At 67.6% G+C, this 54,426-nt stretch carries 57 protein-coding genes (2 of these 57 cut by a window edge); 33 read left to right on the top strand and 24 right to left on the bottom strand.

The annotated features are described in order from the left end of the window. The 9 genes from PTT45_RS19005 to PTT45_RS19045 all read right to left on the bottom strand — a co-directional run. Positions 1-1,586, bottom strand: partial view of a TonB-dependent siderophore receptor gene (locus tag PTT45_RS19005; RefSeq protein WP_273815456.1) — the 5' portion only. It extends 787 nt beyond the left edge of the window; only the first 1,586 of its 2,373 coding nucleotides appear in the window; the start codon lies at positions 1,584-1,586; its stop codon lies beyond the left edge, outside the window. Between the two features lie 94 nt (positions 1,587-1,680). Next, complete coding sequence (locus PTT45_RS19010) at positions 1,681-2,604, bottom strand: FecR domain-containing protein (protein ID WP_273815458.1); 924 nt, start codon at positions 2,602-2,604, stop codon at positions 1,681-1,683. Then, on the bottom strand, positions 2,601-3,107 hold the full coding sequence (locus PTT45_RS19015) for a sigma-70 family RNA polymerase sigma factor (protein ID WP_273815459.1): 507 nt from the start codon (positions 3,105-3,107) through the stop codon (positions 2,601-2,603). The genes PTT45_RS19010 and PTT45_RS19015 overlap by 4 nt, the downstream gene beginning before the upstream one ends. Before the next feature lie 213 nt (positions 3,108-3,320). Next, positions 3,321-5,753 (bottom strand): TonB-dependent siderophore receptor, encoded by a 2,433-nt coding sequence (locus tag PTT45_RS19020; RefSeq protein ID WP_273815460.1) that lies wholly within the window; start codon positions 5,751-5,753, stop codon positions 3,321-3,323. Positions 5,754-5,882: 129 nt separating this feature from the next. Beyond that, positions 5,883-6,845, bottom strand: a complete 963-nt coding sequence (locus PTT45_RS19025) for a FecR domain-containing protein (protein WP_273815461.1) — start codon at positions 6,843-6,845, stop codon at positions 5,883-5,885. Beyond that, positions 6,842-7,339 carry a sigma-70 family RNA polymerase sigma factor gene (locus tag PTT45_RS19030; protein ID WP_273815462.1) on the bottom strand — a complete coding sequence of 166 codons (498 nt, stop codon included), beginning with the start codon at positions 7,337-7,339 and terminating at the stop codon, positions 6,842-6,844. Before PTT45_RS19030 ends, PTT45_RS19025 begins: the two co-directional genes overlap by 4 nt. A gap of 218 nt (positions 7,340-7,557) precedes the next feature. Then, positions 7,558-9,981 (bottom strand): TonB-dependent siderophore receptor, encoded by a 2,424-nt coding sequence (locus PTT45_RS19035; protein WP_273815463.1) that lies wholly within the window; start codon positions 9,979-9,981, stop codon positions 7,558-7,560. 141 nt (positions 9,982-10,122) lie between these two features. Beyond that, a complete protein-coding gene (locus PTT45_RS19040) occupies positions 10,123-11,079 on the bottom strand; it encodes a FecR domain-containing protein (RefSeq protein WP_273815465.1) in 957 nt (318 codons plus the stop codon). Then, entirely contained in the window at positions 11,076-11,594 is a 519-nt protein-coding gene (locus PTT45_RS19045; RefSeq protein WP_273815467.1) for a sigma-70 family RNA polymerase sigma factor, read from the bottom strand. The genes PTT45_RS19040 and PTT45_RS19045 overlap by 4 nt, the downstream gene beginning before the upstream one ends. A 251-nt stretch (positions 11,595-11,845) precedes the next feature. Between PTT45_RS19045 and PTT45_RS19050 the strand changes: the two genes are divergently transcribed. From PTT45_RS19050 to PTT45_RS19065, 4 genes are all read left to right on the top strand, one after another. After that, entirely contained in the window at positions 11,846-12,061 is a 216-nt protein-coding gene (locus tag PTT45_RS19050; RefSeq protein WP_043312181.1) for a dodecin, read from the top strand. A 91-nt stretch (positions 12,062-12,152) separates the two neighbouring features. Beyond that, a complete protein-coding gene (locus tag PTT45_RS19055; RefSeq protein WP_273815471.1) occupies positions 12,153-12,377 on the top strand; it encodes a DUF1161 domain-containing protein in 225 nt (74 codons plus the stop codon). Between the two features lie 102 nt (positions 12,378-12,479). Next, complete coding sequence (locus tag PTT45_RS19060) at positions 12,480-13,478, top strand: LLM class flavin-dependent oxidoreductase (RefSeq protein ID WP_273815472.1); 999 nt, start codon at positions 12,480-12,482, stop codon at positions 13,476-13,478. A 72-nt stretch (positions 13,479-13,550) separates the two neighbouring features. Further along, positions 13,551-13,976, top strand: coding sequence for an OsmC family protein (locus PTT45_RS19065; RefSeq protein ID WP_273816038.1), 426 nt, complete (start codon positions 13,551-13,553; stop codon positions 13,974-13,976). A gap of 10 nt (positions 13,977-13,986) precedes the next feature. On the opposite strand, the gene PTT45_RS19070 is transcribed toward PTT45_RS19065, so the two are convergent. Together PTT45_RS19070 and PTT45_RS19075 are read right to left on the bottom strand one after the other, a co-directional pair. Then, on the bottom strand, positions 13,987-14,400 hold the full coding sequence (locus PTT45_RS19070; RefSeq protein WP_273815474.1) for a PA0061/PA0062 family lipoprotein: 414 nt from the start codon (positions 14,398-14,400) through the stop codon (positions 13,987-13,989). A 39-nt stretch (positions 14,401-14,439) separates the two neighbouring features. Further along, complete coding sequence (locus PTT45_RS19075) at positions 14,440-14,853, bottom strand: PA0061/PA0062 family lipoprotein (RefSeq protein ID WP_273815476.1); 414 nt, start codon at positions 14,851-14,853, stop codon at positions 14,440-14,442. A 43-nt stretch (positions 14,854-14,896) separates the two neighbouring features. Here PTT45_RS19075 and PTT45_RS19080 point away from each other — a divergent pair, with 43 nt between their 5' ends. The 11 genes from PTT45_RS19080 (at position 14,897) to PTT45_RS19130 (ending at position 27,368) form a co-directional block, all read left to right on the top strand. Further along, positions 14,897-15,952, top strand: a complete 1,056-nt coding sequence (locus PTT45_RS19080; protein WP_273815478.1) for an aminopeptidase — start codon at positions 14,897-14,899, stop codon at positions 15,950-15,952. A gap of 40 nt (positions 15,953-15,992) precedes the next feature. Further along, on the top strand, positions 15,993-16,223 hold the full coding sequence (locus PTT45_RS19085; protein ID WP_273815480.1) for a DUF1161 domain-containing protein: 231 nt from the start codon (positions 15,993-15,995) through the stop codon (positions 16,221-16,223). 77 nt (positions 16,224-16,300) lie between these two features. After that, positions 16,301-16,822: a sigma-70 family RNA polymerase sigma factor gene (locus PTT45_RS19090; protein WP_273815482.1), complete on the top strand. Its 522-nt coding sequence runs from the start codon at positions 16,301-16,303 to the stop codon at positions 16,820-16,822. 2 nt (positions 16,823-16,824) lie between these two features. Continuing rightward, complete coding sequence (locus tag PTT45_RS19095; protein WP_273815484.1) at positions 16,825-17,778, top strand: FecR domain-containing protein; 954 nt, start codon at positions 16,825-16,827, stop codon at positions 17,776-17,778. A 112-nt stretch (positions 17,779-17,890) separates the two neighbouring features. Next, a complete protein-coding gene (locus PTT45_RS19100) occupies positions 17,891-20,395 on the top strand; it encodes a TonB-dependent siderophore receptor (protein WP_273815486.1) in 2,505 nt (834 codons plus the stop codon). A gap of 189 nt (positions 20,396-20,584) precedes the next feature. Further along, the gene (locus PTT45_RS19105; RefSeq protein ID WP_273815488.1) at positions 20,585-20,869 is read left to right on the top strand and encodes a hypothetical protein; all 285 of its coding nucleotides are present in this window, start codon (positions 20,585-20,587) and stop codon (positions 20,867-20,869) included. Further along, positions 20,866-22,506, top strand: a complete 1,641-nt coding sequence (locus PTT45_RS19110; RefSeq protein WP_273815490.1) for a PepSY-associated TM helix domain-containing protein — start codon at positions 20,866-20,868, stop codon at positions 22,504-22,506. The genes PTT45_RS19105 and PTT45_RS19110 overlap by 4 nt, the downstream gene beginning before the upstream one ends. 17 nt (positions 22,507-22,523) lie before the next feature. Next, positions 22,524-22,850: a DUF3325 domain-containing protein gene (locus PTT45_RS19115; protein ID WP_273816039.1), complete on the top strand. Its 327-nt coding sequence runs from the start codon at positions 22,524-22,526 to the stop codon at positions 22,848-22,850. Positions 22,851-22,879: 29 nt separating this feature from the next. Continuing rightward, complete coding sequence (locus PTT45_RS19120) at positions 22,880-24,046, top strand: efflux RND transporter periplasmic adaptor subunit (protein WP_273815492.1); 1,167 nt, start codon at positions 22,880-22,882, stop codon at positions 24,044-24,046. Beyond that, the gene (locus tag PTT45_RS19125) at positions 24,043-25,986 is read left to right on the top strand and encodes an ABC transporter permease (RefSeq protein WP_273815493.1); all 1,944 of its coding nucleotides are present in this window, start codon (positions 24,043-24,045) and stop codon (positions 25,984-25,986) included. Before PTT45_RS19120 ends, PTT45_RS19125 begins: the two co-directional genes overlap by 4 nt. Before the next feature lie 11 nt (positions 25,987-25,997). Further along, a complete protein-coding gene (locus PTT45_RS19130) occupies positions 25,998-27,368 on the top strand; it encodes an efflux transporter outer membrane subunit (RefSeq protein WP_273815494.1) in 1,371 nt (456 codons plus the stop codon). On the opposite strand, the gene PTT45_RS19135 is transcribed toward PTT45_RS19130, so the two are convergent. The 3 genes from PTT45_RS19135 to PTT45_RS19145 are packed head-to-tail and all read right to left on the bottom strand — an operon-like array spanning position 27,355 to position 28,981. After that, a complete protein-coding gene (locus tag PTT45_RS19135) occupies positions 27,355-28,005 on the bottom strand; it encodes an HAD family hydrolase (RefSeq protein ID WP_273815495.1) in 651 nt (216 codons plus the stop codon). The genes PTT45_RS19130 and PTT45_RS19135 overlap by 14 nt on opposite strands. Before the next feature lie 20 nt (positions 28,006-28,025). Continuing rightward, complete coding sequence (locus PTT45_RS19140) at positions 28,026-28,436, bottom strand: hypothetical protein (RefSeq protein ID WP_273815496.1); 411 nt, start codon at positions 28,434-28,436, stop codon at positions 28,026-28,028. Between the two features lie 2 nt (positions 28,437-28,438). Continuing rightward, a complete protein-coding gene (locus PTT45_RS19145; RefSeq protein WP_273815497.1) occupies positions 28,439-28,981 on the bottom strand; it encodes a gamma carbonic anhydrase family protein in 543 nt (180 codons plus the stop codon). Between the two features lie 124 nt (positions 28,982-29,105). Between PTT45_RS19145 and prlC the strand changes: the two genes are divergently transcribed. The 3 genes from prlC to PTT45_RS19160 all read left to right on the top strand — a co-directional run bounded on the left by prlC (position 29,106) and on the right by PTT45_RS19160 (position 33,187). Further along, positions 29,106-31,154: an oligopeptidase A gene (gene prlC / locus PTT45_RS19150; RefSeq protein WP_273815498.1), complete on the top strand. Its 2,049-nt coding sequence runs from the start codon at positions 29,106-29,108 to the stop codon at positions 31,152-31,154. Next, entirely contained in the window at positions 31,154-31,411 is a 258-nt protein-coding gene (locus tag PTT45_RS19155) for a YheV family putative zinc ribbon protein (protein WP_273815500.1), read from the top strand. The genes prlC and PTT45_RS19155 overlap by 1 nt, the downstream gene beginning before the upstream one ends. A gap of 150 nt (positions 31,412-31,561) precedes the next feature. Beyond that, complete coding sequence (locus tag PTT45_RS19160) at positions 31,562-33,187, top strand: inorganic phosphate transporter (protein WP_273815502.1); 1,626 nt, start codon at positions 31,562-31,564, stop codon at positions 33,185-33,187. Here the strand turns inward: PTT45_RS19160 and PTT45_RS19165 are convergent. Continuing rightward, positions 33,184-33,981, bottom strand: coding sequence for an AraC family transcriptional regulator (locus PTT45_RS19165; RefSeq protein ID WP_273815504.1), 798 nt, complete (start codon positions 33,979-33,981; stop codon positions 33,184-33,186). The two genes, PTT45_RS19160 and PTT45_RS19165, sit on opposite strands and share 4 nt — an antisense overlap. A gap of 80 nt (positions 33,982-34,061) precedes the next feature. On the opposite strand from PTT45_RS19165, the gene PTT45_RS19170 reads away from it, so the two are divergent. The 4 genes from PTT45_RS19170 (at position 34,062) to PTT45_RS19185 (ending at position 37,562) form a co-directional block, all read left to right on the top strand. Beyond that, a complete protein-coding gene (locus PTT45_RS19170) occupies positions 34,062-35,054 on the top strand; it encodes a bile acid:sodium symporter family protein (RefSeq protein WP_273815506.1) in 993 nt (330 codons plus the stop codon). Between the two features lie 102 nt (positions 35,055-35,156). Beyond that, a complete protein-coding gene (locus PTT45_RS19175; protein ID WP_273815507.1) occupies positions 35,157-35,612 on the top strand; it encodes a hypothetical protein in 456 nt (151 codons plus the stop codon). 65 nt (positions 35,613-35,677) lie between these two features. After that, positions 35,678-36,739 (top strand): PA0069 family radical SAM protein, encoded by a 1,062-nt coding sequence (locus PTT45_RS19180; RefSeq protein WP_273815508.1) that lies wholly within the window; start codon positions 35,678-35,680, stop codon positions 36,737-36,739. Positions 36,740-36,836: 97 nt separating this feature from the next. Next, on the top strand, positions 36,837-37,562 hold the full coding sequence (locus tag PTT45_RS19185) for a carbonic anhydrase (protein ID WP_273815510.1): 726 nt from the start codon (positions 36,837-36,839) through the stop codon (positions 37,560-37,562). Between the two features lie 44 nt (positions 37,563-37,606). On the opposite strand, the gene PTT45_RS19190 is transcribed toward PTT45_RS19185, so the two are convergent. Beyond that, a complete protein-coding gene (locus PTT45_RS19190; RefSeq protein WP_273815512.1) occupies positions 37,607-38,254 on the bottom strand; it encodes a hypothetical protein in 648 nt (215 codons plus the stop codon). A 376-nt stretch (positions 38,255-38,630) separates the two neighbouring features. Here PTT45_RS19190 and coxB point away from each other — a divergent pair, with 376 nt between their 5' ends. From coxB to PTT45_RS19210, 4 genes are read left to right on the top strand one after another with little or no spacing between them, the layout of a single operon-like run. Then, positions 38,631-39,758, top strand: a complete 1,128-nt coding sequence (coxB, locus tag PTT45_RS19195) for a cytochrome c oxidase subunit II (RefSeq protein WP_273815513.1) — start codon at positions 38,631-38,633, stop codon at positions 39,756-39,758. 1 nt (position 39,759) lies between these two features. Beyond that, positions 39,760-41,361: a cytochrome c oxidase subunit I gene (ctaD, locus tag PTT45_RS19200; RefSeq protein ID WP_273815515.1), complete on the top strand. Its 1,602-nt coding sequence runs from the start codon at positions 39,760-39,762 to the stop codon at positions 41,359-41,361. A gap of 10 nt (positions 41,362-41,371) precedes the next feature. Continuing rightward, positions 41,372-41,950, top strand: coding sequence for a cytochrome c oxidase assembly protein (locus PTT45_RS19205; RefSeq protein ID WP_273815516.1), 579 nt, complete (start codon positions 41,372-41,374; stop codon positions 41,948-41,950). A 13-nt stretch (positions 41,951-41,963) separates the two neighbouring features. Next, the gene (locus PTT45_RS19210) at positions 41,964-42,851 is read left to right on the top strand and encodes a cytochrome c oxidase subunit 3 (RefSeq protein ID WP_273815517.1); all 888 of its coding nucleotides are present in this window, start codon (positions 41,964-41,966) and stop codon (positions 42,849-42,851) included. Between the two features lie 9 nt (positions 42,852-42,860). Here the strand turns inward: PTT45_RS19210 and PTT45_RS19215 are convergent, their stop codons facing one another. After that, the gene (locus PTT45_RS19215; protein WP_273815518.1) at positions 42,861-43,064 is read right to left on the bottom strand and encodes a twin transmembrane helix small protein; all 204 of its coding nucleotides are present in this window, start codon (positions 43,062-43,064) and stop codon (positions 42,861-42,863) included. A gap of 76 nt (positions 43,065-43,140) precedes the next feature. Here PTT45_RS19215 and PTT45_RS19220 point away from each other — a divergent pair, with 76 nt between their 5' ends. From PTT45_RS19220 to PTT45_RS19245, 6 genes are read left to right on the top strand one after another with little or no spacing between them, the layout of a single operon-like run. Further along, positions 43,141-43,896, top strand: coding sequence for an SURF1 family protein (locus PTT45_RS19220; RefSeq protein ID WP_273815520.1), 756 nt, complete (start codon positions 43,141-43,143; stop codon positions 43,894-43,896). Next, positions 43,859-44,452 carry a hypothetical protein gene (locus PTT45_RS19225; RefSeq protein WP_273815521.1) on the top strand — a complete coding sequence of 198 codons (594 nt, stop codon included), beginning with the start codon at positions 43,859-43,861 and terminating at the stop codon, positions 44,450-44,452. Before PTT45_RS19220 ends, PTT45_RS19225 begins: the two co-directional genes overlap by 38 nt. Before the next feature lie 42 nt (positions 44,453-44,494). Next, positions 44,495-45,550, top strand: coding sequence for a COX15/CtaA family protein (locus PTT45_RS19230; RefSeq protein ID WP_273815523.1), 1,056 nt, complete (start codon positions 44,495-44,497; stop codon positions 45,548-45,550). Positions 45,551-45,566: 16 nt separating this feature from the next. After that, a complete protein-coding gene (gene cyoE / locus PTT45_RS19235) occupies positions 45,567-46,466 on the top strand; it encodes a heme o synthase (RefSeq protein ID WP_137973858.1) in 900 nt (299 codons plus the stop codon). Between the two features lie 59 nt (positions 46,467-46,525). Continuing rightward, complete coding sequence (locus tag PTT45_RS19240; RefSeq protein WP_273815525.1) at positions 46,526-47,164, top strand: SCO family protein; 639 nt, start codon at positions 46,526-46,528, stop codon at positions 47,162-47,164. Positions 47,165-47,170: 6 nt separating this feature from the next. After that, on the top strand, positions 47,171-47,848 hold the full coding sequence (locus tag PTT45_RS19245) for a hypothetical protein (protein ID WP_273815527.1): 678 nt from the start codon (positions 47,171-47,173) through the stop codon (positions 47,846-47,848). A 47-nt stretch (positions 47,849-47,895) separates the two neighbouring features. Here PTT45_RS19245 and PTT45_RS19250 read toward each other — a convergent pair whose 3' ends face one another. The 7 genes from PTT45_RS19250 to PTT45_RS19280 form a co-directional block, all read right to left on the bottom strand. After that, positions 47,896-48,675, bottom strand: coding sequence for a MetQ/NlpA family ABC transporter substrate-binding protein (locus PTT45_RS19250; protein ID WP_273815528.1), 780 nt, complete (start codon positions 48,673-48,675; stop codon positions 47,896-47,898). 77 nt (positions 48,676-48,752) lie between these two features. Continuing rightward, positions 48,753-49,421 carry a methionine ABC transporter permease gene (locus PTT45_RS19255; RefSeq protein ID WP_273815530.1) on the bottom strand — a complete coding sequence of 223 codons (669 nt, stop codon included), beginning with the start codon at positions 49,419-49,421 and terminating at the stop codon, positions 48,753-48,755. Further along, positions 49,421-50,428 (bottom strand): methionine ABC transporter ATP-binding protein, encoded by a 1,008-nt coding sequence (locus tag PTT45_RS19260; RefSeq protein WP_273815532.1) that lies wholly within the window; start codon positions 50,426-50,428, stop codon positions 49,421-49,423. Before PTT45_RS19260 ends, PTT45_RS19255 begins: the two co-directional genes overlap by 1 nt. Positions 50,429-50,635: 207 nt before the next feature. Beyond that, positions 50,636-51,502: a hypothetical protein gene (locus PTT45_RS19265; RefSeq protein ID WP_273815533.1), complete on the bottom strand. Its 867-nt coding sequence runs from the start codon at positions 51,500-51,502 to the stop codon at positions 50,636-50,638. Positions 51,503-51,555: 53 nt separating this feature from the next. Beyond that, a complete protein-coding gene (gene znuB, locus PTT45_RS19270) occupies positions 51,556-52,344 on the bottom strand; it encodes a zinc ABC transporter permease subunit ZnuB (RefSeq protein WP_273815534.1) in 789 nt (262 codons plus the stop codon). Next, on the bottom strand, positions 52,344-53,135 hold the full coding sequence (gene znuC / locus PTT45_RS19275; protein ID WP_273815536.1) for a zinc ABC transporter ATP-binding protein ZnuC: 792 nt from the start codon (positions 53,133-53,135) through the stop codon (positions 52,344-52,346). The genes znuB and znuC overlap by 1 nt, the downstream gene beginning before the upstream one ends. Further along, complete coding sequence (locus PTT45_RS19280; protein ID WP_273815538.1) at positions 53,132-53,632, bottom strand: Fur family transcriptional regulator; 501 nt, start codon at positions 53,630-53,632, stop codon at positions 53,132-53,134. Before PTT45_RS19280 ends, znuC begins: the two co-directional genes overlap by 4 nt. Before the next feature lie 63 nt (positions 53,633-53,695). On the opposite strand from PTT45_RS19280, the gene PTT45_RS19285 reads away from it, so the two are divergent. Then, on the top strand, positions 53,696-54,426 hold the 5' portion of the coding sequence (locus tag PTT45_RS19285) for a zinc ABC transporter substrate-binding protein (protein WP_273815540.1). It continues 184 nt past the right edge of the window; 731 of the gene's 915 nt are visible here — the first part of the coding sequence; the start codon lies at positions 53,696-53,698; the stop codon falls past the right edge of the window.

Raw genomic sequence — 54,426 nt, forward strand, 5'->3', positions numbered from 1 at the left:
TCGGCGTCGCGATTGTCGTACTCGTACCAGTCCAGGCGCCCGCCGAGGATCAGGGTCAGCGGATCGGCCAGGCTCAGGCGGGTGGTGAGGTAGGCGCCTTCCTGGGTGGTGACTTCCTCGCTCTTGCCGTTGCGCAGGAAGTCCGGCTTGGGCGCATTCACGGCGATCATGCCGCCACCGCTGTAGCTGTGGGTGACCTTGTCGTACTCGCGCTGGCTGACGCCGGCGACCACCTCGTGGCGGCGGCCGAACAGCTCGAGCGGGCCGCTGGCATAGAGGTCGAAGGCGTCATGGTCCTCGTCGTAGCGCGCCTGGAACGCCTGGTGGTACATGTCCAGCGCAGCGTCGCGGCGCAGGTAGGTGCCGGAGAACAGGCCGTCCTGCCAGCTATGCATGGCGCTCAAGCGCAGCTTCCAGTCATTGTCGAAGCGATGTTCCAGATCGGTGAACAGGGTGTTGATCTTCAGTTCCTTGTTTTCCCAGTCGCTGCCGGGATAGCTCGAACGCGACAGGTCCAGGTGGCGACCGTCGACGCCGATGGGCAGGCCGCCCCAGAACAGATTGGTCTGGTCTTCCTGGCGCGAGAAACCGACCGCCAGGGTGGTGTTCTCGGTAAGGTCGGCCTCGCTGATGGCGTAGAACAGGCCGTGGTCGTGTTCTTCCTCGTCGCGGAAGCTGTTGGCGTCGCGGTAGGCGCCGACCACTCGGCCGCGCAGGGTGCCGGCGTCATTCAGCGCGCCGCTGGCATCGACCTCGCCGCGGTAGTCGTCCCAGCTGCCGGCGCTGGTGGTCAGGCTCACTCGTGGATCGCTGGTGGGCCGCTTGCGCACCAGGTTGATCGCCGCCGAAGGGTTGCCGCTGCCGCTGACCAGGCCGGTGGCGCCGCGGATCACCTCCACCCGATCGAACATCGCCAGGTTCGGCTGCGCGCCCATCAGCCAGCCCTGATAGTAGCTGGGCAGGCCGTCGTACATGACGTTGTCGATATCGAAGCCACGGGCGCTGAATGATGGCCGGCCCGGGCCGTCAGCCTTGCTGAGAAACAGCCCGGGAGTGTTCTGCACCACGTCTGTGATGCTGGTCATCGCCTGGTCATCCATGCGCTGGCGCGTCATGACGGTGACTGCTTGCGGCGTCTCGCGCATCGACAATGTCAGCTTGGTGGCGGTGCTCATCTGCCCGGTGGTGTAGGAACCGCTGTCCTCGGTGGTGCTGCCCAGCTCGGCGGCGCTGATGGTGGTGCTGTCCAGGGCCAGGGCACTGCTGTCCTCTGTCGCGCGAATCAGCACATAGCGCTTCTCGCCAACGCGCTGCACGCGCAGGTCGCTACCCTCGAGCAACTGGGCGAAGCCTTGTTCCAGCTCGAAGTCGCCCTGCAGGCCCGGGCTGGAGAGCCCGTCGGTCTCGGTCGCACCGAAGCTAATCATCACCCCGTTGGCGGCGGCGAAACGGCTGAGCGCGGCATCCAGCGGGCCGGCCGGGATCGCATAGCTCTGCGCCCAGGCCGTTGGCAGGATGGAGGTCAGGCTGAGGGCGAGCAGGGTGGGACGCAGAACACGGGCAGGGTACGACGAACGACGGGACATGCGGGCTCCTGATGAAGGTGAACGTTGCGGGTGGAGCCGAAGCAGCCGCGAAAATCTGTCACCCCGGATAGAAAATTTTCGGCGGCGCGTGGGCTCAGGCCGGGTGCCGTTCCAGGTGTGTCCACAGGCGTGTCACCTGGCGTGCCCGTAGCGGCAGCGATTCCTGCAACAGGTGCAGCACCGCGTCGAGGTCGTCCACGGCGAAGGCGCCGGACAGGCGCAGCCCCGCCACCTCGGGGCTGCAGCCCAGGTAGCCGTGGTGGTAGCGCGACAGTTCGGTGAGCAGTGCATCTAGGCGCCAGTCCACCGCCACCAGCATGCCGTTGGTCCAGGCGCAGGCATCGACCGGCGCCGGTTGCGCGGCTTCGCAAGCCCGGGCGTCGAAGCTCAGGCCCTGACCGGCCGCCAGCGAGACCGCTGGCGGCGGCGACAGGCTCGGGATTATCTGCACTGCCAGGCGCTCGACCAGCACCTGGGTGCGGCCGTCGAACTGGCGCACGGCGAAACGGGCGTCCTGGGTGTGCACCAGGCCCTCGGCGCTGATCACGTTGAACGGCCGGTTGTCACTGGCGGCGTCCACCAGCAGGTTGCCCTGCAGCAGGCGGATCTGCCGCTGCGCCGCGTCGAAGCGCAGGTCGATGCGGGTGTCGGTATCCAGCTGCAGGCGCGAGCCATCGGCCAGGGTCAGGCTGCGCCGCTCTCCGATGCGGGTGGCGTAGTCGGCGCTGAACGGCGAGACGCGGTAGCCCTGCCAGCCCAGCAGGCCGACGCCAGCCAGCGTGGCCAGGCCCTTGAGGACAGTGCGCCGCGAGCGCCGTGCCTGTTCCAGAGTCTGCCCGGTGATACCCGCAGGTGCTTGGCCGAGGCTCCGTTGCAGCTGTTCCATACGTGTCCAGGCTTCGGCGTGACGGGCATCGGCGGCCAGCCAGTGGCGCCACTCGGCCTGGGTCTGCTCGCCGCTGGTGCTGTCGTTCAGGCGCACGTACCAGTCCACCGCCTCGCCGAGCACGGCCTTCACGCGGCCTCCAGCAACAAGCAGTGCAGCAGTGCTTTGGCCAAGTGCTTGCGCACCGTGGTGACGGAGACACCGACGCGCACTGCGGCCTTCTCGTAGCTCAGCCCGTCGAGTTGCACGGCGAGGAAGATGGTGCGGGTGCGGGTGCCCAGGCCGTCGAGCAGGCGGTCGATGGCCAGCAGGCTGTCGATGATCTCGGCGCGCACTTCGGCTGAGGGCTCATAGCGCTCGGGCTGGCTGGCCAGTACTTCCAGGTAGGCCTGCTCCAGCGAGCGGCGGCGATAGAGGTCGATGACCAGGCCACGGGCCACGGTTGCCAGGTAGTGGCGCGGCTCTTTCAGGGTGCCGGCAGTGCGCGCCAGCAGCACGCGGACGAAGGTGTCCTGGGCCAGGTCGGCGGCATCGGCGGAATTGTTCAGGCGTTGGCGCAGCCAGCCGCGCAACCAGCCGTGGTGCATGCGGTACAGCGCATCCAGCTGTGCGCTGTGGAGAGCCTCGCTGGACATGCCTGTCTCTTCCCCGGAATTGAGTGCAAATAAGAATTTGTCGCAATTCTATTGGGTGAGCGAGGGTTTTGGGAATGGTTGGTGTTGCAGAGGTGCGGCTGATGGGGCCAGACGGAGGTGTCGTGACTCGTGTTTGTTTACCCGGTGCCTAATCAGCACAGCACAGCACAGCGCAGGCCCGCAGGCCTGCGCTGTGCTGTGCCACGAGGAGCCTTAGAAATCGCCGCGCAGGGTCAGCATGTAGCTGCGCGGCGCGCCGTAGGTGGTGCCGCGGGTCCAGTAGCCGGTGGAGTCGAAGTACTTGCGGTCCAGCAGGTTCTCCACGTCCACGCCCACCGTCCAGTTCTGGTCGAGCTTGTAGGCGGCGCGGGCGTCGAAGAGCGCGCGGCCGCTGTTGCTCACGCCGTTGTAGGCATCGTCGTAGTGCGACTGGGCCGACACGCCGGCGCCGACGCTGACGCGGTTCCATTCACCCGGCAGGGTGTAGTTGGTGTTGAGGCGCAGCATGTGCTTCGGGGTTTGCGCCGAGATCGGCTCGCCATCTTCCGCACGGGTGGTGTTGAAGGTGTAGCCGGCCGCGACCTGCAGGCCCGGCAGTACCTCGCCGCTGGCCTCGGCCTCGAAGCCCTTGCTGCGGTTGATGCCGTCGCTGTTGACGAAGCAGCGCCCGGCGACGTCCTGCGGGCAGTTGCCGTCGTTGGCGTAGTCGCGGGCGGCGACGTCTTCCTGCTCGATGTAGAACACCGCGAAGGACAGGTTCAGGCGCTTGTCGAACAGCTCGCCCTTGATTCCGGTTTCGTAGTTGGAGCCGATGGCCGGGTCCAGTGTGCCACCGCCGGCGCTGCGGTAGTCGGCCTGGGGCATGAAGATGTCGGCATAGCTGGCATACAGCGACCAGTTCTCGTCGAGGTCGTAGATGGTGCCGACGAAGGGCGTGAACTCGTGCTTCTGCTCGTTGGTGGTGACCTGCGAGCCACTCCAGGACTCGGTCTTGTACCAGCTCAGGCGCCCACCGAGGACCAGGCTCAGGTCCTCGCTCAGGTGCAGGCGGGTGTTGAGGTAGGTGCCGTAGCGGGTGTCGAGGGTGTCGTCCTTGTAGTCCCAACCCGGCCGCGCAGGCTCGGGAAACAGGTTGTGGTTGGGGTCGTAGACGTTGAGCGGCAGCGGGCTGGCCAGGCGCACCGTGGCGTCCTTGTCGTTCATGTCGCGCTGGGACCAGCTGGCGCCGAGCGTCACCTGGTGGGTCAGGCCGAAGGCTTCGAAATCGCCATCCAGATGGCCGTCAACGGCGTCGGCGGTGACGTCGAACTTGTGAAAGCTGGTGCCGCTGATCATCGGGCCGGTCGGGCTGCCGTATTCCAGGGTGTCGTCGGCGCTCCACTCGATGGCGCTGCGGTTGTAGCTGCTTTCGGAGTGGGACAGCGCCAGCTTGCCGTTCCAGTTGTCGTTGAAGCGGTGATTGAGGTCGGCGAACACCTCGTCGGTGCGGGTCTGCAGCTTGGCCCAGTCCTGGCCGAGGAAGGTCGAGCGCTTGAGATGCGGGTTGCTGCCGTCGGGATTGTTGGGCAGGCCCAGCACGCTGTAGCCGTCGATGCGCGAGGTCTGCCGGCGCAGGCCCAGGGCAACGGTGGTGGCATCGCTCAGGTCGCCCTCGACGATGCCGTAGAGCAGGGGGCGCTTGGACTCGGTGACGTCGATGAATGAGCCGCGGTCCTCATAGGACGCGACCAGGCGCCCGCGTAGGGTGCCTTCGGCGTTGAGCTTGCCGCTGGCGTCCAGGTCCTGGCGGTAGTTGTCCCAGGAGCCGGCGCGGGTGGTGAGCGACAGGCGCGGCTCGCTGGTCGGGCGCTTGCGCACCAGGTTCACCGCGCCGCCCGGGCCGCCGGCGCCAACCAGCAGGCCGGCGGCACCACGCAGCACTTCGACGCGGTCGAACACCGCCATATCCGGGATCATCCAGCCGGTGTAGGCGTAGGCCTGTCCGGATACGCCGTCGACCATGTAGCTGTCGTCGGTCAGGTCGAAGCCGCGGGAACTGAAGTGGTTGTTGCCGTAGCCGCGATTGGCACGGGTGATGCCGGGTGTCTGCGCCATCACCTGGTCCAGGGACACCAGGTTCTTGTCGTCCATCAGCTTGCGCGTGACCACGGTGACCGACTGCGGGGTCTCTCGTAGCGACTGCGCGCGTTTGCCGATGGTCACCGCGCCGGTGGTGTAGGAGCCGGTACCTTCGGTGTTGCTGCCCAGCTCGCTGGCGTTGATCTCCGTGGTGCCGAGTGCCATCGGGCCATTGGTCAGCTGTTCCAGCACATAGCTGCCGCCGTCATTGACCGCGCGCAGGCCGCTGCCTTGTAGCAGCCTGGCGAAGCCGGCATCGACCGAGTAGCTGCCGCTCAGACCTTCAGACTGGCGGTTACCGAGCTGCGCCGCGTCGAATGACAGGGCGATGCCGGAGGCGGCGGCGAAGCGCCCGAGCACTTCGCTGAGCGGGCCCGGGGCGATGGCGTATTGGCGGACCTGCTCGACCGCAGCGCTGGCCGCGGTGGGTTCGGCGGCCTGCAGCAGCGGCGCACCGATGGCGCCCACGCCCAGCAGCGCGGCCTGTAGATGGCGCGCCAGGCGGTGGCGGATGAATGGATACGACATGGTGACTCCCCCAGTTTGGGTGGCCAAGCGGGCCACTGATGCAGCGAGAGCCGAATTAGGGGTGGCAAAAGTGCAAGGCGTCGGAAAATTTTCTGCGTGGAGCGTTGTGCGTACTGCTGGGCGAGTCGGTCAGCTGCGTGGTACCAAGCTCACCCAGTAGCGCGTGCGGCGTACGACGCGGATGGGGAAACCCTTCTCCAGGGCGTCCAGCGCGCGATCCGTATCGTCCAGCGGGAAGGCTCCGGAGACCTTCACACCGGCGATGGCGGGGTCGCAGCGCAGCCAGCCGCTGCGGTAGCGCGCCAGTTCGTCGATGAGCTCGCCCAGTGGGCGGTCGATGGCGATCAGACTGCCCTGCTGCCAGGCGGCCACGTCGGCGTGGCTGGTCTGTGGAGGCTGCGCTCCGGCGCGGGTGAAGCGGGTCTGCTGGCCAGCCTCCAGCCGCACGGGTGTGGGCATGCCGGGGGTGCTGACCTCGACGGCCTTGGCCAATACCGCCACGTTGCTGCCGTTGTCGTCGACGCGCACGGTGAAGCGCGTGCCGAGGGCGCGCACGTTGCCGTGCGCGGTGGCGACGCTGAAGGGTCGCCCGAGTGGATCGGGCGCAGTCTCGATCAGTACCTCGCCGCCGCGCAGGACCAGCAGCCGTTGCTGTTCATCGAAGAGGGCGTCCACCGCGCTGTCGGTGTTGAGTAACAGTTGGCTGCCGTCCGCCAGGGTGAAGCTGCGCCGCTCACCGACTGTGGTGCGGAAGTCGGCCGCCAGGCGCCGGCCCGTATCGCTGCGCCAGCCCAGGCCGGCGACACCGCTGGCGGAGACCAGCAGTGCCATGCCCAGCAGCACGCGCCGCCGCGACTGACCGGCGGCGGCTAGGGTGCTGGCGGCCAGTTGGCCCGGCACCTGGCCCATCTGCTGGCGCACCGACTCGATGCGTTGCCAGGCCGCGTAATGGGCAGGGTCAGACTCCAGCCAGCGCTGCCAGGCAAGTTGTTCGCCCTCGCTAGCAGTTTCCGCTGTCAGCCGTGCATACCACTGTGCGGCGGTGCGAATCGCCTCGCGCTCGGTGCTGCCAATCTGTTGTGCCTGGCTCATGACAGCTCCGCCAGCATCAGGCAGCAGTGCTCCATCGCCTTGGCCATGTGGTTGTTCACCGTGCGCAGGGCGATGCCCTGGCGTTCGGCGATCTGCGCGTAGCTCAGGCCTTCCAGCTGGGACAGGATGAAGGTCTGCTTCACCTTGGCCCCGAGGCCGTCGAGCATGCGTTCTATCTGCACTAGCGCTTCGAGAACCAGCGCCTGTTCTTCGAGGGAGGGATGCACCGCTTCGGGCAGGCTGGCCAGCACGTCGAGGTAGGCCTGCTCCAGCGAGCGGCGGCGATAGAGATCGATGACCAGGCCACGGGCCACGGTTGCCAGGTAGTGGCGTGGCTCTTTCAGGGTGCTGGCGCTGCGTGCCAGCAACACGCGGACGAAGGTGTCCTGGGCCAGGTCGGCGGCATCGGCGGAATTGTTCAGGCGCTGGCGCAGCCAGCCGCGCAGCCAGCCGTGGTGCGCGCGGTACAACGCATCGAGAGCCTCGGTGGACATGCCCGCTTCTACCCCTGAATCGAGTGCGAATAAGAATTTGTCGCAATTCTACGAGGGAGTGTGGGCAGTTGGGAATGGGCAAGGTGGAGCTGATGGTACCCACGCTCTGCGTGAGTACCCCGACTATGACGTTCCGCGTACGGGCACGGTGAACCTCAAGAGGCGTTCCCACGCCGAGCGTGGGAACGATCAGAGAACGGAGAGCCCTGTGGCTTAGATCACCAGTTGTAGTCGAGGGTGGCGTAGACCGTGCGTTGCTGGCCGTACTGGCAGCCAACGTCGTTGAAGCAGCCGGCCACGTAGTCCTCGTCGAACAGGTTGACCGCGTTCAGCGAGAGCTCGACGCCCTCGAGGTTGGCGGCGAGCTGGCCGAGCGGGTAGCTGACCAGCGCGTCGACCACGCTGTAGCTGTCGACCTTGAAGCTGTTGGCTGAGTCACCGTAGGTGCTGCCGACGTAGCGCGCGCCAGCGCCGAGGCGCAGGCCGCTCAATGCACCGCCCTGCACACGGTAGTCGGCCCACAGCGAGGCCATGTGCTCCGGTACGCGGAACGGCGTGGTGCCCTCGGTGCCGGTGTTCGATTCGGTGACCTCGACGTCGTTCCAGGTGTAGCTGCCGATCAGGTTGAGGCCCTGGACGATCTCCGCCTTGGCTTCCAGCTCGATGCCCTTGGAGCGCACCTCGGCGTCCTGGCGCACGACGCCGAAGGGCAGATATTCGGTGAGGTTTTCCCGGGTCAGGTCGAAGGTGGCGATGGTGTAGAGCGCGTTGTAGCCGACCGGCTCGTACTTCAGGCCGATCTCGTACTGCTTGCCAATGGTCGGCTCCAGTTGCGAGCCGTCGGCGGCACGGCCGATGGTCGGCAGGAACGACTCGCTGTAGCTGGCGTAGGGCGCCAGGCCATTGTCGAACAGGTAGACCACGCCGGCGCGGGCGGTGAAGCGCTCGTCCTTCTGCGTTTGTGGGGCGCGGTCGTCGCGCTGGTCGCTGGTCCAGTCGTAGCGCCCGCCGAGCACGAACACCCAGTTGTCGAGCTTGAGCTGGTCCTGCAGATAGACGCCGGTCTGGCTGAGTTTCTGCTGGTAGTCGGAGCTGAAGGCGGGTTGCGGAATGAAGGTCAGCGGCTCGTCATGGACCGGGTTGAACACGTCGAAGACTTCGCCGACGAAGCTCAGGTCCTGGGTCTGGTCGAACTTGCCGTTGTTGTAGTCGAAGCCGCCGAGCAGGGTGTGCTGGACGTCGCCGGTGGCGAAGTCGGCCTGGGCCTGGGTATCGACGGTGAACAGCCGGCCATCACCCTCGCGCTCCTGCAGGTAGCGCGAATAGAGCGGCGGTGCGATCGGGCCGTAGATGGCCAGCTCCGCGCTGTCCTGGCGGTAGTAGCTGTAGCGCAGGTTCTGGCGCAGGGTCCAGACGTCGTCGAGATGATGCTCGAACACGTAACCCAGCGAGGTCTTCTCGTTGGTCATGTTGTCGTAGTTGGTGTTGCCGACGTAGGTGTCGCGATCCAGCCGGCCCTGGGCCGTGCCGAACACGGTGCCGGCGGCGGGCAGCGGGTTGGCGAAGTTGCCGGTCTGCTTCTGGTACTCGGCGAGCACGGTAAATTCGGTGTCGCTGCTGGGGCGGAAGCTGATCGCCGGGGCGACGTACTGGCGGCGGTTGGTGATGTGGTCGGTCTGTGCGTCGGCTTCGCGCAGCAGGCCGGTCAGCCGGTAGCTCCAGATACCCTCTTCATCCAGCGCGTCGCTGACATCGAAGGCGCCCTGCCGGTAGTCGAGATTGCCGGCCTGCAGTTGCACGTGGCGTAGCGGCTCGGCGGTGGGCCGCTTGCTCACCAGGTTGATCTGGCCGCCCGGGTCGGAGACGCCGTAGAGCACCGAGCTGGCGCCGCGCAGCACTTCGATGCGCTCCAGACCGTAGGGCTCGGGTGCGTCCCAGCCGAGGAAGTCGGGCAGGAAGGTGCGGGTGCCGTCGCGCAGCATGCGCCCGGTGCCCATCTGGAAGCCGCGAATCATCATCTGGTCGGTGACGAACTGCGGGCCGGCCAGCTCGGCGTTTACCCCGGGGGTGTAGCGCAGCGCCTGGGCGACGGTCTTCGGCTGCTGCGCCTCGATCTGCTCACGGGTCACTACGGAGACCGAGGTCGGCGTCTCGAGCAGCGGCGCATCGGTCTTCGAGCCGACGCTGGCGCGCTTGGCCACATAGCCGTCGTCGGTGCTGGCCGAGCTGTAGGCCTGGCCCTGGATGCTGGCGGTGTCGAGTGCCAGCGTGCTGCCGCTGCCCATCGACTGCAGCAGGTAGTTGCCGCCGGAACTGACGGCTTGCAGGTCGGTACCAGCCAGCAGCTGCGCCAGGCCTTCTTCCACCGTGTAGCTGCCGTTGAGTCCGGCGCTGTGCTTGCCGGCGGTGAGCTGGGCATCCACCGAGAGCAGGATGCCGGCCTCGCTGGCGAAGCGGTTCAGCGCCTGGTCCAGCGGGCCGGCGGGAATGGTGTAGCTGCGGCTCTGCTCGCTGGAGGCGTTGGCAGCCTGGGCCAGTGGCGCGGTCAGCAGCAGGGGCGTGGCGGCCAGCAGGCCGGTGAACAGAGCGTGGCGAACCGCGAGGCTCAGCCGGGAACGGGTGGAAGCGGGCAGATACGGCATTCTGATCGATCCTCTTGAGAATGCTTCTAGATTGAGTTCAAGAGGTATCCCGAGCGATGCGGCGAAACCGACAAGAGGGTGGTGAAATATTTTCTGCCGGGCTTTTGGCTAGAAGTCGGCGTCCTGTTGGGCGGGATCGATCTAGGCGGGCACGACCGTGATCCAGTAGCGCGTCAGGCTGGTCACCCGGATCGGCAGCGACTGCTGCAGGGCGGTGAGCACGCGGTCGGTGTCGGCCAGCGGGAACACGCCAGTCAGCTCCAGACCGGCGACTGCCGGATCACAGCGCAGCACGCCCGGGCGGTGGCGCGCCAGCTCGGCGAGGAACTGGCCGAGCGGCATGCGCTCGGCGATCAGCCGGCCCTGCTGCCAGGCGCTGTGGTTGGGATCGGCTGCCGTCAGCGGGCCGAGGCGCGAGGCGGAGAACCAGCGGCTCTGCCCGGCCTGCAGGCGCGTGGCCTGGGCACTGCGCGGGCGCAGCTCCAGCTCGCCCTCGTAGAGTTCGACACGGCTGCCGCCATCCATTTCGTAGACCGAGAAGCGCGTGCCCAGGGCCTGGATCTCCCCGGCGCCGGTTTCCACGATCAGCGGCCGCCCGGCCGGGTCCTTGCCACTGTCCAGCAGCAGTTCGCCGGTCAGCAGGCGCAGGCGGCGTTCATTCGGACCGAACAGGATGTTCACCGCGCTGGAGCTGTTCAGGCTCAGCTGGCTGCCATCGGCCAGGGTGCGTTGCAGGCGTTCGCCGGTGCCGCTGCGCAGGTCGGCCATGGCCTCGCGCCAGGGCAGTTGCGACTGCGCCACATAGCCACTGCCGCCGGCCATCAGCAGCAGGCCGAGCAGCTTGAGCGTGTGCCGGCGGCGCTGGTCCGGCATGTCGCGCAGCACCGCACGCGAGGTTTCGCCGGGGACGCTGGCCAGGGTCTGCTGCAGCTGCTGCATGCGCTGCCAGGCGCGCTGGTGCTCGGGGTTGGCGGCCTGCCAGGCGGCGAAGCTGTGTTGCTGTTCGCCGACCAACTGGCCGTCCCACTGCAGCATCAGCCAGTGGCTGGCCTGCTCGACGATGGCGGGCGCGATGGGCGCGTGGCTGTCGGCTTTCATTCGGCGTACAGCACCTGGTAGCAGGCGGCGATGGCGCGGATCATGTACTTCTGTACCGAGCTGACGCTGACCTGCAGGCGCTCGGCGATCTCGGCGTAACCCAAGCCCTCGAACTGCGCCAGCATGAAGGCTTCGCGCACCTTGCGCGGCATGGCATCGAGCATGGTGTCGATCTGCAGCAGGGTCTCGATGATCATGGCGCGGGCTTCCAGCGACGGCGTTTCCGGTTCCGGCAAGGCGGCGAGGGTATCGAGGTAGGCCTGTTCGATGCGCTGGCGGCGCCACTGGTCGATGACCAGGTTGCGGGCGATCTGCGCCAGGTAGCGGCGGTCCTCGCCCAACGCCGGCATACGACGGGTCACCAGCAGGCGCAGGAAGGTGTCCTGGGCCAGGTCGGCGGCACGCTCGCGGTCGCCCAGGCGTTTGCGCAGCCAGCCCTGCAGCCAGCCGTGATGATCGCGGTAGAGCGCATCCAGCTGCGCGCCGGACGGCGCGTCGAAAGCCCCCGTGGACATACCCGTCCTTCCCATGAATCGAGTGCAAATAGGAATTTGTCGCAATTCTACGGGTTGCGCGAGGGGTTTGGGAATGGCCGTGCGCGGGGCGGGCCTTGGGGTATGGGCGCCAGGCGAGGGCGCGTGGCTTCGATCGGGGCCCTGCCAGCGCACCGGCAGGCGGCGCGGCTGGCAGCTAATCTGAACTTAATCCGCCGCTGGCGGGCCACAACTGCGAGCGTCTTACCTACGTTCGCAACAAGGAGAGCTTCATGTCCGATCACCGCACCTACAAGAAGATCGAAGTCGTCGGCACCTCCAAGGTGAGCATCGAGGATGCCATCGCCAACGCCCTTGCCGAATGCGCCAAGAGCGTGCGCAACATGGACTGGTTCGAGGTCATCGAGACCCGCGGTCATATCGTCGACGGCAAGGTGGCGCACTATCAGGTCGACCTCAAGGTCGGCTTCCGCATCAGCAACAGCTGATCACCGCACGGTTTTCCCGGCAGCCCTGGGCTAGGCTTGCCCGGTCCGGGGCGGATGGTCCCGTGCATTTACCAACGAAGGAGTGTTGAAGATGAAGCGACTGACCCTGGGCATCGCCCTGTTCGCTCTGGCCGGCTCGGCCCTGGCCGCCGGCAAGCCCTGCGACGAGCTGAAGGCGGAGATCGACGCCAAGCTCAAGGAAAAAGGCGTCGCCGCCTACACCCTGGAAGTGGTCGACAAGGGTGGCGCCGGTGACAAGGCCGTGGTCGGCAGCTGCGAGGCCGGCAGCAAGGAAATCGCCTACCAGCGCGGTTGATACGCCGCCGCGCGCACCGGGCCGGAGTCTCATGAGGGACTCCGGCCTTTTCATTTGCGCCGGGTGGCCCCATATGGGTTGCATGACCTCAGGAGGCCTCCGATGAGCAAGCTGTCCAACACCCCCTTCTCTGTACTCGACCTGGCGCCCATGCGTGACGATGACGTCGGCGCCGGCCCTGCCCTGCAGCGCTCGCTCGACCTGGCGCGGCATGTCGAGAAGCTCGGCTTCTCGCGCATGTGGGTGGCCGAGCACCACAACATGGAGGGCATCGCCAGCTCCGCCACTGCCGTGTTGCTCGGCTACCTGGCGGCGAATACCGCGACCCTGCGCCTGGGCTCCGGCGGCATCATGTTGCCCAACCACGCGCCGCTGGTGGTGGCCGAGCAGTTCGGCACCCTGGCTTCGCTCTATCCGGGGCGTATCGAACTGGGCCTCGGCCGCGCACCGGGCGCCGACCAGGCCACCGCCCGCGCCCTGCGCCGCGATCGCCTCGGCAGCCCGGATGACTTCCCGCAGGACGTCGCCGAGCTGGAACAGCTGCTCGGCCCGCGCCAGCCTGGCCAGCGCGTGCTGGCGGTGCCGGGCGTGGACAGCGGGGTGCCGATCTGGCTGCTCGGCTCCAGCCTGTTCAGCGCCCAGCTCGCCGCGCAGAAGGGCCTGCCCTATGCCTTCGCCTCGCACTTCGCGCCGCGCTACCTGCACCAGGCGCTGCGCATCTACCGTGAAAACTTCCAGCCCTCGGCCGTGCTCGACAAGCCCTACGCCATGATCGGCGTGCCGCTGATTGCCGCGCCCACCGATGAGGAAGCCGAATTCCTCTCCACCACCGCCTTCCAGCGCATCCTCGCGCTGATCCGTGGCGAGAGTCTGGTGCTGCGTCCGCCGGTGGAGAGCATGGCCGGCCGCTGGCAGCCCCACGAGCAGCAGGCGGTGGGCGACTTCTTCGGCCTGGCCGTGGTCGGCGGGCCGGAGAAGGTGCGCGCACGGCTGGAGGTGCTGCTGGAGCAGACCGGCGCCGACGAGCTGATCTTCACCTGCGACCTGTACCAGCCGGAGCACCGCCTGCGCAGCTTCGAGATTGCCGCCGGCCTGCGCTGAAACAGGGCGAACTTTGCCGCCGCCGCGTTCCTCTCAACTGGTAACCACCGACGAGAGGAGCGCGACATGAGCATCAAGAAGACGGCCTCTGCCCACTGGCAGGGCGGCATCAAGGACGGCAAGGGCAGCATCTCGACCCAGAGCGGCGCCCTCAAGGACAACCCCTACGGTTTCAATACCCGCTTCGAGGGCCAGCCGGGGACCAACCCCGAGGAGCTGATCGGCGCGGCCCATGCCGGCTGCTTCTCCATGGCCCTGGCCAAGCAGCTGGGCGACGCCGGCATGACCGCTACGGCCCTCGACACCCGCTCCGAGGTGACGCTGGACAAGGAGGGCGACGGATTTCGTATCAGCGCCGTGCACCTGACGCTGACGGCCCATGTGCCGGGCGCCAGCCGCGAGGCCTTCGAGCAGGCGGTCGAGGCGGCCAAGAGTGGCTGCCCGGTATCCAAGGTGCTGAATGCCGAGATCACCCTGCAGGCGACGCTACAGAGTTAGCGAGCGAACGCTAGAAGGTGCCGCAGCGCACGACCTGGGCGCGGGCCAGCACCTGGCGGTCCGCGCCGTATAGCCAGCCCTGGGCCTTGAGCAGCTGCGGCCGGGCTTCCATGCGGTAGCGCTGGCCGGCGACGAAGTTGTCGTAGCGCACGCGCAGGTAGCAGGTCACCTCGCGTGGCTCGGTGAGGCTGCCGATCCCGCCCTGGCTGACCTCGAACTTGTAGCGCGCCTCCAGCTCATGGGCGCCGGGGCTGACCTGGAAGAAGCGGCCATCGGCGGTCTGTTTGCCGTCGAGCTTGTGCGCCATCAGCAGTTCGGCGCCGCTGGCCCAGAGGTCGACCCAGGCCTGGTCTGCCGAATGCGGCGGTAGCGGGCTGGCGCAGGCACCGAGGGTGAGCAGGGATAGCAGCAGGGGCAGGCGCATGAGGCGTTCTCCGGGGCGAGAATCTCAGCATAACGCCGATCAGACGGCTCCGCAGCGGCCTTCGCGGGCGCGGGCGAGGTTCTCGCCATGCTCGTCCTGCAGCTGTGCCCAGGGGCGGAAACCGCGGCTGCCGGCCTTGAGCCGGTAACGCTGGCCGGCCGCGAAGTCGGCGTAGTTGAGCGTCAGCAGGCAGGTGCGTGGCAGCGCCGCGGCCGTGCCGGTGTCGCCGGGGGCCACCTCGAAGCGCAAACGCACCTGCAGCTCGTGGCGGCCGGGCGGGATCTGGAAGTAGCGCTGGTCGTCCAGTGTCTGGCCATCCACCTGCACGGCCTCCAGGCGGCCATCCTCACGCTCGTGCAGTTCGATCCAGGCCTGCTCGGGGTCGTGCATCGGCATCAGCAGCGAACAGCCGCTGAGCAGGACGGGCAGGCAGAGCAGCAGGGGTTTGCGCATGGCGGGCTTCCTTGGCAGAGGGGCAATGCAATAGGCTCGGGAAATGCCTATCGCCCTACTCGACCGCCGCGCGCGGTGCCTGGTTCCGCTGTTGCTCGGCGTTCTGCTGAGCGGTTGCGCCAGCCTCGACTATTACACCCAGGTCAGCCGTGGCCAACTCGAGCTGCTCGCGGCGCGCCAGCCGGTGGCCGAGTTGCTCGTCGATCCACAGACCGAGCCCAAACTGCAGCAGCGCCTGGCGCTGGCCCAGCAGGCGCGCGATTTCGCCAGCGCCGAACTGGCCCTGCCGAACAATCGCAGCTACCGGCTGTATGCGGACCTGGGGCGGCCCTATGTGGTGTGGAACGTGTTCGCCACGCCCGAGCTGTCGCTGGCGCCGCTGACCCACTGCTTCCCCGTCGCCGGCTGCGTGGCCTATCGCGGCTTCTACCGCCAGGGGCGCGCCCGTGGCGCTGCCGCGCTGCTGCAGGCCGAGGGCATGGACACCTATGTCGCCGGCATCGAGGCCTACTCGACCCTGGGCTGGTTCGACGACCCGATCCTCAACACCATGCTGCGCTGGGACGACGAGCGCCTGGCCGCGGTGATCTTCCACGAGCTGGCGCACCAGCAGCTGTATGTGACCGACGACACCGCGTTCAACGAGTCCTTCGCCAGCTTCGTCGAGCAGGAAGGCCTGCGTCAGTGGCGCGCCGCGCGCGGCCTGGCTCCTGCGGATGCACACCAGGAGCAGCAGCGCCGGCAGTTCACCGCGCTGATCCTGGCCAGCCGCGAGCGCCTGCAGGCGCTCTACACCGGCCCGCTCGACGATGCGCACAAGCGTGCCGGCAAGGCTGCCGAATTCGAGCGCCTGCGCACCGAGTACCGCACCCTGCGTGATGGCCAGTGGGGCGGAGACCGGCGCTACGACGCCTGGATGGCGCAGCCGCTGAACAACGCCCGGCTGCTGCCGTTCGGCCTCTACGACCAGTGGGTGGAGGCCTTTGCCGCGCTGTTCCGCCAGGCCCGGGGTGACTGGCGCGACTTCTACTGGCGCGCCGCCGAGCTGGGCCGGTTGCCGGCGGGCGAGCGGGAACGGGCGCTGGCGGCCTTGCTCTAACGGAGCTAGAACTGCCTGATCGAGCCGCGAGGATGTCTGCATGAAACGCTGGACAATGGCCGCCCTGGCCACGTTGCTGAGTACCCAGGTGCTGGGCGCACCCAAGCCCTGCGAGGAGTTGAAGCAGGAGATCGAGGTGAAGATCCAGGCCGCCAACGTCACCAGCTACACCCTGGAAGTCGTGCCGGCCGGCGAAGTCGAGGACACCAACATGGTGGTCGGCAGCTGCGAGGGTGGCAGCAAGAAGATCATCTACCAGAAGAACGACTGACGGCACCGCGCTGGCTTGCGAGAGAGGGTGCTTTCATAAGAGAATGAATGATAGGAATTATCATTTAGGTTCTCTCCTTGCGCTCCCCCGATCAGGCCGTCGACATCGCCACCCAGCAAGCCGTCCAGGTGCTCTACCGCGAGCACCATGACTGGCTGCGCCATTGGCTGCGCAAACGCCTGCCCTGCACGGAGAATGCCGCCGACCTGGCCCAGGACACCTTCGTCCGCGTGCTCGCCAGCCGCCAGGCCTTCGATCTGCGCGAGCCGCGTGCCTACCTGAGCAGCATCGCCCGTAGTCTGATGATCGACGGCTTCCGCCGTCGCGCCCTCGAACAGTCCTACCTGGATGCTCTCGCCGCGCTGCCGGAGCCGTTGGACATCTCCCCGGAAGAGCGCGCGCTGATCCTCGAGACCCTGCTGGAGATCGACCGCCTGCTCGACGGCCTCGGTCCGCGCTGCCGCGAAATCTTCCTGCTCGCCCAGCTCGATGGCCTCAGCCACGTGGAGATCGGCCAGCGTCTGGGCGTGTCGACCAACACCGTGCGCAAGTACGTAGTGCGCGGGCTGACCCAATGCCTGCTGCTGATGGGCGACTAGGCATGGGCGGAGTCGCACAACCCTCATTGGCCGTGCTGCAGGCCGCCGCCAACTGGCACCTGGACCTGCAGGCCGCACCGCAATGCGCCGCCACGGGCGAGGCCCATCGCCGCTGGCTGGCCGCCGATGCCGCGCATCGCCAGGCCTGGAGCCGCATGGAGCGCCTGCAGGGCAAGCTGGGCGGCCTGCCAGGCGGCGTCGCTCCTGCCGCGCTGCGCGGGGTCAATGGCCGCCGGCGCGACAGTCTCAAGCTGCTCGGCCTGCTGCTGCTTGGTAGCGGTGCGGCCGGCCTTGGTTGGCAATCCGCACCCATGCGCCGCCTGCGCGCCGATGAGTGCGCCGCCGTTGGCGAGCGCCGCAGCCTGCGCCTGGAAGACGGCGGCCAGGTCCGCCTGAACAGCGACAGTGCCCTCGACATCAGCTACGGCGAACGCCTGCGCGAACTGTATCTGCGCCGTGGCGAGATCCATGTGCAGACCGCCAGAGATGCTAAGGATCGGCCCTTCGTGGTGCACACGGAGCAGGGCAGCATCCGCGCGCTCGGCACCCGCTTCCTGGTGCGCCAGGAAGGCGAGCGCACCCAGGTGCGCGTGCTGCAGCACGCGGTGGAGGTACGCCCGCTGGACGCGCCGGACCAGCCATTGCGGGTCGAGGCCGGCCAGCAGCTGTGGTACAGCGCCACGGCCTGCGGCGCCATCGAGCCGCTGGAGGCAAACGCCGATGCCTGGCTGCGCGGCATGCTGGTGGTCAGCGACTGGCCGCTGCCGCGTTTCATCGACGAGCTGGCGCGCTATCGCCCGGGCCTGCTGTCCTGCGACCCGGCGCTGGCCGGGCTGCGCATCTCCGGCGCCTTCCAGCTGGCCGACAGCGATGCGGTGCTGGACAACCTGAGTGGCACCCTGCCGCTGCGGGTAAATCGTCTCACCCGCTACTGGGTGCGCATCGAGCCGGCCTGAGGCGGCGTGAAAATATTTTTGCCTGGGGTGTTGTTGATTTCGCTTCTCATTCGACTTGGTTAGGAAAGCGCCCGTAGTGCGCTCCCTGCCAACCCTCTCCCAGGAACCTTCCATGTCGCGCCAGACCGCTCCGCGCAGTACTTCGTTGCTTCGTAGCTCCCCCCGCCTCAGCCCGCTGGGTGTGGCCATCAACCGTGCGTTGCTCGGCGCGGTGCTGGCGCTGCCGGTCGTCGGCCTGGTGCAGGTGCAGCCGGTCTGGGCAGAAAACGTGGCGGCGCAGCACGACTTTGCGATTGCCGCGGGTTCGCTGGAGTCGGCGCTGAACAGCTTCGCCGCCACCACTGGCGTCAGCGTGTCGTACTCCCCGGAAACCGTGCGCGGCCTGCAGTCGCCGGGCGTGCAGGGCCAGCTGTCCGCCGATGAAGCGCTGCAGCGCCTGCTGTCCGGCAGCGGCCTGCAGGTATCGCGTCAGGCCAGCGGCAACTACTCGCTGCTGCCGGCACCGGAAGCCGGTTCGGCGCTGCAGCTCGATGCCGCCAGCATCACCGGCGCCGGCCTGGGCGAGACCACCGAGGACACCGGCTCCTACACCACCGGCTCGACCAGCACCGCCACCGGCCTGCCGCTGTCGATCCGCGAGACGCCGCAGTCGGTCTCGGTGATCACCAGCCAGCGCATGAAGGACCAGAACCTCACCCAGCTCACCGACGTGGTGCGCCAGACCCCCGGCCTGACTCTCAGCCAGAGCGGTGGCAACGGTGGCGACAACAGCGGCATCTACTCGCGTGGCTTCAAGGTCGAGAACTACCAGATCGACGGCCTGCAGCTGCTCGACAGCAACTACGAGAGCCCGGCGCAGAGCAACGACATGGTCCTGTACGACCGCGTCGAGGTGATCCGTGGCGCCACCGGCCTGACCAACGGCGTGGGCACCCCCGGCGCCACCCTGAACATGATTCGTAAGCGCCCGACCTCGGAATTCAAGAGCAGCGTCAGCGTCACCGGCGGCTCCTGGGACTATCGTCGCACCGAGGCTGACGTCAGCGGCCCGCTGACCGAGAGCGGCAACGTGCGCGGCCGCCTGGTCGGCGCGTACCAGGAGAACGACTCCTACGTCGACCGCCTCAGCGAGCGCAAGCAGGTGCTCTATGGCGTGATCGAGGCCGACCTGACCCCCGACACACTGCTGACCTTCGGCATGGACTCGCAGTCCGACGACTACGACGGCCATGCCCGTAATGGTCTGCCGCTGTTCAACAACGACGGCACCAAGGCCGATCATGACGATTCGGACTCCGCCGCTGCCAAGTGGGCCTATTCCAATCGCAGTGCCGTCTCCGCTTTCGCCATCCTCGAGCACAACCTGACCGAGCGCTGGAAGGCCAAGCTGAGCCTGAATAATCGTCGTAGCGAGTACGACGAACTCAGTGGCTATGCCGGCGGCAACAACTATGCAGCTGGCGCCGATCCGGCTTCGATCGTGTTTTACGCCAACCGCTGGAAAGCCAAGCCGGTGCAGAACAGCTTCGACCTGAACCTGGCGGGCAACTTCGACCTGTTCGGTCTGGAGCACGATGCCACCTTCGGCTACACCCAGCAGCGCACCGACTACAACACCCCGACTTACTCCTGGTGGCGTGATCCGGTGAGCGGCGCTTTCCCGGTGATCGACAACATCTACACCTGGGATGGCAGGACTCCGGTCAAACCTGATCTGCAGGCCTATGGCCGCATGGACTTCAGCGAAGAGCAGAAAGCCGCCTACGCCAGCACCCGTCTGCGCGCCAGCGACGATCTGTCGTTCATCCTCGGTGCGCGGGTCATCAACTGGAACAACAAGATCAAGTACGAGTACTTCGACGGCACACCAAGCGATGGCAGCGATCGCAGCGAGACCGGCGTGGTCACTCCGTTCGCCGGCGTGGTGTACGACATCGACGACATCTGGTCGGTATATGGCAGCTACACCAGCATCTTCAAACCGCAGAGTTACAAGACTCTGGACGGTGCCTATATCGATCCGTTGGAAGGCGTCGGCTACGAAATCGGCAGCAAGGCAGCCTTCTTCGATGGCGGCCTGAACCTGGGTATCGCCCTGTACCAGATCGAGCAGGACAACCTGGCCGTATCCCTGGGCGCAGGCCAATTGGCGCCGGATGGCAGCCAGGCCTACCGCGCCGAGTCCGGTACCGAGACCCGTGGCTTCGAGGTGGAACTGTCCGGCGAACTGGCCACCGACTGGCAGGCCAGCGCGAGCTTCAGCCGCAACCTTGTGCAGGACGCCGACGGCAACAAGCTCAACACCAACATCCCGCAGAACACCGTCAAGCTGTTTACCACCTACGTCCTGCGCAGCATCGGCAACGGCCTGACCGTCGGCGGCGGGGTCAACTGGCAGAGCGAGATCTATAGCGATGACGTCGGTCCGCTGGGCGTGCGCTTCACCCAGGACGACTACGCCGTGGTCGATGTGATGGCGCGCTACCCGATTACCGAGCAGCTCAGCGCCACCCTCAACCTCAACAACCTGCTGGACGAGGAGTACTACACCAGCTCCAGCTCCAGCTACTACGGTGCTCCGCGCAACGCCAGCCTCGGCCTGCGCATGGACTTCTGATCGGTCCGTTGCGGCGGCGCCCGGCGCCGCTGAAACATCCGGTCACAGGTTGGCGAGGGCTGGAGCTTCCGGTTTTACCGGGTCTATCCGTCCTTAAGTGTGGGCCACTGCGTTGTATCTGCGCCCGCACGCTGCGCCGTCGGTCCTGCCGGCGGCCTTCCTGTTCCCGGCTTCCATGGTTGTTCGCCGATGAAATCGATTTCCCCCCGCTCTCGCGCGCTGCTCTCGCGCACCCTGGCTGCTTTGCTTGGCGGATACGCGCTGACCTGCGCCAGCGTGATCTTCCTCGGTGCGGTGCTGCCGCTGCCCAAGAGCCAGGCGATCCTCGCCTCCTCGCTGACCAGCTTCGCGGTGTACACCGCGGTGATCGTCTGGGCGTTCGCCACGCCGAACCTGAAGCGCATCTGGCTGGTGCTGCTGATCGCCTCGCTGGTGCTGACCGGCGCCGGCCTGCTGTTGGGAGGTGACGCATGAGCAAGGTACAGAGCGGCGCGGCCGAGGGCGGTTTCCGCCAGGCCATGGCCTGGCTGCATACCTGGGGCGGGCTGTGGGCCTGCTGGGTGCTGTTCGTGATCTTCCTCACCGGCAGCCTGGGCGTGTTCGACGAGCCCATCACCCGCTGGATGAAGCCGCACCTGCCGCAGGCCGCCGAGGCCACCGGCGACACCAGCCTGGACGATGGCTTCGACCGGCCACAGGCCGTGCGCATGGCCCGTACCTGGTTCGAGGAGAACCAGCCAGACGCGCATTTCTGGGGCATCGGCCTGCCATCGGACGAAGACCCGTCGATCCGTCTGTTCTGGCAGGACCCGCAGGAGAACTTCCACAACTCCCGCATCGACGCCAGCACCGGCAAACCGGTGGACGGCTCCCGCGAGCGTGACAGCGAAGGCGGTCACCACTTCGTGCACATGCACTTCGAATTCCACGGCGGTACCGCCGGCATCTGGTTCGTCGGTGCCTTCACCATGGCCATGCTGGTGGCGCTGGTCAGCGGCATCGTCATCCACAAGCGCATCTTCAAGGACTTCTTCACCTTCCGTCCGGGCAAGGGCCAGCGCAGCTGGCTGGATGCGCACAACGCATTGTCGGTGCTGAGCCTGCCGTTCCAGCTGATGATCGCCTACACCGGCCTGGCGACCTTCTACGCGCTATACATGCCGGCCGGCATCCTCGCGCACTACGACAACGAAGAGGCCTACTTCGCCGACCTGCTGACCCAGCCGCAGCACCAGGAGATCACCGGCATCGCCGCGCCGCTGGCCAAGTTCGACGACCTGCTGTTGCACGCCGAGCAGCAGCTGCAGCGCCCGGCCAGCTTCGTCAGCATCGAGCACCCCAACGACACCAGTTCCTCGGTGCTGGTGTTCGGCCGCTTCATCGAGAAGCCGGGCGAGTACCGACTGCTCGGCGACGGCGGCGGCCGGGTGTTCTTCAACGGCGTGACCGGTGAGCAGACCGACGTGCAGATGCCCGGCGAGCTGCGGGGCGGCGCCGCGCAGGACGTGCAGTCGGTGATGGCCAACCTGCACTTCGCCGCGTTCGGCGGCCACCTGGTGCGCTGGCTGTACTTCTTCAGCGGCCTGGCCGGCGCGGCCATGCTGGCCACCGGCGCCCTGCTGTTCATGGTCAAGCGTCGCCAGCGTTCGCTGAACGAGTTCGGCAGCGCCACGCCGCGTGTGTACCGGGTGATCGAAGTGCTCAACGTCGGCACCCTCACCGGCCTGACCATCGCCTGCGTGGCGTTCTTCTGGGGCAACCGCCTGCTGCCGCTGGGCATCGCCGACCGCCCGGAATGGGAGATCGTGGTGTTCTTCGCCGTCTGGCTGCTGAGCTTCGTTCACGCTGGCCTGCGTCCTGCTGCGCGGGCCTGGGTCGAGCAGCTGCTGGCGCTGGCCGCCCTGTGCCTGCTGCTGCCGCTGCTCAACTGGCTGACCGTCGGCGACCAGCTGTTCAGCTACCTGCAGCGCGGTGACGGCGAGCGTGCCGGGGTCGAGCTGGTGGCGCTGGGCACTGGCGTGCTGTCGCTGTGGGGCGCCTGGCGCCTGACCCGGCCGCGAGTGGCGCCGGCGCGCAATCGCCAGCGCGCCGTCGTGGCGGAGGCGCAGTGATGACCCTGACCCTCGCCGTGATTCTCTCCGCCGCGCTCTGCTACGCCGGCATGGCCGGCCTGTGCCTGGCCATGGACCGCCACCACGCCCAGGTGTGGAAGGCCAAGGCGCCCAATCGCCAGCGCCTGCTGCGCGTGGCCGGCTGGCTGCTGCTGGCGCTGGCCGTATGGCCCTGCGTGCTGATCTGGGGTGGCGCCGTTGGCCCCGTCGTCTGGTGCGGCATGCTCAGCGTCGGCGCCTTCGTGCTGGTGCTGCTGCTGCCCTATCGTCCGCGTATTGCCGCCCTGCTGGCCGCCGTTGCGGCCGGCGCCGGCCTGCCGGTGCTGTTGTTGACCGCCGGCTGAGCCGGCCTCCTTCAAGGAAGATGTAGTAGATGACCTCGCGTTTCTCCCCGCTCCTGCGTCGTGGCCTGGCGGCCGCCGTGATCCTCGGCGTGCCGGCGCTGATCTGGCTGACCTGGGACGAGGCGGTGGCCTACGACACCGTGGCCATCGGCCGCGGCGACGTCGAGGCCAGCGTCACCGCCATCGCCACCCTGCAGCCGCGCGAGTCGGTGGACGTCGGCGCCCAGGTGTCCGGCCAGGTCACCCGCCTGCACGTGCAGCCCGGCGACCGGGTGGAGAAGGGCCAGCTGCTCGCCGAGATCGACGCCAGCCTGCACCAGGCCTCGGTCGAGGCCGACCGCGCGGCCCTCGACGGCCTGCGCGCGCAGCTGGCCGAGCAGCAGGCGCAGCTCGACCTGGCGCGCCAGCAGCACCTGCGCCAGCAGCGGCTGGCCGCCGACGAGGCGACCCGCGAGGAAGACGTGCAGATCGCCGTCGCCACCCTGCGTTCCGCCGAGGCTCGCCTGCGCCAGCTGCGCGCGCAGATCGCCGAGGCCAGCGCGCGCCTGCGCGGCAATGAGGCGCAGCTGAGCTACACGCGCATCTACGCACCCATCGCCGGCACGGTGATCGGCGTCGACGTCAAACAGGGCCAGACCCTCAACGCCACCTACCAGACGCCGACCGTGCTGCGCCTGGCCGACCTCGGCGCGATGACCGCCTGGACCAAGGTGTCCGAGGCCGACATCCGCCGCGTGCGGGTCGACATGCCGCTGTACTTCACCACCCTCGGTGGCGATGGTCGCCGCTGGCACGGCAAGGTGCGCCAGGTGCTGCCGGCGCCGCCGGTGACGCCGAGCGCCTCCGGCGAGTCCGCCGCGGTGCCGCAGACGGTCAAGGCAGTGCAGTACACCGTGCTGTTCGACGTGGCCAACGACGACGGCGAGCTGATGCCGCAGATGACCGCCCAGGTGACCTTCGTCACCGCTGCCGCGCATGACGTGCTGACTGCGCCGCTGGCCGCCCTGCAGCCGGTGGAGGGCCAGGCCGGGCTGTTCAGCGCTCGCGTGCTGGAAGCTTCCGGCCGTGCTGCCGCGCGTGAAGTACGCGTAGGTGCGCGCAGCCGCCAGCTGGTGGAGGTGGTCGACGGTCTGGGCGAGGGCGAACTATTGGTCACCGGCGAGCGCGCGCCCGCGCCGTCGAGGTTCCAGTGGTGAGCGACACACCGCTGATCGAACTGCGCGGCATCCGCCGCCGCTACGGAGGGCAGAACGGCGCACCGGAAGTCGAGGTGCTGCACGGCATCGACCTGCGCATCGCCGCCGGCGAATTCGTCGCCATTGTCGGCAGCTCCGGCTCGGGCAAGTCGACCCTGATGAACCTGCTCGGTTGCCTCGACCGACCCAGCGCCGGCAGCTACCACTTCGCCGGCCACGATGTCGCCGAACTGGACGCCGACCAGTTGGCCTGGCTACGCCGCGAGGCCTTCGGCTTCGTGTTCCAGGGCTACCACCTGATCGCCACCGAATCGGCCTGCGAGAACGTCGAGGTGCCGGCGCTGTACGCCGGCATGTCCGCCGACGAGCGTCGCCAGCGAGCGAGCGCCCTGCTCACCCGCCTGGGCCTGGGCGAGCGCCTGGACTACCGTCCCGGCCAGCTCTCCGGCGGCCAGCAGCAGCGGGTGTCCATCGCCCGCGCGTTGATGAACGGCGGGCGCATCATCCTCGCTGACGAACCCACCGGCGCTCTCGATTCGCACAGCGGTCGTGAGGTCATGATTCTGCTGCGCGAGCTGGCGGCGGCCGGGCACACGGTGATCCTGATCACCCACGACCGCGAGGTGGCCGCCCAGGCCCAGCGGGTCATCGAGATCCGCGACGGTGCGATCATTGGCGACAGCGGCGCGCAGCCTAATCCGGCCGCCCTGCCGGCGCCGCGCTTCGACGGCATGAGTGTGCACGGCGCTGGCTGGAGCGCCCTTGGCGAGGTGCTGCGTTCGGCCTGGCGGGTGATGCTGCTGAATCGCTTCCGCACCGCCCTGACCCTGCTTGGCATCGTCATCGGCGTGGCCTCGGTGATCGTCATGCTCGCCATCGGCCTGGGCACCAAGCAGAAGGTCCTGGCGCAGATGGCCTCGATGGGCGCCACCACCCTCTACCTGTACGCCGCGCAGCCGCCGGAAGGCGGCCCCTGGGGCGTGCTCAGCGAGGGCGACCTGGAGGCCCTCGGTCGTCTGCCGGAGATTGACCTGTTCACCCCGGTGATCGGCAACCCGCGCATGGTCCAGTACGGCAATGCCTCGCGTGACATCTACGTGTTCGCCAGCAACGAGCAGCTGCCGGCGATCCAGCACTGGCCGGTGGCCGAGGGGCGCTTCTTCACCGCCGCCGAGGATCAGGACCTGGCGCCGGTGGTGGTGCTCGGGCACAAGGCGCGCAAGTTCTTCTTCCGCGACGAACCCAATCCGCTGGGCAAGCAACTGCTGATCGGCGAGGCGCCGTTCGAGGTCATCGGTGTGATGGCCGAGAAGGGCCGCGAGTCCGGTGCCGACTACTACGACGAGATGGTCTTCATCCCCTACGCCGCAGGGCGTGCGCGGGTCTACCAGGACATCTCCGAGCCGGAATACGCCGCGCTCACCGCCGCCTCTACCGACCAGGTACAGGCCGCCGAGACCGCCACTCGCGAGCTGCTGCTGGCGCGCCACGGCCGCGAGGACTTCCAGGTCGACAACGCTGCGGCCAAGGTCCAGGCCGAGGCCGAGACCCAGGACAGCATGACCCGCATGCTCGGTCTGATCGCCGCCGTGTCGCTGCTGGTCGGCGGCATCGGCGTGATGAACGTGATGCTGATGACGGTGCGCGAGCGCACCCGCGAGATCGGCGTGCGCATGGCCACCGGCGCGCGTCAGCGCGACATCCTCCGGCAGTTCCTTGGCGAGGCGGTGCTGGTCACCCTGGTCGGCGGCAGCATCGGCGTGCTGGTCGGCCTGATCGGCGGCGCGGCACTGCTGGTGGCCGGCGTGCCGCTGATCTTCTCCCTGTCGGCGATGCTGCTGGCGTTCGCCTGCGCGGTGGGCACCGGCCTGCTGTTCGGCTACCTGCCGGCGAAGACCGCTGCGGCCCTCGACCCGGTCGCCGCCCTGGCCAGCGAATGAACGAGTTCTCCATGTCCCGATACCCGCTGACCCTGCTCGCCGCGCTGCTCCTCGCTGGCTGCTCCGCCACACCCGAGGCGCCGGACGCCCTGCCCGCTGCGCCCGCCGAGTGGAACCACGCCGTTGCCGCCGCTGCGGCGCCGGAGGCGCTGTGGTGGCGCGCCTTCGCCAGCGCCGAGCTGGATGCCCTGGTCGAACGCGGCCTGGCCGACAACTTCGACCTGGCCGCCGCCGCCGCGCGCCTGCGCCAGGCCGAGGCCAGCGCCCGCGCTGCCGGTGCACCGCTGCTGCCGCGCCTGGACGGCAACCTCGGTGCCAGTCGCGAGGGCCGCTTGGGCGGCGATGCCGACACCGCTGGCAACCTTTACAGCGGGGGCCTGGCGGCCAGCTACGAGGTCGACCTGTGGGGCCGGCTGTCCGCCGACCGCGAGTCCGCCGAGGCCGAGCTGGCTGCCAGCCGCTTCGACCGCGACGCCTTGCGCCTGACCCTCAGCGCCAGCCTGACCGAGACCTGGCTGCGCCAGGTGGCGCTGGCCGAGCGCCTGCGCCTGGCCGAGCTCAACCTGGCCAACGCCGAGAGGGTGCTGGCCACCGTGCAGGCGCGCCAGGCGGCGGGCTCCGCGACGCAATTGGAACTGGCCCAGCAGCGCGGCCTGGTGGCCGAACAGCGCCGCTCCCGCGAAGAGCTTCGCCAGCAGGCCGACGACGTGCGCAGCGCCCTGGCCGTGCTGCTCGGCCAAGCGGCGCCGGCCGAGCCGTCGAGTGCCGCGCTGACTGCACTGGTCGCCCCCTCGGCGAGCGCCGGCCTGCCCAGCGAACTGCTGCTGCGCCGCCCCGACCTGGCCCGCGCCGAGGCGCAGCTGAGCGCCGCCGATGCCGACCTGCGCGCGGCGCGCGCGGCCATGCTGCCGCGGCTGAACCTGTCGGCCGGCGCCAGTGGCTCCAGCGGAGGCCTCAACCGGGTGTTCGCCGATCCGATCTATTCGTTGGCTGCCGCGCTGACCGCACCGATCTTCGATGGCGGCGCCCTGGCTGCCGAACGGGATCGCACGGCGGCGCGCCGCGAGGAACTGCTCGCCGCCTACCGGCAGAGCATCGTTGCGGCCTTCGCCGATGTGCAGGTGGCGCTCAACGCCGGGGCCGGTGTCGAGGCCCAGTGGCAGGCCCAGCAGGAGGTGCAGGCCCAGGCCGAGCGCGCCCTGCAGCTGGCCGAGCGGCGCTACCGCGCAGGCGCCGAGGACCTGCTCAACCTGCTCGACGCCCAGCGCACCCTGTACGCCGCCGAGGACCAGAGCGCCCAGCTGCGTCTGGCCCGCCTGCAGGCAAGCGTGGCCCTGGCGCGGGCGCTGGGTGGTGGCTGGCAGGCTGCTACGGGCGAGTGAAGGCCTGCTGCAGCTCGGCCAGCGAGGCGAAGTACCAGGCCGGCGACTCGGCCATCAGCTCGGCGTGGCTGCCGAAGCCATAACCGATGCCGACGGCCTGCAGGCCATTGCGATGGGCGCCGATCAGGTCGTGCTTGCGGTCGCCGATCATCAGCGTCTGCGTCGGGTCCAGGCCTTCCTGCTGCAGCAGGTGGGCGATCAGCTTGACCTTGTCGGTGCGCGTGCCGTCCAGCTCGCTGCCGTAGATCACCTTGAAGTGGCGGTCGAAACCGAAGTGGCGGGCGATCTCGCGGGCGAACACGGTCGGCTTGCTGGTGGCGATGTACAGGGTGCGGCCCTGTTCGACCAGCTGCCCGAGCAGCGCGTCGATGCCGTCGAACACGCGGTTCTCGTAAAGGCCGGTGACCTTGAAACGCTCGCGGTAGTGGTTCACCGCCTGCCAGCCCTGTTCCTCGCTGAGCTGGTAGGTCTGCATGAAGCACTGCAGCAGCGGCGGGCCGATGAAGTGCTCCAGCGCCGCCAGGTCGGGCTCATGGATGTCCAGCTTGGCCAGGGCGTACTGCACCGAGCGGGTGATGCCCTCGCGCGGGTCGGTGAGGGTGCCGTCGAGGTCGAAGAGGATGTTCTGTGCGTGCATGGGGGACTCTGTACTACGGGTTACCAGGTGCAATTGTTGCTGGCGTCGAGGGCGGCCGGGGTTTCTTCGAAGGTAAAAACCTTGCCGCTGGCGGCGGTGTAGGTGAAGGCGAAGACCACCGCACCCTGATGGTGGAATGCATAGCGTCCGCCGAGCTTCTCCTCGGCCGGCAGTACTTCCAGCCAGGTACTGCGGAACTCCGAGGGCCGGCCTTCGACGGCCATCACCTCCTCGCTGTCCTTGAACACGATCGGCAGGCTGCCGGGCTGGCCGCGGTAGTGTACCTGGCCGGCGCCGCGCCAGCCGCCCTGCTCGTCAGTGAACAGGGTCAGCTGCAGCTGGATCGGCTTGCCGCCGCCGGTCGATTGCAGGCAGCGCACATCGTCGGCCAGGGCCAGCGCTGGGCTCAGCAGGAGGAGGCCGGCGAGCATTCTCACTGGTCGTAGCCCTCGGCCAGGTGCAGGTCCTTGAGCTTCACGTAGTTGGCCGCGCTGTAGGCGAAGAACGCGCGCTCCTTGTCGCTCAGTGCGCGTGCCTGCTTCACCGGGCTGCCGACGTACAGGTAGCCGCTCTCAAGCACCTTGCCCGGCGGCACTAGGCTGCCGGCGCCGATCACCACCTCGTCCTCGACCACCGCGCCGTCCATCACGATGCTGCCCATGCCGACCAGGATGCGGTTGCCCAGGGTGCAGCCGTGCAGGGTGACGTTGTGGCCGATGGTCACCTCGTCGCCGATCAGCAGCGGGTAGCCGTCCGGGTTGAACGGCCCGGCGTGGGTGATGTGCAGCACGCTGCCGTCCTGCACGCTGGTGCGCGCGCCGATGCGGATGCGGTGCATATCGCCACGCACCACGGCCATCGGCCAGACCGAGGCGTCCTCGCCCAGCACCACGTCGCCGATCACCACGGCGGAGGCGTCGACGAAGGCGCGCGGGCCCAGCTGCGGAGCGGTGCCCTGGTAAGTTCGAATCGCCACGATAGTCTCCTTCAGGCTGCGGATGCCGCCGATTGTAATTAACATTCGGCGCATTCCGGTTGTTAAAGGTCGCTCGAGACCCCATAACCTGACTCTGAATTCGCGTAATCAAAGGTGCCTCGCCGTGACCGCTGCCAATCCCCTGCTGCAAGACTTCGACCTGCCGCCCTACTCCCTGATCAAGCCCGAGCATGTCGAGCCGGCCGTGGATGCCATCCTCGCCGATAGCCGCGCGACCATCGCCGAGCTGCTCAAGACCCAGCAGGCCAATCCGAGCTGGGACGGCCTGGTGCTGGCGCTGGACGAGCTGAATGCCCGCCTGGGTCGCGCCTGGAGCCCGGTCAGCCACCTCAACGCGGTGTGCAACAACGCCGAGCTGCGCGGCGCCTACGAGGCCTGCCTGCCCAAGCTGTCCGAGTTCTGGACCGAGATGGGCCAGAACAAGCCGCTGTTCGAGGCTTACGACGCCCTGGCCAAGAGCCCGGCGGCAGAGAGCTTCGACGTGGCGCAGAAGACCATCCTCGAACACGCCCTGCGCGATTTCCGCCTTAGCGGCATCGACCTGCCGGCCGAGCAGCAGAAGCGCTACGGCGAGATCCAGATGAAGCTCTCCGAGCTGGGCAGTCGCTTCTCCAACCAGTTGCTCGACGCCACCCAGGCCTGGACCAAGCACATCAGCGACGAGGCGGCCCTGGCCGGCCTCACCGACTCGGCCAAGGCGCAGATGGCCCAGGCCGCGCAAGCCAAGGAGCTGGACGGCTGGCTGATCACCCTGGAATTTCCCAGCTACTACGCGGTGATGACCTACGCCGACGACCGCGCCCTGCGCGAAGAGGTCTACACCGCCTACTGCACCCGCGCCTCCGACCAGGGCCCGAACGCCGGGCAGAACGACAACGGCCCGGTGATGGCCGAGCTGCTCGACCTGCGCCAGGAGCTGGCCCGCCTGCTTGGCTTCGCGCACTACAGCGAGCTGAGTCTTGCCAGCAAGATGGCCGAAAATACCGACCAGGTTCTGCATTTTCTCCGCGACCTGGCCGTGCGCAGCAAACCCTTCGCCGCCCAGGACCTGGACGAGCTCAAGGCCTTCGCTGCCGAGCAGGGCGTGAGAGACCTGCAGAGCTGGGACGTCGGCTACTTCAGCGAGAAGCTGCGCCAGCAGCGCTACAGCATTTCCCAGGAGGAAGTGCGCGCCTGGTTCCCGATCGACAAGGTGCTGTCCGGCCTGTTCGCCATCGTGCAGAAGCTCTACGGCATCGAGATCAATGAGCTGAAGGAGTTCGACAGCTGGCACCCGGACGTGCGCCTGTTCGAGATTCGCGAGAACGGCCAGCACGTCGGCCGCTTCTTCTTCGACCTCTATGCCCGCGCCAACAAGCGCGGCGGCGCCTGGATGGACGGCGCCCGCGACAAGCGCCGCTCGGCACAGGGTGAACTGATCAGCCCGGTGGCCAACCTGGTGTGCAACTTCACCCCGGCGGTTGGCGGCAAGCCGGCGCTGCTGACCCACGATGAAGTCACCACCCTGTTCCACGAGTTCGGTCACGGCCTGCACCACCTGCTGACCCGCGTCGAGCACGCCGGCGCCTCCGGCATCAACGGCGTGGCCTGGGATGCGGTGGAGCTGCCGAGCCAGTTCATGGAGAACTGGTGCTGGGAGCCCGAGGGCCTGGCGCTGATCTCCGGTCACTATGAATCCGGCGAGGCACTGCCCCAGGCACTGCTGGACAAGATGCTGGCGGCGAAGAACTTCCAGTCCGGCCTGATGATGGTGCGCCAGCTGGAGTTCAGCCTGTTCGACTTCGAGCTGCACGCCACCCATGGCGACGGCCGCAGCGTGCTGCAGGTGCTGGAAGGCATCCGCGACGAAGTGGCGGTGATCCGTCCGCCGGCCTTCAACCGCTTCGCCAACAGCTTCGCGCACATCTTCGCCGGCGGTTACGCGGCCGGTTACTACAGCTACAAGTGGGCGGAAGTGCTGTCCGCCGACGCCTTCTCCAAGTTCGAGGAAGACGGCGTGCTCAACCCGGCCACTGGCCGCGCCTTCCGTGAGGCGATCCTGGCTCGTGGCGGCTCGCAGGCGCCGATGGTGCTGTTCGTCGACTTCCGTGGCCGCGAGCCGAGCATCGACGCCCTGCTGCGCCACCTCGGCCTGAGCCAGGAGGCGGCGTGATGAGCGAGGTGAAAAAACGCTTCATCGCCGGCGCCGTGTGCCCGGCGTGCAGCGCGATGGACACAATCAAGATGTGGGACGAGGACGGCACGCCGCACCGCGAGTGCGTGGCCTGCGGCTACGCCGACACCCTCAACGCCCAGGGCCAGTCGGTGCCCAAGGAAGTCGGCACCCGGGTTAACCAGGCCGCGCCCAAGCCGGCGGCGAGCAAGGGGCAGACCGTGCAGTTCTTCCCCAATCCCAAGCTGAAAAAGTGACCGTGGGTCATCTTTAACCGCGCCTAGCGGCCGCCCCAGAGCGGCGGTCGCCACGCACGGCCGGCGATAACCAGCCGGAACAGCGCGGAGGCGCTAGGCTCAAGGCGGACGCATCGGGAGGATACGTCATGCCGTACGGGCCCCGCCCTCATGCTTGATCGCTACCAACTGCTGGACCAGCTACGTGCCGCCCGCCTGCCGCAGTCGCCGCTCAGCCCGGTGCTGCAGAAGCGCGCCGGGATGGGTGGCAAGTCGCTGTTCCTGCTCGCCCTGGCGGCCGCGCTGGCCTTCACCTTCATCAGCCTGGCCAACGATCTGCGGGCCAGCGGCGAGCTGCACTCCGGGCTGGCGCTGAGCGTGCTGGTGGTGGCGCTGCTGATCGCCCTCGGCTTCGAGTTCATCAACGGCTTCCACGACGCCGCCAACGCGGTGGCCACGGTGATCTACACCAACGCCCTGCCGCCCAATGTCGCCGTGCTCTGGTCGGGGCTGTGCAACGGCCTCGGCGTGCTGCTGTCCAGCGGCGCGGTGGCCTTCGCCATCGTCGCCCTGCTGCCGGCAGAGCTGATGCTGCACCTGCGCAGCGGCGCCGGCATGGCGATGATCTTCGCCCTGCTGATCGCCGCCATCCTGTGGAACTTGGGCACCTGGTGGCTGGGCCTGCCGGTGTCGTCCTCGCATACCCTTATCGGCTCCATCGTCGGCGTCGCCCTGGCCCACGGCCTGATGGCCGAGCGCTCTTCGGTGCTGCAGGGTGATTGGCACATGCTGAGCAAGGTCGGCTACGCCTTGTTGCTGTCGCCGCTGGTTGGTCTGGGCGCCGCGGCGCTGCTGCTGTGGCTGCTGCGCCTGGTCCTGGCGCGGAGCCGCCCGGCGCTGTTCCAGGCGCCGGAGGGGCGCACGCCGCCGCCCTGGTGGATTCGCGGCCTGCTGATCCTGACCTGCTCGGGGGTGTCCTTCGCCCACGGCTCCAACGACGGGCAGAAGGGCATGGGCCTGATCATGCTGATCCTGGTTGGCGCCATGCCGCTGGCCTTCGCCCTCGACCGCAGCAGTCCGCCTGCGGCAGTGGCGCAGCTGGTGCAGCATGCCGAGCAGGGGCGCCAGGGGTTGCTGCGCGCCGGTGCCGGCGCCACGGCCGATGCGCACGAGACCCTGCTGGCCTTCCAGCGCGGCGAGGCGCAGTTGCCGCAGGTGCTGGGGGCGCTGGCGACGGTGCTCGGCGATGTCGGCGCGCGGGTGCCGGCCGATGGCGTGCTCGGCGCGATGAGCGACGAGCAGACCCTGGCCCTGCGCGACGACCTGTTCCTCGCCGCGGAGACCGTGCGCCTGCTCGACCGCACTGACCTGGCGCTACCGCTGGAGACCTGGAGCGAGCTGCAGGCCCTGCGCAGCCAGGCCGACGCGACCATTCATTTCGTCCCGGCCTGGGTCAAGATCGCCGTGGCGCTGGCCCTGTGCCTGGGCACCCTGGTCGGTTGGCGGCGCATCGTCGCCACCGTCGGCGAGGGCATCGGCACCACGCGCATGACCTATGCCCAGGGCGCCTCGGCGCAGCTGACGGCGATGCTCACCATCGGCGCGGCGGACCTCTACGGCATGCCGGTGTCGACTACCCAGGTGCTGTCCTCGGGCGTGGCCGGCACCATGCTGGCCAGCGGCAGCGGCCTGCAGTGGCAGACCATCCGCAGCATGCTGCTGGCCTGGGTACTGACCCTGCCGGCGGCCATCCTGCTTTCCGGCGGTCTCTACTGGTTGTTCAGCAGCCTGCTCTAGCGCCGGGCACGGAAGAACTCGCCGGGAGTGGCGCCGAACTGCTGGCGGAAGGCGGCGATGAAGGCCGACAGCGAGTCGTAGCCGCAGGCCAGGGCCACATCGGTGACCCGTTCGCCGCGCTCCAGCGGCGCCAGCGCATCGAGCAGGCGCTGGCGCTGGCGCCAGGCGCGGAAGCTCAGCCCGGTGTCGTGGAGGAACAGGCGACTCAGGGTACGCTCGGACACGCCCAGGCGAGCCCCCCAGTCGGCCAGGCCCAGGTGGCGATCCTCCTCCACGCTCAGGCCGTTGCAGATCGCCTGCAGGCGCACATCGCGCGGCAACGGCAGCGACAGCTCGAGCTGCGCCGCCGCCTGCAGCTGGTCCAGCAGCACGGCGGTCAGGCGTCCGGCCGCACCGGCCTCGTCGTACTCCACCGGCAGGGCGCTGAAACCGTCGATCAACTCGCGCAGCAGCGGGCTGACCGCCAGCACGCGGCAGTCCTCCGGGCCCCAGGGTACGGACTGGCACTCGATATACAGGCTGCGCATCTCGGTGCGCGGCGAGCTGAACACGCGATGCTCGACCCCGGCCGGCACCCACACGGCGCGCTGCGGCGGGGCGAGGAAGCGCATGCTGGCGGTATGCACCTCGAGTACGCCGGCGATGGCATAGGACAGCTGCACCCAGGGGTGGCTGTGGACGAAGGTCAGCGCACGGTTCGGCAGCGATTCGACGCGGCCATACAGCGGGCGGGGCAACCGTTGCAGGTCGGGGACTTCGCGCGCGACGACGCCGTTTTGTCCGATTGGCGACATTGGTTGGTACTTTGGCGTTAGTCGGAAATTCCCGGCCACGATAAGTTGTGCACCTCCACTCCCGCAAGCCGAGCCCTGCCATGCGTCGTTTCCTGCCCGATACCTTCACCCAGGCGCTGCTCGCCGTGGTCCTGCTGGCCAGCCTGCTGCCGGTGCAGGGCAACCTGGCCGTGACCTTCGACTGGATCACCAACCTGGCCATCGGCCTGCTGTTCTTCCTGCACGGCGCCAAGCTGTCGCGCGAGCAGATCGTCGCCGGTGCCGGCCACTGGCGTTTGCACCTGCTGGTGTTCGCCTGCACCTTCGTCGCCTTCCCGCTGCTCGGCCTGGCGCTCAAGCCGCTGCTGGCGCCGCTGACCGGCGATGCGCTGTATATCGGCATGCTCTACCTGTGTGCCCTGCCGGCCACCGTGCAGTCGGCCATCGCCTTCACCTCGCTGGCGCGCGGCAACGTGGCGGCGGCGATCTGCAGTGCGGCGGCGTCCAGCCTGTTCGGCATCTTCCTCACCCCGCTGCTGGTGACGCTGCTGCTGGACGTGCACGGCGACGGCGCCTCGACCCTGGACGCCATCGGCAAGATCACCGTGCAGCTGCTGTTGCCGTTCATTGCCGGGCAGATCGCGCGGCGCTGGATCGGCGAGTGGGTCGGGCGCAACAAGCACTGGCTGCGCTTCGTCGACCAGGGCTCGATCCTGCTGGTGGTCTACGGCGCCTTCAGTGCCGCGGTGGTCGAGGGCCTGTGGCACCAAGTGCCGCTGCCGGCGCTGGCCGGCCTGGTGCTGGCCTGCTGCGTGCTATTGGCGCTGGCGTTGCTGGTGACATACGGCACCGCGCGGCTGTGCGGTTTCAATCTGGAGGACCGCATCACCATCCTCTTCTGTGGCTCGAAGAAAAGCCTGGCCACTGGTGTGCCGATGGCCCAGGTGCTGTTCGCCGGCAGCAGCATCGGCCTGCTGATCCTGCCGCTGATGCTGTTCCACCAGATCCAGCTGATGGTCTGCGCAGTGCTGGCGCAGCGTTACGCCAAGCGGCCGGAGTCGGTGAGCGAGCTGATGGGCCGCGTCGATCCCTAGCCCGCCGGGCGCCGCTGCGCTACCGTGCCGGCGGCACTCGGGGAGTCAGGGATGATGAAGGGATTTGCGTGGCGGGGACTGTGCGGCGCGCTGCTGCTCTCGATGTCGCTGAGCACTTGGGCCGAGGATTTCGGCCCGTCGATCTACGCCGGCATGAATGCGCGCTTCGATCCGGCTCACGAGGCCCGTTATCGCCAACCCGAGGCGCAGCTGCGCCTGCTGTTGGCGTACCAGGGCGCGCACACCAGGACCAACCATTTCTGCCTGCTGGGCTATCGCTGGCCCCATGGCCTCGAGTTCGTCTCGGTGCACTGGCGCGAGGGGCGGATGATCCTGCGCTGGCACGGCGAGGCGGATTGGTCCGCAGACTTCCTGTCGGCGGTGGTGAGCGATGGCATCGACCTGGAGACCGGCGTGATCGACGCCGACGATGTCGGCGGCAGCACCTTTCTGGTCACCCGCCGCGGCGCTGAGGGCACCCTGGAAGACTGTCGCCAGCATGGCCGCGAGTACGTGATCGAGCCCTTCACGCCGGCGCCGCTTATCGAAGAGGAATAGGCAGCGCTGGTGTGTGGGAGTAAATCCGAATACTGTTTATGCATACAGTATTCGGAGCCTTGCCCATGTCCCTCATCCTGCCGCCCCGTGGCCGCGGTACCGCCAGTAACCCGCACAACCGCTTCGCCCCGACCCGCAGCCAGGCCGAGGATGACGGCTGGTACCAGGACGAGACGCCGCCGTGCCGGGCCACCGAGGTGCGCGTCGAGCGGGCCAAGACAGTGATCACCCGCAACAACTCGCCGGACGTCGGCTTCGACCGCTCGGTGAATCCCTATCGCGGCTGCGAGCATGGCTGCATCTACTGCTTCGCCAGGCCGAGCCATGCCTACTGGGACCTGTCGCCAGGCATCGATTTCGAGACCCGGCTGATCGCCAAGACCAACCTCGCCGAGCGCCTGGAAGAAGAGCTGAGCAAGCCCGGCTACGTGCCGCAGCCAATCGCCCTGGGCATCAATACCGACGCCTACCAGCCGATCGAGCGCGAGCAGCGCCTGACCCGCCAGGCCCTGGAGATCCTCCTGCGATTCCGCCACCCGCTGCACATCATCACCAAGAGCTCGCTGATCCTGCGCGACCTCGACCTGCTGCAGGAGCTGGCCAGCCGCAAGCTGGTCAGCGTGGCGTTCAGCCTGACCACCCTGGACGACGAGCTGAAACGCATCATGGAGCCGCGCACCGCCTCGCCCGGCGCACGCCTGCGGGCCATGCGCCGTTTGCACGAGGCCGGGGTGCCGGTCACCGCGCTGGTCGCACCGATCATTCCGATGATCAACGACATGGAGCTGGAGCGGATTCTCGAAGCTGCACGAGATGCCGGCGCGCGCTCGGCCGGCTATGTGTTGCTGCGCCTGCCATTGGAGATCGCCGAGCTGTTCGAGGAATGGTTGCGCAGCCACTTTCCCGAGCGCGCTGAGCACGTGATGAGCCTGATCAGGCAGTCGCGCGGCGGCAAGAACTACGACAGCCGCTTCGGCAGCCGCATGCGTGGCGAAGGCGCCTTCGCCGACCTGCTGTCGCAGCGCTTCGCCCTGGCGCGCAAGCGCCTGGGGCTGAGCCATCGCGATGGTTTCAATCTCGACTGCAGCCAGTTCGCCCCGCCGGGCCGCCAGTTGGCACTGCTGTAAATGAATTGTGACTCGCCGGGGCTGGCAACTGTCCGCATGCCAGGTCGATAATCCGCACCGCGCTCAAGCGCGACGGTCCAGCACGAGGTGAGACGCCATGCCCTACAAGCACAACGCCATTCCCCTGCAGGCGCGTACCGCGCCGGAGAGCGCCGATGAGGCGCTGAACGCCATCGTTGGCGGCTTCAAGCGCTTCCGCAACGAGGTCTTCCCGCAGCAGGAAGAGCTGTTCAAGGCACTGGCCACCGCGCAAAACCCGCGCGCCATGTTCATCACCTGCGCCGACTCGCGCATCGTCCCCGAGCTGATCACCCAGAGCGCCCCGGGCGACCTGTTCGTCAGCCGCAACGTCGGTAACGTGGTGCCGGCCTACGGGCAGATGATGGGCGGCGTCTCTACCGCCATCGAGTACGCGGTGCTGGCCTTGGGCGTGCAGCACATCATTGTCTGCGGCCACTCCGACTGCGGCGCGATGAAGGCGGTACTGGCCCCCGAGACCCTGGAAAGTATGCCGACGGTGAAGGCCTGGCTGCGCCACAGCGAAGTGGCGCTCAAGGTGGTCGAGGCCAACTGCGGCTGCGAAGGCCACGACCGCTTGGGCATCCTCACCGAGGAGAACGTGGTGGCCCAGCTCAACCACCTGTGCACTCACCCGTCGGTGGCAGCGCGCGTGGCCAGCGGCCAGCTGTTCATCCACGGCTGGGTCTACGACATCGAGACCAGCGCGATCCGCGCCTACGACGCCAAGAGCGGGAGCTTCCTGCCACTGGACGGCGAGGTGGTGCCGATGGCCACGCCCAAGGCGCGTTACCAGTCCCAGTGAAACGACAAGGCCCGCAATCGCGGGCCTTGTTGCATCTGGGCGGCTCAGGCGCTGATCGGCAGGCCCAGCTCTACGCCCAGCTGGCGTGACAGGCACGGCCAGCTCTGCCAGGCCGCCAGGGTCTGCGGGCTGCTCAGCCGCGCACGGTAGTCCTGCACCGAGTCCTGCTGGAACACGCTGTCGTCGAGCATTTCCTCGACGGCGTGGTGCACGGCCTCGTCCAGCTGGTTGGCGAAGGGTTCGCCGATCAACTGGTGGGCGATGACATTGGCCACCGTGGTGTCCAGCGGGATCAGCGGCTGGCCGAGGTGGACGATGTAGCGGTCGTTCACTTCCTCGACCAGGCGATGGGCCAGGTAGGCCTCGTCCAGCAGGGCGTCCAGGCCCTGGTGGCCCTCCATGATGCTCGGCGGGCTGAGGAAGAACTGCTCGGCCAGTTTCAGCACCGGCTTCACCTGGGCCTCGATACCGGCCTCGCGGGCCACGGCATTGGCGGCGTCCAGCACGTCCGGCACCTGCTCGACATAGGCGGCGACGAAGCGCTGCAGCGCACCGCGGGTGTCATCTGAGGGCAGCTGGATGGTCGGGTGGAGGCGGTCCAACTGGGCATCGAGCTGGCGGGCCAGGCTGCCGCTGGTCGCTTCATGGTCGAGGGCACGCTGGATCAGTTCGCGCAGAGCGGGGGTATTCATGACGACTCCGGGTAGGGACATGAAATGGAAAACAAGCACTCACCTTAGCCGGACCGAGGCGACGGCTAAGATCGGATTGTCATAATTATTTCATGGTTATGCGGCAGCGCTATATGTAGCGGCATCCAGTCGCCGGCCCTCTCGCGCAGCCCTAGGGCCACGCGACTCCCACAGAAAACAGGCGTTAATTTTCTGACTGCGTTGTGCTGTCGCAGTCGCTGTCTATACTCGAAATCGCAAGGCGTGAACCTGATGGAACCGGACGAGCTTCGGCACGGAGAGGTTTCGACAGTTGTATGCCAGCAGTATCGGCAGTCGATCCCTTTGCCGCAGGCTTAGCCGGCGGGATAACAAGAACAACGAGGGGAACCCCGCAATGATGCGACATCCACGCGTCTGGATGGGCCTGTTGCTGTGGCTTGCGTTCGGCTCGGCAAATGCCGCCTGGACAGTGAACATGGCACCCGGCGTCACCGAGGTCAGCCGCACCGTCTTCGACCTGCACATGATCATCTTCTGGATCTGCGTCGTGATCGGCGTAGTGGTATTCGGTGTGATGTTCTGGTCGATGCTGATCCACCGCCGCTCCACCGGCCAGCAACCAGCACACTTCCATGAGAGCACCACGGTCGAGATCCTCTGGACCGTCGTACCTTTCGTCATCCTGGTGGCCATGGCAGTGCCTGCCACCAAGACCCTGATCGACCTGTATGACACCTCGGAGTCCGAACTGGATATCCAGGTCACCGGCTATCAGTGGAAATGGCATTACAAATACCTGGGCCAGGACGTCGAGTACTTCAGCAACCTGGCCACGCCTTCGGACCAGATCTACAACAAGGCCGAGAAGGACGAGCACTACCTGCTGGAGGTGGACGAGCCTCTGGTGGTGCCGGTGGGCACCAAGGTGCGCTTCCTGATCACCGCCGCCGACGTGATCCACTCCTGGTGGGTGCCGGCCCTGGCGGTGAAGAAGGACGCCATCCCCGGCTTCGTCAACGAATCCTGGACGCGCATCGAGGAGCCCGGCATCTACCGCGGCCAGTGCACCGAGCTGTGCGGCAAGGACCACGGCTTCATGCCGGTGGTAGTGGAAGCCAAGAGCAAGGAAGACTTCGCCAAGTGGCTGGCCGAGCGTAAAGAGCAGGCGGCCAAGCTTAAGGAGCTGACCAGCAAGGAATGGACGCTGGAGGAGCTGGTCGAGCGCGGCGACAAGGTCTACCACACCAACTGCGCCTCCTGTCACCAGGCCGAGGGCCAGGGCCTGCCGCCGATGTTCCCGGCACTCAAGGGCTCGAAGATCGCCACCGGGCCGAAGAAGGATCACCTCGACATCGTCTTCCACGGCAAGCAGGGCACGGCCATGGCTGCGTTCGGCAAGCAGCTGTCGGAAGTGGATATCGCCGCCGTCATCACCTACGAGCGCAACGCCTGGGGCAACAACACCGGAGACATGGTGACCCCGAAAGAAGTGCTTGAGCTCAAGCAGGCCGAGGAGAAGTGACATGAGTGCAGTGATCGACTCTCACAAAGAGCATGGTCATGCCGGGCATGACCACCACCACGGCCCCGCCAAGGGCCTGATGCGCTGGGTGCTGACCACCAACCACAAGGACATCGGCACGATGTACCTGTGGTTCAGCTTCGCCATGTTCCTGCTTGGCGGGTCCATGGCCATGGTGATTCGCGCCGAGCTGTTCCAGCCGGGCCTGCAGATCGTCGAGCCGGCGTTCTTCAACCAGATGACCACCATGCACGGCCTGATCATGGTGTTCGGCGCGGTGATGCCGGCCTTCGTCGGCCTGGCTAACTGGATGATCCCGCTAATGGTCGGCGCGCCGGATATGGCCCTGCCGCGGATGAACAACTTCAGCTTCTGGCTTCTGCCGGCGGCCTTCGGCCTGCTGGTCAGCACCCTGTTCACCGAGGGCGGTGGGCCGAACTTCGGCTGGACCTTCTACGCGCCGCTGTCGACCACCTACGCGCCGGAATCGGTGACCTTCTTCATCTTCGCCATCCACCTGATGGGCATCAGCTCGATCATGGGCGCGATCAACGTGATCGCCACCATTCTCAACCTGCGCGCCCCCGGCATGACCCTGATGAAGATGCCGCTGTTCGTCTGGACCTGGCTGATCACCGCCTTCCTGCTCATCGCGGTGATGCCGGTGCTGGCGGGTTGTGTGACCATGATGCTGATGGACATCCACTTCGGCACCAGCTTCTTCAGTGCGGCTGGTGGCGGTGACCCGGTGCTGTTCCAGCACGTGTTCTGGTTCTTCGGCCACCCCGAGGTGTACATCATGATCCTGCCGGCGTTCGGCGCCGTCAGCGCGATCATCCCGGCCTTCGCGCGCAAGCCGCTGTTCGGCTACACCTCGATGGTCTACGCGACCGCCTCGATCGCCTTCCTGTCGTTCATCGTTTGGGCGCACCACATGTTCACCGTCGGCATCCCGCTGACCGGCGAGCTGTTCTTCATGTACGCCACCATGCTGATCGCCGTGCCCACCGGGGTGAAGGTGTTCAACTGGGTGAGCACCATGTGGCAGGGCTCGATGACCTTCGAGACACCGATGCTGTTCGCCGTGGCCTTCGTCATCCTGTTCACCATCGGCGGCTTCTCCGGGCTGATGCTGGCCATCGCCCCGGCGGACTTCCAGTACCACGACACCTACTTCGTGGTGGCGCACTTCCACTACGTGCTGGTGCCTGGGGCGATCTTCGGCATCTTCGCCTCGGCCTACTACTGGCTGCCCAAATGGACCGGGCACATGTATGACGAGACCCTCGGCAAGCTGCACTTCTGGATGAGCTTCATCGGCATGAACCTGGCGTTCTTCCCGATGCACTTCGTCGGCCTGGCCGGCATGCCACGGCGGATTCCGGACTACAACCTGCAGTTCGCCGACTTCAACATGATCTCGTCGATCGGTGCCTTCACCTTCGGCGCCACCCAGTTCCTCTTCCTGTTCATCGTCATCAAGTGCATCCGCAGCGGCAAGCCGGCCCCGGCCAAGCCCTGGGACGGCGCCGAGGGGCTGGAGTGGACCGTGCCGTCGCCGGCGCCGTACCACACCTTCACCACCCCGCCGGAAGTGAAGTAGGAGCGCGGCCATGAGCGAAGCCCTAGACAACCGCCGCCTGGTCCTCCGCCTGTTGGCGGTGGTGGTCGGCATGTTCGCCTTCGGCTTCGCCCTGGTGCCGATCTACGACGTGATGTGCCAGGCATTCGGCATCAACGGCAAGACCGCCGGGGCCTACCAGGGCCAGCAGGCGGTGGACGAGGCGCGCCAGGTGCGTGTGCAGTTCCTCGCCACCAACTCCGCCGACATGGTCTGGGAATTCCATCCCATGGCGGACGAGCTGACCGTGGTGGCCGGGGCGAGCAACGAGATGCTGTTCGTTGCCCACAACCCCACCGACAAGCCGATGACCGCCCAGGCCATCCCCAGCGTGGCGCCATCCAAGGCCGCAGCCTTCTTCCACAAGACCGAGTGCTTCTGCTTCACCCAGCAGGTGCTGCAGCCGGGCGAGCGCATCGAGATGCCGGTGCGCTTCATCGTCGACCGCGACCTGCCGAAGGATGTGAAGCACCTGACCCTGGCCTACACCCTGTTCGATATCACTGCGCGCAAACCGCCCGTCGCGCAGGCGACTCTTGCCCAGACAGCCCCTACCCGGGCGGCTCCATAAGGAGAACAAGAAAATGTCGAGTCACGAGAACTACTACGTTCCCGCCCAGAGCAAGTGGCCGATCATCGCCACCATCGGCATGCTCACCACCGTCTACGGTGTCGGCACCTGGTTCAACGACCTCAAGGCGGATCGCGCCGAGTCCAACGGCCCGCTGATCTTCTTCGTCGGCGGCCTGATCCTCGCCTACATGCTGTTCGGCTGGTTCGGCAACGTGATCAAGGAAAGCCGCGAAGGCCTGTACAGCGCGCAGATGGATCGCTCGTTCCGCTGGGGCATGAGCTGGTTCATCTTCTCCGAGGTGATGTTCTTCGCCGCCTTCTTCGGCGTGCTGTTCTACGTGCGCACCTGGGCCGGCCCTTGGCTCGGCGGTGAAGGCGACAAGGGCGTGTCCAACATGCTGTGGCCGAACTTCGAGTACACCTGGCCGCTGCTGAATACTCCGGACCCGAAACTCTTCCCCGCGCCCAGCGGCGTGATTTCGGCCTGGGGGCTGCCGCTGCTCAACACCATCCTGCTGGTGACTTCCAGCTTCACCGTGACCTTCGCCCACCACGCGCTGAAGAAGAACCACCGCAAGCAGCTGAAGATCTGGCTGGCGCTGACCGTACTGCTCGGTATCGCCTTCCTGTTCTTCCAGGTCGAAGAGTACGTGCATGCCTACAGCGAGCTGGGCCTGACCCTGGGCTCGGGCATCTACGGCGCGACATTCTTCATGCTCACCGGTTTCCACGGTGCGCACGTGACACTGGGCGCGTTGATGCTCACGGTGATGCTGGTGCGGATCTGGCGTGGCCACTTCAATGCCGACCAGCACTTCGCCTTCGAGGCGGCCGCCTGGTACTGGCACTTCGTCGATGTGGTGTGGATCGGCCTGTTCGTCTTCGTCTACGTGCTGTAACGGGGCGCTCTACCAGGTGACATGAGAAACCAGTTGGCCGCTGTAGAAGCCCCAGGCGATCAGTGCCAGGGTCGTGGCGGCCAGTACCACACGGACGGTCAGGGCGTTGACCACCCGCGAGCCGCGGCCGTCATCCCTGACCAGGAAGAACAGGCCACTGAACAGGCTGACCAGGGTGGCCAGCAGCAGGAGGATGATCGCGGCTTTGAGCATGCGTGACTCCGGAGATGGGGGAGATGGTGTGCAGTTCGATTATAGCCAGCCGCACCCAGGCCTTCGGGGGAAGGTCATGAACGGCTTTCGCCCGGGGCTGTTGCCCAGCATCGTGGTGGCGCTGCTGCTGCCGCTGCTGATCGGCCTGGGCTTCTGGCAACTGTCGCGGGCCGAGGAGAAGCGCGTGCTGCTCGCCGATTTCGCCGCGCGCGAGCATGCCGAACCCATGAGCGTGCCCGAGCTGGAGCGACGCGCCGACCTCGCCCACCTGCGCATCCGCCTGCGCGGCCAGTTCGACGAGCGCCACAGCCTGCTGCTGGATAACAGCCAGCGCGGCGGCCAGGTCGGCGTCGAGCTGCTGCAGCCCTTCTACGATCAGGCCTCCGGCCTCTGGCTGCTGGTCAACCGTGGCTGGCTGCCCTGGCCGGACCGGCGCTCGCCGCCGCAATTCACCACCCCTGAACAACCGTTGGAGCTGGTCGCACGAGTGCATGTCCCGCTCGGCGAAGCCTTCCAGCTGCGCGCCGATCCGGCGGGCGGCGACTGGCCGCGACTGATCACTGCCGTCGAGCCGGATCGCCTGTGGCGCCAGCTCGGCCGCGGCGGCATGGCCTACGAGGTGCGCCTCGAGCCCGGCCCCGCCGCCTACCAGGCCGAGTGGCCGCTGGTGGCCATGGGCCCGGAAAAGCACAGCGGCTACGCCGTGCAGTGGTTCGCCCTGGCTACTGCCCTGGTCGGCCTCTACCTCTATCTCGGCATACACAACTCAAGACAGATCGCGCGGGAGCAACAGCATGAGCACAGCCATGAATCCGGCCCTTTCCACTCCTGAGGCGCCCCAGGCCCGCGGTCGCGGGCGCTGGCAGCTGATCCTGCTGCTGCTGGTGGCGATCGGCCCGATGATCCTCGCCACCGCCATGTACCAGTGGCGCTTCTGGGTGCCGGACGGGCGCAACTACCACGGCACCCTGATCGGCGACGGCAGCCAGCTGGCGGATATCGGCGTGCAGGGCGCCGCCCAGGAGCGCTGGCAGTTGCTGGTCACCAGTGACGGCGATTGCGCCGAGGACTGCCGCCAGCTGGTCTACACCGCCCGGCAGATTCACATCGGCCTCAACCGTGAGGCCTCCCGCGCGGCCCATGGCCTGGCCGTGTCCCGGCCGCTGGCTGCCGACTATGACGAGCAACTCCAGCGCGAGTACCCGCAGCTGGGCCGCTATCGGCTGGACAGCCTGAGTTACGACAAGGCCGTGCCGGCGGGCCAGGGTGCCCAGCTATGGATAGTCGACCCGCAGGGCAACCTGGTGCTGCGCTACGACGGCAAGGCCAAGGGCAAGGACATCCTCAACGACGTGCGCCTGCTGCTGAAGCTGTCGCAGATCGGCTGACCGGCTAGCACTACCGGCCCATAACAATAAGAGAGGCCCCGGATGAGTGAACGCAAGACCCTGCCCGGCTACCGCCTGGCCCTGTTCGCCACCGCCCTGGCGGTGGTGGTGGTACTGCTCGGCGCCTATACCCGGCTGACCCACGCCGGCCTCGGTTGCCCGGACTGGCCGGGCTGCTACGGCTTCATCGGCGTGCCGATGAGCGAGCACAAGCAGACGCTGGCCGAGGCACGCTTCCCCCATGCGCCGGTGGAGGTGGAGAAGGGCTGGAACGAGATGGTCCACCGCTACTTCGCCGGCACCCTGGGCCTGGTCATCCTCGGCCTGGCCGTGCAGGCACTGCGCCGCCGCGCTGTCGACGGCCAGCCGCTGAAGTTGCCGCTGCTGCTGCTCGGCGTGGTCACCGCTCAGGCCGCCTTCGGCATGTGGACGGTGACGCTGCAACTCTGGCCGCAGGTGGTCACTGCCCACCTGCTTGGCGGCTTCACCACCCTGGCCCTGCTGTTCCTGCTGACCCTGCGTCTGTCTGGTGCGCTGCCGGTGCTGCCAGACCTTTCCCTGCGCCTGCGCGCGCTGGCCGGGGCAGCGCTGCTCCTGGCGATCTGCCAGATCGCCCTGGGCGGTTGGGTCAGCTCCAACTACGCGGCGGTGGCCTGCGTCGACCTGCCGACCTGCCATGGTGAATGGTGGCCGGCGATGGACTTCGCCAACGGCTTCCACCTGACCCAGCACATCGGCCCCAACTATCTCGGCGGACAGCTCGACAGCGACGCCCGCACCGCCATCCATATGACCCACAGGCTGGGTGCAGTGGTGCTCAGTCTGGTCCTGCTGTTGCTGGCCTGGCGCCTGCGTACCGCCGGTCTCGGCCGCCTGACCGGCCTGTTGCTGTTGGCGCTGGCGGTACAAGTCAGCCTGGGCGTGAGCAACGTGCTGCTGCACCTGCCGCTGGCGGTGGCGGTGGCGCACAACGCCGGTGGCGCCGCGCTGCTGCTGGTGCTGGTCCTGATCAACTATCGCCTGCGTCGTGCCGCGAGCCCTGCTCGCGCGGCGCAGGCGGCTGCCGTCGCCGGCGTCCTGGCGCCGGTCGGCAAATAAGCAGAGGAGATACGCCATGGCTACTGCACTGCGAGCCCACTCCGAATCCGCCAGCTGGCGCGACTACCTGGAGCTGACCAAGCCTCGGGTGGTGCTGCTGATGCTGATCACCTCGCTGGTCGGCATGTTCCTCGCCACCCGCGCCGGGGTGCCCTGGACCGTGCTGGTCTTCGGCAACCTCGGCATCGGCCTGTGCGCCGGCGCGGCGGCGGCGGTCAACCATGTGGTCGACCGGCGTATCGACTCGATCATGGCGCGTACCCACAAGCGTCCGGTCACCGCCGGGCGGCTCTCGGTGCCGGCAGCGCTGGGCTTTGCCCTGCTGCTGGCGGTGGCCGGGATGGCTCTGCTGCTCAGTTTCACCAACGAGCTGGCCGCCTGGCTGACCCTGGCTTCCCTGCTTGGTTATGCGGTGCTCTACACCGGATTTCTCAAGCGCGCCACGCCACAGAACATCGTGATCGGTGGCCTGGCCGGTGCCGCGCCGCCGCTGCTCGGCTGGGTCGCAGTCACTGGGCATATCAGTGCCGAGCCGCTGTTGCTGGTGCTGATCATCTTCGCCTGGACGCCGCCGCACTTCTGGGCCCTGGCCATCCACCGTAAGGAGGAGTACGCCAAGGCCGATATCCCCATGCTGCCGGTGACCCACGGCGAGCACTACACCAAGGTGCACATCCTGCTGTACACCGCCGTGATGCTGGCCGTGACCCTGCTGCCCTACGCCATCCACATGAGCGGGCCGCTCTATCTCGCGGCCGCGCTGGTGCTCGGTGGGCGCTTCATGTTCTGGGCCTGGGTGCTGTACCGTGACAGCCGACCGCACGCGGCGATCAACACCTTCAAGTACAGTATCTGGTACCTGTTCCTGCTGTTCATCGCCCTGCTGGCCGACCATTACCTGCTGCTCAACCTGTGAGCCGCAGCCCTCGATAGCGGCGGACGACCACCTCGCCCGCCGAGCCGAAGAGAGATTTCATGAGCCGTACCCAGAAGACCGTCATCGTTCTCGCCGCCTTCGTCGCCCTGGTGCTGGGCCTCACCGTCAACAAGGTGCTCAACAGCAAGGGCGATGGCACTGACAAGGTGGCGCTGCTCGATGCCGGCATCGTCCTGCTGCCGCAGAGCCGCACCCTGCCGGGCCTGGCGCTGACCGATCAGGACGGCAAGCCGGTGCAGCTGGACCAACTCAAGGACAAGTGGAGCTTGCTGTTCTTCGGCTACACCTTCTGCCCGGACATCTGCCCGGCCACCCTGGCGCAGCTGCGCCAGCTGCAGGGCATGCTGCCGGCCGAGGCCAAGGACCGGCTGCGCGTGGTCCTGGTGACGGTCGACCCGCACCGTGACACGCCCGAACAGCTGAAGAAGTACCTGGGTTTCTTCGACCCCGGCTTCCAGGGCCTGACCGGCAGCCAGGAAGATATCCAGAAGCTGGCCAGCGCGGTGAGCATCCCCTACATCCCGGCCGACACCAGCAAGGAAAACTACACCGTCGACCACAGCGGCAACCTGGTGATCATCGGCCCGGACGGTACCCAGCGCGGCTTCATCCGCGCGCCGGTGCACAACGACAAGCTGGCCGAGCAGCTGCCGGGCCTGCTGCAGAACGGTAGCTGAGGCGCCATGCCCGATACGCGGTACTGCTCGCGCCTGGGCGCCATGGCCGCCCTGCTCGGCGCAGTGTTGCTGATGCTGGGCACCCTGCTGCATCCGATGCAGGCGCCGCCCTGGGACGCCGCCGCAGCCTTCGCCGAATACGCTGCCGACCACCACTGGCTGAGCAGCCATCTGATCCAGTTACTGGGCGTGCTGCTCGGGGTGTTCGCCCTGTTGGCCCTGGCCTGGCGCCTGCGCGATGGCAAGGCCGGGGTCTGGGCGCTGTTCGGCGCCGCCTGCGCCGTGGCCAGCCTGGCCCTGGCCTTCGTCCTGCAGGCGGTGGATGGCGTGGCGCTGAAGCTGATGGTCGATCAGTGGACGCGGGCCGAGGAGCCGCTCAGGAGCCAGCTGTTCGCCGCCACCTTTGGCGTGCGGCAGATCGAGGCGGGCCTGGCTGCGCTGTTCGGCCTGAGCTTCGCCACCAGCCTGCTGCTCTATGCGCCGGCGTTGTGGCTGAGCCGTCCGGCGCCGCGCGGCCTGGCGCTCGGTGTGCTGCTGGCCGGAGGCGCCAACCTGCTGGCCGCCCTGCTGCAGGGCCTTGATGGCTTCTCCGAGCGAGCGATGAGCTGGAGCATGCCCGCCTCGCTACTAGCCCTGCTCTGGTTCCTCTGGCTGGCGCTATGGCTGTGGCGCCATCCGCAATGAAAAAAGCCCGCTCGATGAGCGGGCTTTTCGTGGGCGGCTGACGGCGATCAGAACGCCGGGACCACGGCACCCTTGTACTTGTCGGCGATGAATTGCTTCACCTCGGCGCTGTGCAGGGCCTTGGCCAGTTTCTGCAGATCGGCGTTGTCTTTCTTCTCGCTGGTGGTCACCAGGATGTTGACGTACGGCGAGTCGGAGCCTTCGATCACCAGGGCGTCCTTGGTCGGGTTCAGGCCGGCTTCCAGGGCGTAGTTGGTGTTGATCAGGGCCAGGTCGACCTGGGCCAGAACGCGCGGCAGGGTGGCCGCTTCCAGTTCACGCACCTTGATGCCCTTCGGGTTCTCGGCGATGTCCTTGACGGTGGCGGTGATGCCGGCGTCGGCCTTCAGTTTGATCACACCGGCCTTCTGCAGCAGCAGCAGGGCACGGCCGCCGTTGGTGGCGTCGTTGGGGATCACGACCTGGGCGCCTTCGCTCAGCTCGTCGAGCTTCTTGATCTTGCTGGAGTAGGCGCCGAAGGGCTCGACGTGCACGCCGGCGATGCTCACCAGCTGGGTGCCACGCGAGGCGTTGAACTCGTCCAGGTACGGCTGGTGCTGGAAGAAGTTGGCGTCCAGGCGGCCTTCAGCGACCTGCACGTTCGGCTGCACGTAGTCGGTGAAGACCTTGATCTTCAGGTCGACGCCTTCCTTGGCCAGGGCCGGTTTGACGAATTCGAGGAGCTCCGCGTGCGGCACGGCGGTGGCCGCGACGCTGATCTCGCCAGCGTGGGCGGCGGCGGAGGTGAGGGCCGCAGCGGCGGCCAGGGCAGTCAGCAGTTTCTTCATGTTCAGCTCCTTGTGGGATATGGCGCGGGGTCCGACGGGTGGCCGGTCGCCCGCTGTTCTAGGTGTTGCGAGTTCTTTTATTTGCGCGAGAAGTGGATGACCAGCTTGTCGCCAACCATCTGCAGGACCTGCACCAGGATCAGTAGGAGGATGACGGTCACCGCCATCACGTCCGGCTGGTAGCGCTGGTAGCCGTAGCGCACGGCCAGGTCGCCGAGGCCGCCGCCGCCAATCAGGCCGCTCATCGCGGTGTAGGAAACCAGGGTAATGGCGGTCACGGTGGTGGCCGCGATCAGCCCCGGCAGCGCTTCCGGCAGCAGGGCGCGGAAGATGATCTGCAGGGTGCTGGCACCCATCGCTTGGGTCGCCTCGATGATGCCGCGGTCGACCTCGCGCAGGGCGGTCTCCACCAGGCGGGCGAAGAACGGCGTGGCACCCACCACCAGCGGCGGGATCGCACCGGCGACGCCCAGCGAGGTGCCGGTGATCAGCACGGTCAGCGGGATCATCAGGATCAGCAGGATCACGAACGGCACCGAGCGCAGCACGTTCACCACCAGCGACAGCACGCCGTACAGCGCGCGCTGCTCGAACATCTGCCTCGGGCCGGTGAGGAACAGCAACACGCCGAGGGGCAGGCCGAGCAGCACGGTGAACAGGGTGGCGCCACCGAGCATGTTGAGGGTGTCGAGGCTGGCGTAGCCGATTTCCTGCCAGTCGACGTTGGGCAGCAGTTGCTCGAGCATCAGCGCAGTACCTCCAGGTGGACTTCGGCGGCCTGGAAGCGCGCCAGCGCGGCGTCGATGTCGCCGCCGGTCAGGGCCAGGGTCAGCTGGCCGTAGGGCGTGTCCTTGATGCGGTCGATGCGCCCGGCCAGGATGCTGTAGTCGACCCCGGTCTCGCGGGCCACGGTGCCCAGCAGCGGCGCATAGGTGGCTTCGCCCTGGAAGGTCAGGCGCAGGATGCGACCCTCGACGTGGGCGAAGTCGTCACGCTGTTCGCTCTCGTCGACCTGCTCGTCCTCCAGCACGAAGCGGCGCGTGGTCTCGTGTTGCGGGTGGAGGAACACCTGGGCCACCGGTCCCTGTTCGACGATGCGACCGTCGTCCATCACCGCCACCTGGTCGCAGACCCGGCGGATCACGTCCATCTCATGGGTGATCAGCACGATGGTCAGGCCCAGTTCGCGATTGATCTCGGCCAGCAGCTGCAGGACCTGGCCGGTGGTCTGCGGGTCGAGGGCGCTGGTGGCCTCGTCGCACAGCAGGATCTTCGGGCGGGTGGCGAGGGCGCGGGCGATGCCGACGCGCTGCTTCTGGCCGCCGGAGAGCTGCGCCGGGTACTTGTTGGCGTGATCGGTGAGGCCGACGCGGGCCAGCAGTTCGGCGACGCGCTGGTTGATCTCGGCGCGGCTCGACTCGCCGGCCAGCTCCAGTGGCATGGCCACGTTGGCCGCCACGGTCTTCGACGACAGCAGGTTGAAGTGCTGGAAGATCATCCCGACCTGGCGGCGGAAGCTGCGCAGGCCATCGGCACCGAGGGCGGTGACGTCCTGGCCGTCGATGACGATGCGGCCGGCGGAGGGTTCCTCCAGGCGATTGATCAGGCGCAGCAGGGTGCTCTTGCCGGCGCCGGAATGGCCGATCAGGCCGAACACCTGGCCCTGCTCGATGCGCAGGTCGGTGGACTGCAGGGCGGGAACATCCCGCCCGGAGACCCGATAGGTCTTCTGGACGTGGTGGAACTCGATCACTGAGCGAACCTTGTGGGTACGTTGGGGGCTGTCAGCCGGCAAGAGGATGGACCGGCGATGTCAGCAAGCGTAGGCGGTTGGCCGAAAGCCGCGCATTCTAGCCGTTTTGTTTATGCGCTCTTAGTCTTTCTTGGCTTCGGCAGCTTTCAGAAAAGCATAAAAACAAAACGGCCGCCCTCGGGCGGCCGTGCATGACCTCGCGCAGGCTCAGCCGTTGCTTTGCGGGCTGAGCACCAGGCGTGGCTCCTGGTCCGGCTTGAGCAGCGGCGACAGCTGCGGGGCGAAGCCCGGGTCGAGCTTCTTGATCCGTGCCGAGAGCAGGGCGGCGACGAAGGGGTAGTCCTTGGCCTCGCGCACTTCCAGGCGCACCGCGCAGTCGAAGGCCACGACATCCGCAGCGACCTTGTCCAGCAGGTCGCGCAGAGCGTTGCGGTCGTTGGCGTCGAGCATCGGCAGCGGTACGCTGCTACTGGCGGCGCTCGGGTCGATCAGCTGGGCACGCGGCTTGGCCGGGGCGGCCTGGGCCACGGGTGCCGGCTTCGGCTGTTCGGCTTGCACTTGTGCCTGGGCCTGGCGCGCGCGCGCTTCGCGCTCGGCGGCGGCCTTCTGCTCGGCCAGTTGACGCTGGCGCGCGGTTTCCGCGTCCTGGCGTGCCTTGGCCGCTTCGGCTTCGCGCTGGACGACTGCCTCGGTGTTGGCGCGGGCGGCATTCAGGCTGGCCAGGTACTGCTGCTTCAGCTCCGGCGAGGCCGCGACCAGGGTCGCCTGACCCTTGCCCAGGGTCGCCTCGGCCGCGCTGGCATCACCGGCCTGCAGCTGCTGCTTGCCACGCTGCAGGTAGGCCTTGGCCAGTTCGCGCTGGTACTGGCCGACGCGGGTGTCGGTGCCGGCGGTGTGCTGGCTGACGTTCTGCAACGCGCGCTCGGCGGCATCCAGCTCGCCGCGGCCGATCTGCGCGGAGATCTGGTTGAACTCATTGACCAGGGCATCCACGGTCCAGAATTCGGCATGGGCCTGGCCCATCAGCAGGCACAGGACAACAGCGGCAGAGATGCGATGCGTTTTGGTGTTCATGGTGTGACCGTATGGTTTTATGGCGTTCCGCTTTGCGCGAAAAACGGCCAATCCTAACGGGCGCGGCGCGGCAGGGCAAAGCCTAGAAGGAACAATGCTGCGGCACTGACCACGATCGACGGTCCGGCGGGGGTGTCCTGGTACCAGGACAACGCCAGCCCGCCGCATACAGCGAGCATGCCCAGCAGGCTGGCGCCGATGGCCATCTGCTCCGGAGTGCGCGCATGGCGCTGGGCGGCGGCGGCCGGAATGATCAGCAGCGAGGTGATCAGCAGCACGCCTACGATCTTCATCGCCACGGCGATCACCACGGCGATCAGCAGCATCAGCGCCAGGCGCAGGCCGGCTACCGGCAGGCCCTCGACCCGCGCCAGCTCCTCATGCACGGTGATCGCCAGCAGGCGCCGCCACAGCGGCAGCAGCAAGGCCAGGACCAGGGCGCTGCCGCCGAGAATCCAGGCCAGGTCGTTGCCGCTCACCGCCAGCAGGTCGCCGAACAGGTAGCCCATCAGGTCGATGCGCACCTCGTCCATAAAGCTCAGTACCACCAGGCCCAGTGACAGGGTGGTTGGCGCCAGGATGCCCAGCAGGGTGTCCGAGGCCAACGGCTGGCGCTGTTGCAGGGTCACCAGCAGCACGGCCAGCAACAGGCAGCCGGCGGTGACCGCCAGGGTCGGGCTGAGGTCGAGCAGGAAGCCCAGGGCCACGCCGAGCAGGGCGGCGTGCGACAGGGTGTCGCCGAAGTAGGCCATGCGCCGCCAGACCACGAAGGAGCCGAGCGGGCCGGCGACCAGGGCCAGGGCCAGGCCGGCGAGCAGTGCGTTGAGCAGGAAATCGGGCATCAGTGTTTGCAGCCTGGGCCGTGGACGTGGACCTGGCCGTGGATGCGTAGGCCGGGCTCGGCGACCACCTCGCCGTGCAGGTCGTGGCTGTGGTCGTGGTGGTGGTGATAGATGGCCAGGCTCTTGGCGTCCTGGCCGAACAGCTCGACGAAGGCCGGGTCGTTGCTGACCTGCTCCGGGTGCCCCGAGCAGCACACGTGGCGATTCAGGCAGATCACCTGGTCGGTGGCGCTCATCACCAAGTGCAGGTCGTGGGACACCATCAGTACGCCGCAGCCGTGGCGGTCGCGCAATTGGGTGATCAGGCGGTACAGCTCGGCCTGGCCGGCCACGTCGACGCCCTGCACCGGCTCGTCGAGCACCAGCAACTCCGGCTCGCGCAGCAGCGCGCGGGCCAGCAGCACGCGCTGCAGTTCGCCGCCGGAGATGCTCTGTAGCGGGCTGTCGATCACCTGGCTTGCACCCACCTCGTCCAGCGCGCCTTGCGCCGCGACGCGGTCGACTCCCGGCACCAGGCGCAGGAAGCGCAATACCGAGAGTGGCAGGGTCGGGTCGATATGCAGCTTCTGCGGCATGTAGCCGATGCGCAGGCGTGGCTTGCGCCGCACGGTGCCGCTGTCCGGCTTGAGCAGGCCGAGCACGGTGCGCACCAGAGTGGTCTTGCCGGCGCCGTTGGGGCCGATCAGGGTGACGATCTCGCCGGGACGCAGCGCCAGCTGCACCTGCTGCAGCACCGGTTGGCCGGAGAAGGCCACGCCGACGTCATCCAGCTGGATCAGTGTTTCGCTCATGCGGCCTTCCGGCAGCCGGCGCACAGGCCGACCACTTCGACGGTCTGGCTCTCGACGGCGAAGCCCACCTCGCCGGCACCGGCGACGATGGCCTGGCTGATGGCCGGCTGCTCCAGCTCGATGGCGGTATGGCAGGTCTTGCAGATGAGGAACTGGCCCTGGTGCAGCTCGCCCGGATGCACGCAGCCGATGAAGGCGTTGAGCGAAGCGATGCGGTGCACCAGGCCGTTCTCCAGGAGGAAGTCCAGCGCCCGATAGACGGTGGGCGGAGCCGCGCGGCGGCCGTCTTCCTCGCTCAGCACGGCGAGGATGTCGTAGGCGCCCAGCGGCTTGTGGCTGGCCCAGACCAGTTCCAGCACGCGCTTGCGCAACGCGGTCAGGCGCGTGCCCTGGCTGGCGCAGATCTGCTCGGCCTCGGCCAGGGCGTCGGCGACGCAGCGCGAATGGTCGTGTGGCAGGCAGGCCAGCGGGGTGTTGCCGATGACGGGCTTGAACATGGCGAGACGTCCGGATGAAGAGACGTTATTCTATAACTCTTTTGCCCTGTGAGTCTTGCCGTCGTGTTCCGTTTCGCTGCTTTTGTCGCCCTTTTCCTCTCCAGCCTGGCCGTGCAGGCCGCCGATGTGCGGGTGCTGACCAGCATCAAGCCGCTGCAGCTGATCGCCGCCGCCGTGCAGGACGGCCTCGGCCAGCCCGAGGTGCTGCTGCCGCCCGGTGCCTCGCCACACCATTTCGCCCTGCGTCCCTCGGACGTGCGTCGGGTGCAGAGCGCCGACCTGCTGTACTGGATCGGCCCGGACATGGAGACCTTCCTGCCGCGTGTACTGAGCGGCCGCGACAAGCCGAACACTGCCGTGCAGGGATTGCCGGGCCTGACCCTGCGCCACTTCGGCGAGGGCGCCGCCGACGAACATGAGCACGCCCACGAACACGGTGCCGACGAGCACGACCATGACCATCGCCCCGGCAGCCTGGATGCCCACCTCTGGCTGCTACCGGCCAATGCCCGGGTCATCGCGGCGAAGATGGCCGCCGACCTGAGCGCCGCCGACCCGAGCAATGCCGCGCGCTACCAGGCCAACCTGACGGCCTTCGAGCAGCGCCTGAGTGGCCTCGATGGTGAGCTGAAAGCGCGCCTAGCGCCGCTGGCGAGCAAGCCATTCTTCGTCTTCCACCAGGCCTTCGACTATTTCGAATCCGCCTACGGCCTGCAGCATGCCGGTGTCTTCACTGCCGCCAGCGAGGTGCAGCCGGGTGCCCGTCAGGTCGCGGCCATGCGCGAGCGCCTCAC

It is taken from the genome of Pseudomonas sp. Gutcm_11s, assembly GCF_028649395.1.
In the GTDB taxonomy this organism is placed as follows: domain Bacteria; phylum Pseudomonadota; class Gammaproteobacteria; order Pseudomonadales; family Pseudomonadaceae; genus Aquipseudomonas.

What these genes read in the sequence shown, in the direction of transcription:
- PTT45_RS19015 (WP_273815459.1), bottom strand. Translation starts at nt 3,107, where the DNA reads ATGTCCAGCGAGGCTCTCCACAGCGCACAGCTGGATGCGCTGTACCGC.
- PTT45_RS19020 (WP_273815460.1), bottom strand. Translation starts at nt 5,753, where the DNA reads ATGTCGTATCCATTCATCCGCCACCGCCTGGCGCGCCATCTACAGGCC.
- PTT45_RS19025 (WP_273815461.1), bottom strand. Translation starts at nt 6,845, where the DNA reads ATGAGCCAGGCACAACAGATTGGCAGCACCGAGCGCGAGGCGATTCGC.
- PTT45_RS19030 (WP_273815462.1), bottom strand. Translation starts at nt 7,339, where the DNA reads ATGTCCACCGAGGCTCTCGATGCGTTGTACCGCGCGCACCACGGCTGG.
- PTT45_RS19035 (WP_273815463.1), bottom strand. Translation starts at nt 9,981, where the DNA reads ATGCCGTATCTGCCCGCTTCCACCCGTTCCCGGCTGAGCCTCGCGGTT.
- PTT45_RS19040 (WP_273815465.1), bottom strand. Translation starts at nt 11,079, where the DNA reads ATGAAAGCCGACAGCCACGCGCCCATCGCGCCCGCCATCGTCGAGCAG.
- PTT45_RS19045 (WP_273815467.1), bottom strand. Translation starts at nt 11,594, where the DNA reads ATGTCCACGGGGGCTTTCGACGCGCCGTCCGGCGCGCAGCTGGATGCG.
- PTT45_RS19050 (WP_043312181.1), top strand. Translation starts at nt 11,846, where the DNA reads ATGTCCGATCACCGCACCTACAAGAAGATCGAAGTCGTCGGCACCTCC.
- PTT45_RS19055 (WP_273815471.1), top strand. Translation starts at nt 12,153, where the DNA reads ATGAAGCGACTGACCCTGGGCATCGCCCTGTTCGCTCTGGCCGGCTCG.
- PTT45_RS19060 (WP_273815472.1), top strand. Translation starts at nt 12,480, where the DNA reads ATGAGCAAGCTGTCCAACACCCCCTTCTCTGTACTCGACCTGGCGCCC.
- PTT45_RS19070 (WP_273815474.1), bottom strand. Translation starts at nt 14,400, where the DNA reads ATGCGCCTGCCCCTGCTGCTATCCCTGCTCACCCTCGGTGCCTGCGCC.
- PTT45_RS19075 (WP_273815476.1), bottom strand. Translation starts at nt 14,853, where the DNA reads ATGCGCAAACCCCTGCTGCTCTGCCTGCCCGTCCTGCTCAGCGGCTGT.
- PTT45_RS19080 (WP_273815478.1), top strand. Translation starts at nt 14,897, where the DNA reads ATGCCTATCGCCCTACTCGACCGCCGCGCGCGGTGCCTGGTTCCGCTG.
- PTT45_RS19085 (WP_273815480.1), top strand. Translation starts at nt 15,993, where the DNA reads ATGAAACGCTGGACAATGGCCGCCCTGGCCACGTTGCTGAGTACCCAG.
- PTT45_RS19095 (WP_273815484.1), top strand. Translation starts at nt 16,825, where the DNA reads ATGGGCGGAGTCGCACAACCCTCATTGGCCGTGCTGCAGGCCGCCGCC.
- PTT45_RS19100 (WP_273815486.1), top strand. Translation starts at nt 17,891, where the DNA reads ATGTCGCGCCAGACCGCTCCGCGCAGTACTTCGTTGCTTCGTAGCTCC.
- PTT45_RS19105 (WP_273815488.1), top strand. Translation starts at nt 20,585, where the DNA reads ATGAAATCGATTTCCCCCCGCTCTCGCGCGCTGCTCTCGCGCACCCTG.
- PTT45_RS19110 (WP_273815490.1), top strand. Translation starts at nt 20,866, where the DNA reads ATGAGCAAGGTACAGAGCGGCGCGGCCGAGGGCGGTTTCCGCCAGGCC.
- PTT45_RS19120 (WP_273815492.1), top strand. Translation starts at nt 22,880, where the DNA reads ATGACCTCGCGTTTCTCCCCGCTCCTGCGTCGTGGCCTGGCGGCCGCC.
- PTT45_RS19130 (WP_273815494.1), top strand. Translation starts at nt 25,998, where the DNA reads ATGTCCCGATACCCGCTGACCCTGCTCGCCGCGCTGCTCCTCGCTGGC.
- PTT45_RS19135 (WP_273815495.1), bottom strand. Translation starts at nt 28,005, where the DNA reads ATGCACGCACAGAACATCCTCTTCGACCTCGACGGCACCCTCACCGAC.
- PTT45_RS19140 (WP_273815496.1), bottom strand. Translation starts at nt 28,436, where the DNA reads ATGCTCGCCGGCCTCCTCCTGCTGAGCCCAGCGCTGGCCCTGGCCGAC.
- PTT45_RS19155 (WP_273815500.1), top strand. Translation starts at nt 31,154, where the DNA reads ATGAGCGAGGTGAAAAAACGCTTCATCGCCGGCGCCGTGTGCCCGGCG.
- PTT45_RS19160 (WP_273815502.1), top strand. Translation starts at nt 31,562, where the DNA reads ATGCTTGATCGCTACCAACTGCTGGACCAGCTACGTGCCGCCCGCCTG.
- PTT45_RS19165 (WP_273815504.1), bottom strand. Translation starts at nt 33,981, where the DNA reads ATGTCGCCAATCGGACAAAACGGCGTCGTCGCGCGCGAAGTCCCCGAC.
- PTT45_RS19170 (WP_273815506.1), top strand. Translation starts at nt 34,062, where the DNA reads ATGCGTCGTTTCCTGCCCGATACCTTCACCCAGGCGCTGCTCGCCGTG.
- PTT45_RS19175 (WP_273815507.1), top strand. Translation starts at nt 35,157, where the DNA reads ATGTCGCTGAGCACTTGGGCCGAGGATTTCGGCCCGTCGATCTACGCC.
- PTT45_RS19180 (WP_273815508.1), top strand. Translation starts at nt 35,678, where the DNA reads ATGTCCCTCATCCTGCCGCCCCGTGGCCGCGGTACCGCCAGTAACCCG.
- PTT45_RS19185 (WP_273815510.1), top strand. Translation starts at nt 36,837, where the DNA reads ATGCCCTACAAGCACAACGCCATTCCCCTGCAGGCGCGTACCGCGCCG.
- PTT45_RS19190 (WP_273815512.1), bottom strand. Translation starts at nt 38,254, where the DNA reads ATGAATACCCCCGCTCTGCGCGAACTGATCCAGCGTGCCCTCGACCAT.
- coxB (WP_273815513.1), top strand. Translation starts at nt 38,631, where the DNA reads ATGATGCGACATCCACGCGTCTGGATGGGCCTGTTGCTGTGGCTTGCG.
- ctaD (WP_273815515.1), top strand. Translation starts at nt 39,760, where the DNA reads ATGAGTGCAGTGATCGACTCTCACAAAGAGCATGGTCATGCCGGGCAT.
- PTT45_RS19205 (WP_273815516.1), top strand. Translation starts at nt 41,372, where the DNA reads ATGAGCGAAGCCCTAGACAACCGCCGCCTGGTCCTCCGCCTGTTGGCG.
- PTT45_RS19210 (WP_273815517.1), top strand. Translation starts at nt 41,964, where the DNA reads ATGTCGAGTCACGAGAACTACTACGTTCCCGCCCAGAGCAAGTGGCCG.
- PTT45_RS19215 (WP_273815518.1), bottom strand. Translation starts at nt 43,064, where the DNA reads ATGCTCAAAGCCGCGATCATCCTCCTGCTGCTGGCCACCCTGGTCAGC.
- PTT45_RS19220 (WP_273815520.1), top strand. Translation starts at nt 43,141, where the DNA reads ATGAACGGCTTTCGCCCGGGGCTGTTGCCCAGCATCGTGGTGGCGCTG.
- PTT45_RS19225 (WP_273815521.1), top strand. Translation starts at nt 43,859, where the DNA reads ATGAGCACAGCCATGAATCCGGCCCTTTCCACTCCTGAGGCGCCCCAG.
- PTT45_RS19230 (WP_273815523.1), top strand. Translation starts at nt 44,495, where the DNA reads ATGAGTGAACGCAAGACCCTGCCCGGCTACCGCCTGGCCCTGTTCGCC.
- cyoE (WP_137973858.1), top strand. Translation starts at nt 45,567, where the DNA reads ATGGCTACTGCACTGCGAGCCCACTCCGAATCCGCCAGCTGGCGCGAC.
- PTT45_RS19240 (WP_273815525.1), top strand. Translation starts at nt 46,526, where the DNA reads ATGAGCCGTACCCAGAAGACCGTCATCGTTCTCGCCGCCTTCGTCGCC.
- PTT45_RS19245 (WP_273815527.1), top strand. Translation starts at nt 47,171, where the DNA reads ATGCCCGATACGCGGTACTGCTCGCGCCTGGGCGCCATGGCCGCCCTG.
- PTT45_RS19250 (WP_273815528.1), bottom strand. Translation starts at nt 48,675, where the DNA reads ATGAAGAAACTGCTGACTGCCCTGGCCGCCGCTGCGGCCCTCACCTCC.
- PTT45_RS19255 (WP_273815530.1), bottom strand. Translation starts at nt 49,421, where the DNA reads ATGCTCGAGCAACTGCTGCCCAACGTCGACTGGCAGGAAATCGGCTAC.
- PTT45_RS19265 (WP_273815533.1), bottom strand. Translation starts at nt 51,502, where the DNA reads ATGAACACCAAAACGCATCGCATCTCTGCCGCTGTTGTCCTGTGCCTG.
- znuB (WP_273815534.1), bottom strand. Translation starts at nt 52,344, where the DNA reads ATGCCCGATTTCCTGCTCAACGCACTGCTCGCCGGCCTGGCCCTGGCC.
- znuC (WP_273815536.1), bottom strand. Translation starts at nt 53,135, where the DNA reads ATGAGCGAAACACTGATCCAGCTGGATGACGTCGGCGTGGCCTTCTCC.
- PTT45_RS19280 (WP_273815538.1), bottom strand. Translation starts at nt 53,632, where the DNA reads ATGTTCAAGCCCGTCATCGGCAACACCCCGCTGGCCTGCCTGCCACAC.